The organism is Mycobacterium sp. NGS51, from assembly GCF_059812525.1.
Genome location: NZ_JCALCV010000003.1, coordinates 285824 through 341109, shown reverse-complemented (window position 1 = coordinate 341109; position 55286 = coordinate 285824). Strand labels below are relative to the sequence as shown.

Sequence of the window (55286 nt, the reverse complement as noted above, 5' to 3'; positions counted from 1 at the left end):
TTGGCGTTCGCCGCATTGCGGACCGCCACCTTCGGCGCGGGGATGCGGCGAGGACTTCGGCGGGCACTGGGGCCGACCGACCCGGTACTGGCCAGCACCGTGTTCGGCGTGCGCTTCCCCGGACCGCTCGGGCTGGCCGCCGGCTTCGACAAGGACGGCACCGGCCTGAAGACCTGGGGTGCGCTGGGTTTCGGCTACGCCGAAATCGGCACCGTCACCGCGCACCCGCAACCCGGCAATGCCGCCCCGCGAATGTTTCGGCTACCCGCCGACCGCGCGCTGCTCAACCGGATGGGTTTCAACAACCACGGCGCTGCCGAACTCGCCGCGCGGCTGGCGCGCCACCGCGCCGACGTGCCGATCGGTGTCAACATCGGCAAGACCAAGACCACCCCGCCCGAGCATGCCGTCGAGGACTACCGGGCCAGCGCACGGTTGGTCGGCGCGCTGTCGTCGTATCTGGTGGTCAACGTCAGCTCACCGAACACACCCGGGCTGCGCGACTTGCAGGCGGTCGAGTCGCTGCGACCGATTCTGGCCGCGGTGCTCGCCGAGACGTCGGTCCCGGTGCTCGTGAAGATCGCGCCGGATCTGACCGACACCGACATCGACGACATCGCCGACCTTGCCGTCGAACTCGGTCTGGCCGGCATCGTCGCCACCAACACCACGGTGTCGCGCGACGGCCTGGCCACACCCGGCGTGGCCGGCCTCGGCGCCGGTGGCATTTCGGGGCCGCCGCTGGCACGCCGCGCCACCGAGGTGCTGCGCCGGCTGCATCACCGGGTCGGTGACCGTTTGGTGCTGATCAGCGTGGGCGGCATCGAAACCGCCGAGGACGCTTGGGACCGGATCACCGCCGGTGCCTCGCTGTTGCAGGGCTATACCGGCTTCATTTACGGGGGCGGGCTGTGGGCCAAACACATTCACGACGGCATCGCCCGCCGCCTCCACCGCGAGGGGTTCGCGTCGCTGAGCGAAGCGGTCGGGTCGGCGACGCGTCCCTAACCCGACCACCTCATCTGCTAGCTCTTGGCTGTGGCAGCCAAATGATCGGCGACGAACGCGGTAGTCAGCCGGTGCCATTCGCGCCATCGGCGCACCATGTGGTGGCCGACTCCGTCGAGAGCCACCCATTGCGCATCCAGCCCGCGCCGGCAGGCCCGCCTGGTTTGCGCGTGTGAATCGGCCGGGTCGGTCGTGGTGTCGGCGGTGCCGTGCACGACCAGCAGCCGGGTGGATGCCGGGATCAGGTCACCGTCCTGCCCTGCCCACCACGGCGCAAGCGCCACCACTGCGCCGACTCCCCCGCCGGCGGCCAAGTGGGCCGCAACCCGCCCGCCCATGGAGTGGCCCACCAGCGCAATTCGTTGCGGCTGGAACCGGGCCTGGACGTCGGCAAGCACCTTCTTGGCATCCTGCACCGGATCCAGGCGCGGGCTGTTCCATCCGCAGACGCGATAGGCCACCTGGCGCACCTCGACCTGCCGCCCCAACCGGCGCCGTAATGCCCGCGTCACGAACATCATCCGCAGGCTGGCCAATCGCCAGGGCTTGAAAGCCCGCTCGCTGCGCACCTCGCCACCGGGCAGCACCAACACGCACGCGCGCATCGCGTTGTCGGTGACCACTGGTGTTCGCAAGGCTAGAAGCGGCGCCGATGCTGCGACGGCTAGCGCTGCTCGTAGGTGCCGTAGATGACGGCGCGCGCGATGGCGTTCTGGAAGAGGTTGAACCCGAGAAACGCCGGGCTGGCGTCCTCGTTGAGCTCGAGTTTCTCCACCTTCACCGCATGCACCGTGACGTAGTACCGGTGCTGGCCATGCCCCGGCGGCGGGGCCGCACCGACATAGCGGCGCATGCCCGCATCGTTGACCAGTGTCAGCGCGCCTCCCGGCAACTCACGACCGTCCCCCACGCCGTCGGGCAACTCGGTGACATCGGCGGGAAGGTTGGCCACCGCCCAGTGCCAAAACCCCGACAGGGTCGGCGCGTCCGGGTCATACACGGTGACCGCAAAACTGCGAGTCTCGTCCGGGAAGCCCGACCAGCTCAGTTGGGGGCTGACGTCCTCGCCGCCGGCGCCCATGATGCCGCTGATTTGAGCGCTGGCCATCGGTTGACCGTCGGTGATCGACGCCGATTGCAAGTGAAACGACGGCAGCTTGGGCAGCGTGGCATAGGGGTCGGGCGGTGCGATCATGGTCAGTCCTCTCGTCTCTTCGGCTTGATTTCCGGCTAGCAGTTTGTCAAAAAGCGCAACATCACGTCGGTACCGAACCTCAGCGCGTCGATGGGTACCCGTTCGTCAACGCCGTGGAACAGCGCGGTGAAATCCAATTCCGGCGGCAAGCGCAGCGGAGCGAAGCCAAAACAGCGAATCCCCAACCGCGCGAAGGCTTTCGCGTCCGTCCCGCCGGACAGCATGTAGGGAACGGTCCGGGCTTCGGGATCCACCGCCAGCAGCGCCGAATTCATCGCGTCGACCAGATCACCGTCGAAGCCGGTTTCGTAGGACGGCAGGCTAACGACCCATTCCCGGGTCACGTCGGGACCGATCAGCTCGTCGACCTCGGCTTCGAACGCCGCTTGTCGCCCGGGGAGCACCCGGCAGTCGACGACGGCTTCGGCCGTCGCCGGCACGACGTTGGCCTTGTAGCCGGCGTCGAGCATGGTCGGGTTGGCGGTATCGCGCAGCGTGGCCTTCACGATGCGCGCAATCGGCCCCAACTTGTCGATCGCGCCCTCCAAGTCGGGGGAATCGATGTCGAAGCTGTGCCCGGTCTCCTCGCCGACCGCGTCCAAAAACTGCACGACGGCATCAGTCAGCACCAGCGGGAACTGGTGACGGCCCAGCCGCGCGACCGCGTCGGCGAGGATGGTCACCGCGTTGTGGTCGTGCACCATCGAGCCGTGACCCGCCCGGCCCCGAGCCGTCAATCGCATCCACTGCAAGCCCTTTTCGGCTGTCTCGATCAGGTAGAGCCGGCGCTCCCCGCCGTCGCGGCGCGGCACCGTCAACGAGAAGCCGCCGACCTCGCCGATCGCCTCGGTGACGCCGTCGAACAGATCCGGGCGATTGTCAACCAGCCAGTGCGCGCCGTATTTGCCGCCATGCTCCTCGTCGGCGACGAACGCGAACACCAGATCGCGGGGCGGCACAATCCCGGCGCGCCGGAACTGGCGGGCCACCACGATCATCATGCCCACCATGTCCTTCATGTCGACGGCTCCGCGGCCCCAGACGTAGCCGTCCTCGACCGCGCCGGAGAACGGGTGCACACTCCAATCGGCGGCCGCCGCGGGTACGACGTCGAGATGGCCGTGGATCATCAAGGTGCCTCGGGAGCTGTCGGCTCCGGCCAGGCGCGCGAATACATTGGCGCGCCCGGGCGCACCAGATTCCAGGTATTCCACCTGGTAGCCGACGTCTTCGAGCTGACCGGCGATCCAGCGGGCACACTCCGCTTCGCCTTTGGTGGTGGCGAGGTCGCCGGTGTTGGTGGTGTCGAACCGGATCAGTCTGCTGACGACGTCGACGATGTCGTCGGCCGGGTCGGTGCGGTCACCGGTTGCAACAGTCACAGTCACCTTTCCTACCACCGGCACCGTCCGGCGGGTTTGGGTCGGGGCTCACCGATCCGATAGCCTTAGCTGCCAACTTGCGTGGTTGGCGGCGGTCCGAGTGGCGGAATGGCAGACGCGCTAGCTTGAGGTGCTAGTGCCCTATTAATGGGCGTGGGGGTTCAAGTCCCCCCTCGGACACGTCCGGCGACACGACTTAAGTCGGCAGTCGCCGTGACTCGCTGAAGATGCGGGTCGTAGTCGAGGCGCAGGCCCAGGCTTGCGTATACCTGAGCGCGTTCCGCCCCGGTTGCCTCACCAAGCACTGCTGACAGCCCGCCCAATTCCTCAACCAACTCGCTGATTTGTGCGGCAGTCATGACGCGAGGTCGCTCCGCTTGCTCAAGACGGACCTTCAGCTCGTCGCGCTCGGCGGTGCGGCGGCGCAATGCAACAGTCAAATCCTCAACGGCCACACCAGACTCCACGGCGGTAACCAGAGCAGCAACCTTCGCATTCGCCTCGCTGAGCTGGCGCCGCAAGGCCGCGTAGCCAGCCCCTGCTACCGGGTCCGCGTCTTGCCCGCGTGCCAAGTCGGCCGGATCGGCCAGGGTGGCGATCCATTCGTCAAGTCGCGCAGTCACCTCATCTTCACGGAGGTAGACGGTGCGCGGGTGATCACTCAGGTCCGCGGGTACCGAACGCGACTTACCGAGCTCACAACGGTAGAGGATGCGTGTTGTTCGCTTCCCGGCGCGGGCAGCGCCCTGCATCCGCCGTCCACATGCGGCACAGAACAGCAGCCCACGCAGTGCATATGGCACTGTTGACTCTCTGCTGCAAACAAGACCGGGACCCCGCCGCGCCTGCATCCGAAGACGAACAGCCTGCGCTAGTTCGTCACGGATCAGCGCTTCATGCGTGCGGCGTTCTGGTGCGATCCAGTCGGCCTCATCACGCCACCGCATACGAGTCTCATACCCCGCAGCGACATCATCGGGGTTGACCAGAACCTCGTATTTCTCCTGCTTGCCCCAAACACGGATACCGCGGTACGCCGGGTTGTCGAGTATCGCGCGGATCGCCGAATGGGACCATCCTCGTGGGTCACGATGCCGATTCCGTGCCGGGTCGTACTGGCTCGGTGACGGTACACCATCGTCGGTGAGCCGTTGCGCGATATAGCGCAGGCCCGCTCCGTCGGCGTACATGCGGTAGATCCGCTCGACGACCGAAGATGTCGCGGGGTCGGGTTCGAGGCGGTGAAGCCGCTGCCCAAGATTGGCCTTGGCAGGGTTTGGATGCGGGCCGGCATCGACGAGCCGGTAACCGTAGGGTGGTCGACCACCGAGATATCTGGCGGTGTCGTGCGCGAGTGCTGACATCGCCGTACGGACGCGCATCTGGATTCGAGCGCGCTCTCCCTTGCTCATGCCGCCGAACAGAGTCATCACCAGGTCGTGTGCCTCGGAGCCGGGATCGACCGCTCCGCCGACCTCGGGTACCCACAGGCCAACTCCGTAGTGCGTGAGGACAGGGAAGGTGAGCGCAAACTGCGGCCCGTAGAACGCACGGGCGGGTTCCCCAATCACTACGGCATCAAAGCTACGGTCCCGACAAGCGACATCAGCAAGCAGACGTGACGCCTCTGGCCTGCGCTTCCACGGCAGTGAACGGCTCTGTCCCACATCGAAGTAGTCGGCGGCGATGAATCCGCCGTGCGGAGTGATCAGGTCCATGGCACGCCGCTTCTGCCAGCTGCGGCTCGCCTCCGGGTCTTGAGCGTCCTCCGTGCTCACTCGGCCATAGAAGGCGAACCTCAGGCTCACGCCACTCCCCTCCCTGATCCAAGCATCCGGTCCCGCACAGCCATTATCACGTGTACCAGCGCGCGGTTGGCCTCGGACGGAAGTCGATATTGGTTGGGCACAACAATTTCAACACCCCCCTCTGACACCGTCGGCGCATCGGGACGAGCGTCACACCCGGAGCGAGCACGTGCTGCTCGGGACCTGTCAGCCATCGCTTCCCCCTGGCGGATCCCATTGTTGATTGCGGGCTTGGCCACGGACTTCGATCAGTCCGATGCGGCGGGTGTGGATGTGTTGGACGGCCGCGGAGTAGATGAGGGTCCGGTCGCCGAGGCTGGTGGGGCCGGCACGATCGAATTCCCATGCCACCAGATCATCGCCATCGGTGGAGTCGAGGCCGAGATCATGTTGGTGCGCAGTGCTTTTTAAACGTTGTTCACGGGTCCAGGCCGCGCGACGTTCGCGCAGCGCGGTCATCGTGGTGGAATAGCGGCGGGATTTGCTGGTGATGTGGCCCCGGTAGCCCAGGGTGTGCAGCCACCGACCGACACCGGCCAGTCCCTTATCGGCGAGTTGGCTGATGGCGGTCAGGATCGCCCGAACGTGGTCGCAGACATCGAGGTCAGCGATGGCCTCGGTGGAGATGCGTCGCGCGCTGATCCCGACGTCAGCTAAGGATTTGGTGACGTATTTCGCGAGGTAGCGAGCTACGCGGCGGCCTGGAAGAACCCCGCCGTGTGGTGAATCCTCCTGCACAGCAGAGCCGTCCGTGCCGGCGTGCCGGTTGTCGATGGGTTGGGTGTCGACTTGTGTGCCGAACCTGATCACCCGTGTCGCTGTATTTGAGGATGAGTCGGTGACCGTCACGGCCACGGTTCGAACGGCCTGTTGGATGATGGTGGCCAGTTCGGTTGCCGCAAGGGGCGCATGCCAGTCATGACCGCCAGAGTCATCGCTGTCGGGCGGGTCGAGGCGGATCAGGGCATGAATGTGCGGGATGAGCCGGGCTTGCAGTTCGACGACTTTGATGAAGCTGACCTGCACCGCATCCGGGTCGGCGCCCGAAGCACGTAGCTCTCGGCGCAGTGTGCGTCGCAGGGTGATGGTGAAGCGTCGCCACAGTTCGGGCAGGTGCCATGTGAACAGGACATGCCCGGTGTAGTCGTAGCAGTCCGCGCAGATCGGCTGTCCCGCATAGATATCACCTTCGCCGTGGGTTGTGCTGCACCACAGTGGTTTTCCATGCGGGCATCGGCGGTAGCCGCCAGTGTGGTGGTGGTCGCGACACACACGCTGCTTCTTGTCGCCTGCACGCGCGGCGGCGTGAACAGGCCCGTAGCTAGGTGCGGTGAGGGTGACGAACACCTGCGGACGATCGGCCACTGCTGCGGGGATGTTGTGGTGGCCGCCGGCGGTGCCAGCGTGCACGAGCTGCCACGTGTCGCGGGCGTACAGGTCTGAGCACGATGGGCATACCTGTGCGCGGCGGTTGTTGCACCGTGTCCACACCACCCGATCGCGGCCTATCTCGTCGGTACCTCTGAGTTGGATGGGGTGGGCGCAGAAGCCAACAGATTCCGCGCGCCGCCACCACGATTCGAACCCCGTCGAGGACGCGCGGCGCACCATCTGATCCACCACCGCATTGGTGTCGATCGAGCCGGGAACCCCGGGCAACACCAGCGTGGGGGCTGTCGTTGCAGTAGTCACCGTTGACCCCGGGCGGTGTCGGTGCGCCCGCTGTTGGACTGGTTGGTTCGGGTCGCGGCACGAGGTGGCCGGAATCGTGCTGCCAGAGTGGCGATGTCGTGGTCGGCGACGTGAAATGCCCGTACCCGCACCGGTTGGGCCGTGCCATCGATCATCATGTAGCCCACACCGGGAGTGGTGTCGGGGATGTGATCGCAGTCGGCCCCCGCGTCGCGGGCGCCCTGGCCCAAAACCATGGTGGTTTGGGTGGCTTCGGTCAACCGCAACCCGATTCGCACGGTAAACAGCTGCCGCACCGGCAGGGTGTCTTTGGCCGGATCTTGCACCGCTGCCACCACCGAAATGCCGACGGCCCGGCCTTGGGAGAGCAGCAGGCCCAACAGCTGTTCAATTTCGCTGCGCACCTTGCGGTCGGTCACATACGCAGTCAGCGCGGCGATCTCATCGATCACCACCACGAATAACGGCTCAGTCGGAGTCGGGGTGTGCATGCGCGTCTTGCCCCGTAACCGATTGGCGCGGGCGTGCATCACCTCCACTAGTTGCCGCAGCAGGTACAGGGTGGTGCCAGTGGCGTCGTGGGTGAACACCGTGAACATGGGTGCTCCGGCGCCCAGTTCCATGCCGCCTTTCGGGTCGATGACGCAGAGCCGCACTTGTCCGGTTTTCACGGCGGGGGCGAGGCCAGCGATCAGTGACCACAACACTGAACCTTTCCCCGCGCCGGTCGCGCCAGCCACGAGCAGGTGGTGGCCAAGCAGAGGTAGGTGCCACCAGTGGCGGGTTTCGGTGATCCCGACCCGCACCGACCCCACATCCACCGCAGTCGCCGTCGTGGGCATGGGCAGGGCAATCGGGTCGGCCAGCACGTCGCCGCGCATCAGGGTGATGCGTAGCTCTCCGGGCGCGGTCGCGCGGATGGCGATCCGGTCGGCACGCCAGGCGGCGGCTAGCGCCTCGGATTGCTTGTGCCAATCAGCCAGGGAGTGGCCGGTGACCACTCGCAGCGCCAGGACGTCGGTCGTCTTGCCGATGCGCACCGACTGCAAGGTCGGCACCAAGGTGCGTTCGCCAAGTGTGGCGGTCAGGCCGTGCAGGGTGCACACCGATTGCCAGGTGCGGGTGTAGCGCGACCAGGTCAACCAGCGCCGCCGCACCGGCTCGGTGACCCATCCGTGAAACGATCGCGGGTCCAGCCACGCCCAGCCCGCATACGCGGCAGCGAAAGCAATACCGATGATCAGACCCGCGCGTGAGCCATGGGTAATGGCCATCGCCACGCTGGCGATGATCGGGATGCTGATGGCCGGGAACAGGACCGCCCACCACAGCAGATACCCGGCCGCTTTGAACAGTGAGAGGATGAGGTCGGTGATCCAGTCGTCGTCGTTGGATTGAGAGTTCTTGCTGTTTTTGTAGTTTGATGCCATGACAGGCGTCCCTCTGGTGAGTGAATGGTCGATAGCAGCTCACGTGCTGGGGCGCGACACCCACGAGCGCCGCGCCCCAGCAAATGGGGTTATTTCTGCGCGCGGGACGCTTGATCGCTCGGCGCAGCCGCGGGGTTGGTGGGGGTGATGGCGTCGGCACGGAACGCCACGCCGCTGCGATCACCTTGAGCCCAAGGGATAGCAACCAGACCCGCGACTGAAACAGGTTGGGTGACTGTCACTTTCGGATCCCCGGCGACGGTGACGTTGAGCACTTCACCACCGGTGTCATCCAACGCCAACAGCTGCGCGGCATACAGTGGCACGCCGGTGGCGGTGTCCACTTTTGGGCTGCCGGTCTCGAAGTTCAGCCGCGGCTCGGCCGCTCGGGTGACGATGAACCGTGTGCCTGATGTGTCGATTCTTAAACGCATTGTCCCGCTGTTCCTTTCGTGATCTGTTTGCGCCCGTTGCGGCGCTGGGCTCAGTTCACGTGGACATCGCGGACGTAGCGAGGGACGTTGGCAGGCATTGCCGACACTGCCGCAGACATTTCGGACACGACAGGGACATGCCCGTGGGCATCGGACGGGCATCACCGCCGCGGGGCGGCGGCAGTCGCATGGCAAACTAGGAACCACGCGCTGAGGATGGACAGGGATGACACGGAAAGATGTGCGCTGAGACGACGGGCGATCAGGACGGCGACGCCGAGGCCGCCACGATCCCCAACGATCGCCTCACCCAACGGCTGCACGCCAAGGGACTCTCCCCACAGAGGTTCGCCACTGCGGTGGGCGTGGATATCAAGACGGTGCGCCGCTGGCTGGCCAACATCGACTACAACGTCCGCGAGGACAACGCCCGCCGCGCCGCTAAGCTGCTTGGCTGCACACCGCACAACCTGTGGCCCAACCAGTATCCTGCCCCTACCGCGAGCGCGCTGGCGACGACGTCGCTGGGTGGTCCGTTCACCGCGACGCTGTATGCCAGCCGCACCCAGCTGCCGATCACGACGTGGCAGCAGCATTTCGGCGACGCCACCACCGGCATCGACATCCTCGTCCTGGCGGCCACGTTCCTGTTTGACACCCTCGACGGCTTCCTCGACATTCTGCTCGACGCCGCCGCCCGCGGTGTGGCGGTGCGGTTTCTCGTCGGGGATCCTGACACTGCCACCACGATCCTGCGCGGCAAGGAGGAAGGCATCGGCGAGGCCGTCATCGCCCGCTGCCGCACGTCCGTGGAGTTGCTCGCCCCGCATGCCGATACCCCGGGGCTGGATATCCGCACCCACGACACCACGCTCTACACGTCGATCTTCCGGGTCGACGACGCCATGATCGTCAACTTCCACATCTACGGCTCACCCGGGCGCAACAACCCCGTGCTTGTGCTGTCGCGCCACCACGAACCACGGCTCTGGGCCACCCTCGAAGACGCTTTCACCCAGGTCTGGGATCGCGCCAGACCGCTCAGCGCGAAAGGCTGAACCCTATGCGAACCGACTACTACAACGACCCCAACGCCCCGCTGCCCAACAGCGTCGTTCCGTCAGCCTCGGCCATCGTCACCGACGAACAGGGTCGTATCCTGCTGATCAAACGCCGCGACAACACCCTGTGGGCGCTACCCGGCGGCGGACACGACATCGGCGAAACGATTGCCGACACCGCCGTCCGGGAAGTCAAAGAGGAAACCGGGCTCGACATTGAAGTCACCGGCCTTGTCGGTGTCTACACCAACCCGCAGCATGTCGTCGCGTTCACCGATGGCGAAGTCCGCCAACAGTTCTCTCTGTCCTTCACCACCAAGGTTCTCGGCGGTACCCTGGCCATCGATCACGAAAGCACCGACATCGCCTGGACCGATCCCGACGACATCCCCAATCTGGACATGCACCCGTCGATGCGACTGCGCATCGAGCACTACCTGCAACACCGCGACAGCCCCTACCTCGGCTAACCGGCTGGGTTTACAGCCAATCGCGTACCCGTCGGACCGCCGCCAACAGTTCGTCGCGCCCCGCGTCGACCGCGCGGTGCACCGGGTCCTCGGGTCCATAGCGGCCCAACACCTCGATCAATCGATCTCGCGGTGATACCGGCGCCCCGTCCGGCCCGGTCGTCAGATCGCAAAAGGTCAACACATCCAGAACATCGCTGGGCGGATCGCTGAACGCCGCTAAACCTGACAAGCCGCGCTCGGCAGCTTCCGCGTGCGCCCCAGTATGGAACGCCACCAGGGAGGCGACCAGCTCCCGAAAACCCGCCGCCCGGGCAAACTCTGCGCCATCGAGCGGATGAAACCCGGTCCGGCGCAACGACGGTGCGTAGCCGATATCGTGCAGCCACGCCGCTGCCACCAAAGAGTCCGCTGTCTGGGCATCGAACCGCCGACTCAGCCGCTCGGCAGTCGTCGCGACACCCCGCACATGCGCCAACCGCCGCAGCTGCCCCACCAGTCGCGTCTCGGCCTCTCGCCGTGCACGCTGCGCCAGCATCCCGCTCACAACCGCCATCCTACGAGTCCCATCGCCATGGCGCAGACCCGCAACTGATGCTCAGCGGAGCCCGGGCCGCCATAGCCCGCGAGGAACCGGCGGCTACCTGCGGGCTTCGCTACACTCCCTCTGCTCCCGTCCGCTGGCGCTCCCGTCCGCGCCGCTCGCTACGCTTCGCCCTCCGTCCGCCGCCACACAAGCTTGCACACGACGACGAGCGCTGTACATCTCAACGGCCACGGCATCCTGGCACCACGACAAGCCAGGACTGTCCTCGCTCCTCGCCGCATCGAGACGCCGCGGGCAGCAGGCGCGACCAACGCCCGCCTGACCGCCGCTGGCCTGCGATGTGAGAACTTTCTTTACTGCTATCAAGTCGATGGCGGCACGTTGCCACCAGCTCGACACCGCAGCCGCCCGACTCGAACGCCACGTCGACACCATCACCGCCACCGCCGCACCCGAGCTACAGCGTCGGGCCCGACACCGCTGCCACGCTGCTGACCGCCCTCGGCGACAACCCCGCTCGGATCGGCAGCGACGCCGCTTTCGCCAAACTCTGCGGGGTCAGCCCACTGGAAGCCTCCAGCGGCAAAACGATCCGCCACCGGCTCAATTGGGGAGGCAATCGCGACGCCAACCGTGCCCTGCACGTCATCCTGGTGGTGCGCATGCGCCGTCACCAGCCCACCCGCGACTACTTCGTTCACCGCCTGGCCGAAGGCAAAACCAAGAACGAGATCATGCGCTGCATCAAGCGTACATCGCCCGCGAGATCTACCACGCCCTCCGCCAACCCAGCAGAAGAACCAACGAACTCATTGCCTGAAGAACTCATTGCCTGAAGATAGGAGCATCTGGTATCAACTCCCGAAGGGCACCCGATCCGCAATGTCCACCCATTTCGTGGCGATATGGCACCTCTGTAGATGCCATCAATCCTCCCAGGTGAGTAATGTGCAGGTGGCTAATCGTTCAGGGTCATAGGGAACGCGAGATGATTTCCTTCATCACCTCATTTGTGCCGGCGTAGATTTTCTGCACGCGCTGGTCCACCCACAATCTCGAGATGGGGTACTCGGTCATGTACCCATATCCGCCGTGGAGCTGCAAACAGTCATCGAGCACCTTCATCGCTCGCTCAGTGGTCCACCATTTCGCCATGGCGACGGTCTGGACGTCGAGTTGGCCCGCGAGGTGTAGGTCGATGCAGTAGTCCAAAAATACTCGTGCGATGCGCGTTTCGGTTGCAGCTTCGGCCAAGATGAATTTCGTGTTCTGGAAGCCGAAGACGGGCCGTCCGAACGCTTCCCGCTCACGGGTGTATTTGAGTGTCTGCTCCACGGCAAGTTCCATCGCCGCGACCGCCCCAACCGCGACGATGAGCCGCTCTTGAGGTAGCTGCGTCATCAGCTGAATGAAACCCTGACCCTCGGTCTCGCCCAGGAGGTGCGAGCGGGGCACTCTTACGTCGTCGAAGAACAACTCGGAGGTGTCTTGTCCGCGTTGGCCGATTTTGTCGAGGACCTTGCCGCGCCGGAATCCGGGTCGATCGGCTTCGGCGACGATCAGCGAGATGCCGGCGGCGCCCTGACTTGGATCTGTCTTGGCGACGACGATGATCAGGTCGGCTTGCTGACCGTTGGTGATGAAGGTCTTTGCGCCGGTGATCACGTACTCGTCACCGTCAAGAATTGCTTTGGTCTTGACACTCTGCAGATCAGAACCGGTCCCTGGCTCCGTCATGGCGATAGCACCGATCATTTCGCCTGAGGCCATCTTGGGCAGCCACTGCCTCCGTAGTTCTTCGGCCGCATACTGGAGGATGTAGTGCGCGACGATTCCGCTGTGCAGCCCTGCGCCCCATGAGCTGTCCCCGACTCGGGCTTGCTCTTCGAGTACGACGGCTTCGTGCGCGAATGTGCCGCCTCCCCCGCCGTATTCTTCGGGTATGGACATGCAGAGCAGGCCTAGTTCGCCGGCTTTGTGCCACAATTCTCGGTCAACTTGGTGCTGGTCTGCGAAACGTTGCGCATGTGGGGCCAATTCGGTCGAGAAGAACTTCGCGGCAAGGTCACGAAGCTCGAGCAATTCGGCGCTCATCCAGGGAGAAATTGATGCTGTCACAGGATTCCCTCTCGGCTGTTCAATATCAATGGGTTTGATTTCTTAGGACGTTTCGATCTGATACTCGCCGGCGGAGTGACGCGCGCGTATGGCCTTCTTGTCGTATTTCCCGACGCTTGTTCGGGGAATCTCAGACACGAAGCTCCACCGCTCCGGGATCCACCACTTGGCGACCTTGTCCAACAGAAACGCGCGCAGTCGGTCGATGTCGACCTCGGCTCCACGGTGAACCACGACCAGGGCGAGCGGTCTTTCCTGCCATTTGTCGTCGGGAACTGCCACCACCGCAGCCTCGTAGATCGCCGGGTGACCAATCAGCGTGTTTTCCAGCTCGACTGAGGAGATCCATTCTCCACCTGACTTGATGACGTCCTTCGCACGATCGGTCAGCGTGAGATACCCGTCCGGGTCGATCCGGCCGACGTCGCCGGTGCGCAGCCACCCTCCGTCGAACTTGTCCGGATCATCGTCGCCGAAGTAGGCGCCGGTGATCCACGGGCCTCGCGCCTGTATTTCACCCGCTGATCGACCGTCCCACGGCACTGTCTTCTTGTGGTCGTCACGCAACCGGATCTCGACACCGCACATCGGCCGACCCTGGCTTTCGCGCATCTCCCACGCACGGGTCTCGCCTACTCCGTGCGCTGCGCGTGCGACGGTAGCCAGCGGCGAGGTTTCGGTCATGCCCCATGCCTGCACGATAGGCACGTTGTACTTGTCTTCGAATGCCCGCATCAGCGAGACGGGGACTGCCGATCCCCCGCAGGCAACCAGCCGAAGTGAGGAGATGTCCCGGGCGGGATTCGATTCCAGGTATCGATCGACATCGTTCCAGATCGTCGGCACTGCACCGGCGATAGTCGGCTGAGTCTCTTCGATGATCGACACCAGCGGCGCGGCTTGCAGATGGCGATCGGGTAATACCAAGTCCGCACCAGACATCAACGCCGCGTAGATCAGTCCCCACGCATTGGCGTGAAACATCGGGACAATGGCCAGGATACGGTCGGCCTCGCTCACTGCCAGGGCGTTCGACGTGCAGGCGGTCAGTGCATGTAGGTAGGTCGAACGGTGGCTGTAGACAACACCTTTGGGATTTCCAGTAGTCCCGCTGGTGTAGCACATGGCCGCGGCGGAACGCTCATCGATCTCGGGCCAATCGAAAGTCTCCGGTTGCTGCGCCAGGATCTCCTCGTAACGCAACACCGTCTTCCCGCATCGCTGCAGCGGAGCGAGGTCGCCGCCCCCGGTGGCGATGACCGTATGCACCGACTCCATCGCTGGTAGCGCACTAGCCAACAATGGCGCAACCGACGCATCCACCAGGATGATCTGATCGCTGGCATGGTTGGCGATGTACGCGAGTTGCTCTGGAGCCAAACGAATGTTGAGGGTGTGCAGCACCGCGCCCATGGAGGGAACCGCGCAGTAGGCCTCGAGATGTTCTTGGTTACTCCACTGAAAAGTGGCCACCCGTTGATCTGCCGTTATTCCGAGCCCGCGCAACGCATTGGCAAGTCGGCCCGCTCGCCCCAGGACGCTACGGTAGGACATACTTCGGTATCCAATTCCGTCGGGGGTGATCACCTCGCTGTTTCCGTGAATGGAGGCGGCATGGCGGACAATTGCCGAGATTGTGAGCTGGACGTCTTGCATCGTGCTGTGCATTACGCATCGGCCCTTCAGGCGAACAGGTCTGGATGGCGACTCGCATCGCCTATGAGCGTCCCGTAGTGGGTTCTGAGCGCTTGCAGGATCTCTGCCAGCGGTAGATCGTCGAAGGCGCCTCGATCCCTCAGATATTCCATGTGTTGTGTGCCGTCACCGGCGAACCCGTGCAGCAGGGCGTCTGTGCGCCCGTCGAAATCAATTGGCGGGACGCCGAACCGTGCGCATAGCTCGCGATTGAACGCCGGAGTTGCCTTGACCCAGACACCGCAGAGATGCATGAGGCTGTATCCGTGGTAGACGAAGACGTCGGTACCGCCCATCCGCTCACGCAATGTCTCGGTCTGAAGGTGGTTTCGGACATCGGCGAACCCCAGCCGCGCTGGGATGCCTGCTGCTCGGCAGGCCGCCGTCAAGAGCACCGCCTTCGGGACGCAGTAAGCGCGGTCTGCAGTTGCGATGGTGCTGGCGCGATACGCATGCGGGTCATCGGTCACGGTGTAGGGGTCATACCAAATCGAGTCGCGGACCGCAGTGAAGATGGCTATGGCCTTCGTGGTGTCGTCGACCGCGCCGCGGGTCGCCGATGCAACGAAGTCGCGTACCGATTCATGTTGCCAATCGAGGAACTCCGTGGGCTCCAGGTAAGGCGAGTTCTCACCGCTCATCGGTGCCGCAACGTCACAGGCAGTCCGTCCACGGGAATGGGCAGCGAGGTGTTGTCCCAACGCACGTGATAGTCGTTTGGGACCGTCCAAGTGTAGGTACGCAACATCTGGTGCAGGATTGCCTTCACCTCGAGTGTGCCGAACTGCATCCCAATGCATTTGTGCGCCCCCCCGCCGAACGGCACCCAGGCGAATCGGTGCTGTTGGTCCTCGCGCCGGGGCTCATCGAAGCGCGACGGATCGAAACGGTCCGGGTCGCTCCATATTCTGCGGTCGAAGTGATTTACGGCGGGTGTGATTGCGCACAAGGTTTCACGGGGGATGTGATAGCCGTCGATGGCGACATCGCGGACGGTCTTGCGCATCACCAGCGGAACGGGCGCCAGCAGACGCAGAGCTTCTTTGAGGATCAGATCGAGGACCGTCATCCGCTCCAGTTCGTCGATATCTGGCGAATCGTGACCGAAGGACCGCGCCTCCGCCGCTGCCTTCTCCTGCCACTCAGGATGTTTAGCGAGGAAGTAGGTGACAGCAGTGGTGGTGATCGTGGAGGTGTCATGGGCGGCCATCATGAGAAAGATCATGTGGTTGATCACATCCTCGTCGGAGAACCGTTCACCGTCTTCTGTGGTCGCCTGGCAGAGGGCGGCGAATAGATCGTCGGTCTCGCCTGCACGCGCGGCCGGCAGGTGTCGGGAGAAGTAGTCCTCCAACACGCGCCGCCCATGCACGCCGGCGCGGAACCTGGTGCCCGGGAGTGGAACTCGCACAAAGGAACTCGCCGCGCGAACAGTGGACACGAACGCCTCGTTGACAGCAGCGCTCTCGTCCTTGCCGCGGCCACCCATGAAGACATCCGTGGCAATATCGAGGGTGAGATTCTTCAACAACGGGTAGATCCGGACCGACGGACCGGTCGGCCACGCGGGCACGGCTGCGCGAACGCACGGGGCCACCTGCCCGACATATCCGGTCAGGCGAGGACGCGTGAACGCCTCCTGCATGATGCGCCGGTGCATCAAATGTTCGTCGAAGCTCATGAGCATCAACCCGCGATGGAAGAAAGCATCGATCAGGAAGGACCAGCCATCTTGAGAAAAGGCCTTGGCTTCGCTTGTGAACGCCTCACGCGTTGCGTCTGGACCGGCGATGACCACCATTTTGGTACCGAATGCGCCCATCCACGACACCGAGCCCAAACGTTCGTAACGCTCCCGACTGAATTCTGAACCAAATCGGATGTAGTCGACAGTGTGCCCCAGCAACGGGAGTCCAGCGTCCCCTAGGACGGCTCTCAGCCCAGATCCGGCGGGGGCCGGCGCAAGTTCCCGGACTCTCCAGTCCCGACTCCACTGTCGCCATTTGTCATCGACGACGCGGGGGGCGGGCGCCAACAGGACAGACGTCAACCGCTCCTTGGGGTGACGCGTGATTGCGAGAAGCTGATTAGCCACGATGCCTCCTGGGCGCTCTGCTGCACGGGTATCTGGTAATAGTTTACATAGATGTGCTGAATGTCAATATTCGAACAGTTAACAGTGAAATGTTAGACACCGCCTGCGACCCGGATCATCTGCGCAGCCTCGCGCGGTTCTCACTCGGGCCGTCTAACTGAAGGCGTTCAACGTGCCTGAATAGATAATCGTGACTGCGTGGTTTGCGGGTGAGGATCCGGTAGGCAAATGTAGGCCCAGGCCAGTTCGTCGGGATCGCGCCACTCGAGGTCGTGTACCAGCTCGCGCAAAGCGCCCACACCGACCTTCGCAGCCGCCGGCTCAATCGTGTGTTGTAGCTTTGCTCGATGTCTGGCCTGACGTCGACCGTACGCCCTGGGTCACTCGCCAAAATCTTGATGAGGGCACCGACATAGCGGACCTGAGACTCGATCATGTAAATGATCGACCCGGAACCGACATTCGTGTTCGGGCCATAGAGGAGAAAGAGATTCGGGAACATCGGGACTGTAATGCCCAGGTATGCGTGCGCCTGCGTCCCCCACACCTCGTCCAGAGTCACTCCGCCCCAGCCGCGAACACGCATCGGGGCGAGGAAGTCGGTAGCGCGGAAACCTGTTCCGTAAATGACGACATCCGCGCGATGGAGTACGCCATCGTCGGTCACGACTCCCTTGTCGCAAAGCTTCGCAACCGCGTTGGTCACCAACGAGACTTCACCGTTGGCAATCGCGGGGTAGTAATCATTCGAGAACAACACCCGCTTGCACCCCGGCGCATCTGATGGCGTGAGTTGCCGGCGCAGCATTGGATCGGCAACCTGCCGATGGAGGTGGTAGCGGGCGACCGCGCCGAGAATGCGTGACAAGGGCTTCGCGTCGACCAACGTCACTGCGAGCACTTCAAAAATCAGCCATACCGCGAAACGCTCAAGACGCAGCCACAGCGGCAGAACCTTAATCAGCTGTTGGTGAAGACGTCCGTACCTGCTGTCCCACTTCGGCAAAATCCAAGGCGCCGTGCGCTGATACAGCGTTACGCGCTGTGCCTCGTGTGCGATCCGTGGCACAAACTGTATCGCGCTTGCGCCTGTCCCGATGACGGCTACTTCCTTGCCGCGCAGCGATACCGAATGGTCCCAACGCGCCGAATGAAAACGCGGCCCCTCGAAGGTGTCTTCGCCGGCAATATTCGGCGTATGAGGTCGCGAGAGCTGCCCCACGGCCGAAATCACGACATCGCACCAGATCGTCTCGCTGGATCCGGTCACCAAACGCCAACGGCCGGCCTGTTCATCGAAGGTCATCTCGACGACTTCGGTCCGCGTGCGCAAATGCAGGTCCATTCCGTCGGCCAGGACGAGTCGGCGAAGATATTGGAGTATCTCGGGCTGTTCTGCATAACGTCTCGACCAACGAGTGTTGGGCTTGTCCGAGAGTGAGTACAACGCTGACGGCACGTCGCAAGCCGCTCCTGGATAGGTGTTGTCGCGCCAGACGCCGCCGATGTCTGCAGCCTTTTCCACCATGGTGAAGTTGGTGAATCCGTCCCTCTTCAGCTGATGGGCCATGGCGATACCCGCGACGCCGGCCCCGATGATCACTATCGACGGATCGTGTCCTCGAGGATCCCTCGCAAAGCCGCCTGTCATGAGACAGCTAAGAAGCAGTTGATGGCGCGGTGGCAGTGGAGCATCCACGGTCCCAACACTTTCACCGGTGGGCCGAAGCTTTCAGGAAGTTTCCAGCGCGGTGGATCGCCTCACGAGCCTCGGGCAGGATTCGGAACATGGCTTGGAACACGTGGATCTGTCCCCGGTACACCTGTATCTCAACGCTTGATCCGGCCGATCGGAGGCGGTCGGCAAGATGCCTCGAGTCATCGATCAACATTTCTCTTCCGCCTACCTGAATCAGGATCGGTGGCATGGACCTGAGGTCTGCGTCGAGCACGCTGATTCGCTCATTGCGGTGATCTGCACCAGCCACGTACAGGTCAAGAGCGCGGGCCGCGGACCGAGCAGAGGCGAAAGGATCACGGCGGCGAAGTTCGCGTGCCCTCGCGAGTTCACATGTCAGATCCAGGACCGGAGACATGAGAAGCATCGAATCCGGCAGCGGCAGTCCGTCACTACGTGCGCCAAGGGCGGTGGCCATCGTGAGCTGGCCGCCCGCCGAGTCCCCGGCCACCGCAACACCGCGTTCGCCGGAAGCCGAAGGCTGCCCTGTGACGAGCCAGCGGTATGCGTTCAGTGCATCGTCGGCGGCAGCGGGAAAGGGATAGCGTGGAGCTAGCCGATACCTCACCGCAAAGATGGGCCGACCGCTCGCGGAGGCAAGTTCACCGAGCAGGCCGCGGTGGGTAGCCGGTGAGCACATGGAGTAGGCGCCGCCATGAATGTAGAGCAACGGAACCGCGTGTGGATCGACTGCAGGAGAAGTGATCCAATCCCCGCGTATCTGATTCCCGGCGAACTCGGTATCTATTGTGCGAACCGCCACGCTTCGGCGGGGCCGCGATCCCACAAGCGCCATCCGGAGTACGCGATCCATCACCGCGAGGCCGTGGGCGCTCGACGGGATGAGTTGCGACAGCGGACGCAGTGTGTTTCGCGAAGTCATTGCCACGAAATGACTTGCAAGACTGGGGCGCCGGTCCGCCGCATCAGTGTTGGTCACCGTGCGCCAACGGATTCTGCGCGACGTTCAAATCGGTAATCGGAGAGCCGGAAGGTGCGGCTACGCCAGTAAGTCTCCAGGGTAGTTGACGGACGCAACGGAACATCGCCGTGTTTGTCGAAATAGTAACTGTTGGCATTGGAACAGCTCGGCTGCCAGAAAACCTGTCGATGTCGGCGGCTAACCATGTCACCGAAGTAGCGATCGTTCGCCTGCTGTCTGACCTCTACGTAATCAGCCTTCAGCGTGCGCGCACGACGAAGACAGCGGACGATATGCCGACTTTGCGCCTCGATGAGTGTGAAGTACGAGGAGCCGTTGTAACCATAGGGACCGAAGATATTGAAGTGATTCGGGAACCCTGGGACGCTCACACCCTCGAAGGCTTGGAGGCGGTGCTCATCCCACCAGGCAGACTGCTCCACTCCACCGCGTCCCTTCAGCACATAAGTCGGCATATTGCCCGACTCCATCACTTTGAACCCGGTGGCCAAGACCATGACATCGATCGGATAACTCTTGCCATCTTCAGTGTGAACCGAGGCATGGTCGACATGGGTGATGCCGCTGGTCTCGAGCGAAACATTGCGACGGTTGTACGTTGCGAGATAGGAATTGTGGAAACTCGGTCGCTTACAACCCAACGAATAGCGAGGAATGAGTTGGTCTCGAGTCACCGGATCGTCGACCGCCCGACGCATATAGCGTTTCGCCGCCTCTTCCATGAGGTCCGACACAGGGATCAACGAGTGAAAATGAGCTGCGATGGGAAATGTGAACTCGACGAACGCCTGACTCGCAGTGCGCGTCATCAGTTGTGCCCCTGGCACCAACCGCATCACTGTCGCGGCCCAGCTCGGTATGGAGAAATCCGGCTTCGGCAAGCAGTAAATCGGCGTTCGCTGGAAGACCGTCAGACTTGATGCGATCTTCGCGACTTCGGGAATCAGCTGCACCGCAGATGCCCCAGTCCCGATCACCGCCACCCGCTTACCGGTGAGATCTTTCGTATGGTCCCATCTGGCCGTATGCAGCGTCACGCCGGCGAAGTCGCGCACTCCTGGAATATCAGGCCACTTCGGCCGACTGAGAACGCCAGAGCAATTTATCACAAAACGCGCGGTCAGATTCTGACCAGAGGAGCAGCTCAGCCGCCATAGTGCGGCGCCTTCGTCGAAACAGGCTTCGTCCACAGTCGTGTTGAACCGGATGTAATTTTGGAGTCCGTATTTTTCTACACACCGCTCTGCATAAGCCTTCAACTCATCCCCGTGAGCGTAAGTACGTGACCAGGATGTTCGCATCTCATAAGAGAACTGGTAACTATAGGACGGAATATCGACCGCTATTCCCGGATACGTATTCCAGTGCCATGTACCGCCGACGCCATCGGCGTCATCGACTATAAGAAAGTCCGCAAATCCGGCCTTCAACAGGCTGATCGCTGTACCAATCCCAGAAAACCCGGCTCCGACTATTACAATTTCGTAGTGCTGCCCAGACTCAGAACCCATTACTTCCTCACGTGCGCTTTGATGTTTACCCTATCCGCTGCTGCAGTTCAGCGTGTTTGTGTCAACTTCAGGTCAGCATCGTCACGCCGAGTGATATCGTAATCCCGCATATCCAGACGGGACAGTTCCCTGGTGAACTGAGTCGCAAAGCCCGGATACATCGTGCCGTTATAGCCATCCTCTGTTAAATACCAGCTGCTGCAACCCGAGTTCCATGTCGTGCGTCGTAACCGCCGCTGAATATTGGAGTGGTACGCGTTTTGGCTATTCTCTTTCACATCCAGGGTATGGACTCCGTTACCTTGGTCGCGCAAGAGCTCGATCGCTTTTACGATGTAATCGATTGCCGCCTCCATATATAGAAGAGCGGAGTTGTGGCCAGGACCGGAATTAGGCCCGAAAGTGAAGAACAAATTCGGATACCCGGCCACACTCACGCTCTTGTAGGCAAATCTCCCCTCAGACCACGCGTCTTCGAGTTTTCGCCCGTCGCGCCCCAGGATCGGAAATGGCGTACCGCGTTTACACACATCGAAGCCTGTCGCGAATACTATGCAGTCCACCTCATGCTCGATGCCGTCGGCGGTTCGAATTCCGTTCGGAGCCAGTGTGGCGATCGGCCAGCTGACGAGTTTGCAGTTATCGGCCTGGAGAGCAGGGTAATAGTCGTTAGTCATAAGCATGCGTTTGCACCCAGGTCTGAACTGCGGTGTTAGCTGACGTCTCAACCAGGTATCCTTCACCTGCCGACGCAGATTCGCCTTCGCGGCCGCTTGGATGACAGATGTGGCAGCGGTATCCCAAACCATGCCCACGGCCATGACCTCATGCGCCCAAAACCACGCACCTCGTAGGGCCTGTTCGGTTGCCGGCATGCGCTTGAAAGTCGAACGCGCCCAGGCCGGATGCCGGAAATTCACCCTCGGTAGGACCCAGCCGGGCGTCCTCTGAAACACCTTGACCGACGCCGCCAACTGGACCAATTCGGGAACGATCTGCACAGCGCTCGCCCCGGTCCCGATAACCGCCACCCTCTTACCGCTCATGTCATAGGAGTGGTCCCACCGAGCACTGTGAATCTTTTTCCCCTCGTACGACTCGATGCCACGAATATCCGGGAAACTGGCGTCAGCAAGTGGTCCGCTAGCCATCACGACTGAACGGCCCCGATACCGCCTGCCGCCGGTCGTGTCGACAACCCACTCTCCGGCATCCTCGTCGAATTCCAGTGCACTCACGTCCGCACCGAAATGAATGAACCTCCCAAGATCGTATTTCGCGACAATCGCGTCGATATAGGCGAGGATCTCTGCGCTCCCCGAGTATGCGCGAGTCCAGCCTGGGTTCGGCTCGAACGAGTAGGAGTACAGCAATGACGGAATGTCGCAGGCGGCGCCGGGGTAAGTGTTGTCACGCCAGGTGCCCCCGACGCGATGTGATCGCTCCAAGATGACAAAGTCGTTAACGCCCGCTTGAAGCATTCTCATCGCCGTACCGATACCCGCGAAGCCGGCGCCGACGATCAAAGTCGTTACCGTGTCCGTCATTTAGCGACCGGTTCATAGGTCAGTTCATCCGTCCATGAAGGCGGTCGCCCGAGTACTTGCACGGGGAAGATGTCGATCGCATTGCCTAAGCGCTGGGAAACGAAGTGAAGGGGTTGGGACCGCTTGATCGAGGAGGACATGTGGGCCTTCAAGATGTGATATCCAGGCACCCTCCGCGTGTGCTCACTGCGGTCCCCGACATTGCCATATCGCGTCACCGCGTTGTACAGCTTCTCTTCGGATAGCCCCATCGCGTTGAGATTCATCAACATGCGCGTGAGAAGCGGTATATACAGCAACGCGCCAGTGAGAATACGGGGGTCCATCACAGCGCCGACCGTTTGGATTGCATGGATTCGCATGGGACTGGCGCCGAGGTCATTCAGGACTTGAAAACCTACTGCAAGGTGCCGCGATTCGTCGCTGTTGACCTTATTGAATACTTCCCCGCAAATTGGGTCGTCGACCTCATCAAGGAGAAATTTCAGCAGGGCCCCGTCCAGCGCGGTCTCCAGTGCGGGAATCGCGGCGCCGATGACAGTCAGAGGAAGAGCCTCAGCGTACCGATCTAGCCACTCGATCACGAGACGGATGTTCTTATTCGGTACAGGCTTTTCGCCTTCCTCGATCATGCCCCAGCGACGCATCAGAGCAAGTTCGGCGTTGGCGTGACGCTGCTCCTCGGCGTGAAAGTAACGGTAAATGTCTCCGAGCGCTTCGAAGGGCGCCTTCGGGGCCATCGCAGCAAAGGCGCGCGCTCCGACATGCTCAATCCACACCACGTCGGACATGAATTGCTTGAGTTTGGGACGCTGTTCGTCGGTGATCAACTCCGCACCAGGGGCGCCCCAATCGATATCGGCGAGAGCCCATTGCTTGTTCTTGATCGTCTCGAGCATGTCGCTATATGCGAACGCCATTTCACTGCTCCCTCTGTTCGGCTGGATCGTTCCATGAGGCCACGCGCTCCACCAGCCCCAACGCCCGCGTAAACTGACCGGGTAAAGCTCTTTTCAGTTGCCACAAAATTTTCGCGTCCAGTTGGGGCACTACATAGATTTGTCCGCGATCGTGCGCGTTCAAGGTCGTTCGAGCCACTTGATCCGGCGAAATGCCGGTCCACCTCATCAGGTTGGTCGCGAGTTTCGCCGCCGACTCCTCAATCTGAGGATTTTTGGCGATGTTCGTCTTGACGAAGGTGGGGCAAAGCACTGTGACATTGACGTTAGTACCGCTCAGTTCGGCCGCCAAGGTCTCGGACAGAGCGAGCACTCCGGCCTTACTCACGTTGTATGCCCCCATTCGGGGCGCCGAGCCGAAACTCGCGGCGGACGCCACATTGATCACTCCGCCACGGCCGTTGCTCCGGAGCCGGGGAACGAAAGTCTCGCACCCGTAGATAACACCCCAAAGGTTGACAGAAATCGCAGCGTTCCAGTCCTCGACCGACGTAGCGCCGATGCGATTGCCGCCCGCACCGATTCCGGCGTTGTTGATCACCAGGCTCGCCGCCTTGCCAAACCAGTCTTCACTGGCATCAGCGAGGTTACGGACCTGCTCAAGGTCGGTGACGTCGCATACGACGTCGAAACCCTCGCCGCCGGCCTGCCTCACCAACTCGGCCGACTCTTTCGCAGTGATGGGGTCTTTGTCCGCACACACAACACGTCCACCTCGGCGTGCAAGCTCAACGGCGAACGCGCGGCCGATACCGCTCCCTGCGCCTGTGACTACTGCGTGGGCGCGGTGGGTTCTACCTGGTGAACTACCGAACGGCAAGAACCTCATCTGCTTGCCTTTCGGATCGCGACACTGATTTCCGGTGCGGGAGACCATTGATTTGGGGGCATCAGCCACCATTGGTGTCGCATGCCACCAGTTTGGTCGTGAGCCCGACGTTTTGTCAAGATGTTTGATGTGCGGTCGAGAAACACGCGCTGGGGTGGTCGGACCGGTGCTGAGCGTCGAGCAGAGCGACGGCAGCAATTGATCGAGGCTGCGACCGAGATTTGGAGTGAGAGCGGTTGGGCCGCAGTGACTATGCGCGGCGTGTGCGCCCGGACAGGGCTCAACGATCGATACTTCTACGAGGACTTCAAGACGCGCGAGGATCTTCTCGTCGCAGCGTGGGATGGCGTTCGCAATGACATGCTCGGCGAGGTTTCCGCGCTCTTCGACGAGCGTGTGGATCGGCCGCCGATCGAAACCATCACCGCGGCGATCGCCATCGTGGTCGACCGGATCGCACGCGATCCTGGCCGGGCGCACATCCTCCTCGCTCAGCATGTAGGTAGCTCACCGCTGCAAGATCGCCGCGCTGTGGCGCTGCAGGAGGCAACGCAGTTGGTCGTCGAGGCAAGCCGGCCACATCTCAGAGAAGACGCCGACGAGACGGCCCTTCGTATGGACACTTTGGTTGCGGTGGGGGGGTTCGTCGAAGTCATCACGGCCTGGCACTCCGGTTTGCTCGCGGTGACCGAAAAGGAAGTGGTCGCGCACACGAGCCGACTGGCTGAAACCTTGGCTCAACGCTACGTCGTCAGCGGCTGAGGCTTAACCTTTCCGTGAGTTTCGAGGCCGACTGCACTTGTCTGTATGACTGTCGCCTTGACCCGCCACCGGGCATCCAATCCGTGACGACAGGCGCGCTGTCGATTGTTTGGAGGAACGACGCAGAAACAGTGTCTTTCTGCGTCGCCCTCCTCACGCACTTTTGCTACCCCGGCTGAGCGATGACCTTCTGTGAGCCGTCTTGGTCGAACAGTTCCTTGCTCCATCGCTCCAGGACCGCGGTGCTGTCCCAATCATCAGGGTGGAAGCCGGGGCGGTTGTACGAACGGAATCGCTGCAGCGCATCGGCGGTGAACATCGGGGTGCGACTGAAGCGACGTAGGCTACGCACCAACGTGACCGGGTTATACGAGGCCTTGTCAGAGGCCATCGACAGCGCAGTCTGCAGAATGAGTTCGCCGAACAGAATTGCAGAGGCGATCCGCATGCCCCGTACGCGGGTGCGCTCGGTGCCTCCAATCAGCCGATAGGCGTCGAAGGCGACGGCTTTGTGCTCCGACTCCTCGAACGCATGCCACAGCAGAATCGGTCGAACCTCTGTCTGTCCGATGAGCTTCTGCGCGTCATCGCTGGTGAGAATGATTTCAGCGAGCGTCGCGGTGTAGTGCTCCAATGCAGAGGTCATCGACAGCCGCATTTCTGGCGAAAAGCGCCGCTCCAATCGCTTGATCAGGCGTGCGACGTGGCGGTCGATCCGCGCGGTCGGATAACCCATGGCCTGGAGCCGTTCGTTGAGGAGCCGATGCTGGTGTCGGTGTGTGGCCTCTTGCCCGATGAAACCCTTGACCGCTGTCAGCAATTGGGGATCGTCGATGGAACTCTGGAAATACTTGACCGAGCGGATGAAGAAGTCTTCCCCTTCCGGGAAGGTCGCAGAAAGCACCGAGATGAAATGGCTCATCACCAGGTCGCCATCCACGAAGTGTCGCCGCTTCGTGGAGGTGGGCATGGGGAAACGAACGCGCCGGGGTTTTGGCAATACACGGCTCTTGGTCGAGGCTCGATCTTCCGGCATCTTGACGGGGTCCTTCCTCCGTTGCGTGATCTGACTTTAGGCCTTGTCACATGAGACTGCCAGAATGTAGGGCATGAGTCCAGCACGTGTTTATGGCGGGCTGTCCGCAACTCAACGCGATGCGCAGCGCCGCGCACTGCTGATTGACGCCGCGGTCGCGCTCATGGGCAAGCAGGGAGCCGCCGCGTGCACCGTGACCGCTGTGTGTACGGAGTCAGGAGTGACGAGCCGGTACTTCTACCAGCAGTTTCGCGACAGAGACGCGCTCCTGCGTGCGATGTTCACCAAGATCTCCACCACCTTCCAAGCCGTGATCACCAAGGCGATACCGGATGACACCGTTGCTCCTCAAGAACTCGCTTACGCTCCGATAAAGGCCCTGGTTCAGATGATCGAGAACGATCCCAGCATGGCCCGCATATTGTTTGTCGAATCGGGCGCTGAACCCCTGCTTCGGCAGCTGCGAAGCGAACTGATGTCCGAATTTGCGGAGCTCGTCCTCAGAGAGGCCCGCCTGCATCTCGATATACCCAGCGAGGTGATTCAGGTCGCAGATCTCGCCGCTACCTACGGTGTCGGGGGCCTGTTCGAGATTCTCCGTCGCTGGATAGACGGACAACTAAACCTATCGACCGAAGTGCTTATCGAGCATTGTGCGGGTTTTCTCGGCAGTCTTGGCCTGTATACCCTCGGCCAGAAACCTGACCCGGCCGCTTCGCACATCCAGGTCGATATCAACTCCCCGGCGGGCCACAACAGATGAGACCGGCGGTATTTTCGCCGACACGCTGCGGCGTCACGCTACCGAAGGCTGGTACACCACGATGTGGTCGAGTACGCGTTTGCTTAGCAAACCCCCTGTCGGCCCCGGTTCAATCCTGAGCAGCCTGCGCCGGTTGAAAAATGAGCAGATTTACGGGTTGAGTCATCCTTCCCAGGGTGGTCGCGCAGTGCAGCGTATTGACGACGCCTTCTGTATGGAGCTAGTGAAGTGATCCAGCGTGACGACGACGAATAACCCGGACGCGGACGCGACCAGCTGGCCGGTGGCTTCCTCGCGCAATTCTGTCCGCACTTCGAGTTTCCGGCCGGTTCTGGACACGAGCTCCGCGCTGACCTCGTAGGGAACCCCCAGCAATACCGGCGCGAAGAACTCGGTGTCGAGCTTACGGGTGACGGCCATCTCACCGACGACGTAGAGCAGCATGCCCACCGTGTCGTCAAGAACCGTCATGACTGCGCCGCCATGTGCGATCCCGGGTGCGCCGCGATGTCGGCCGTCGAAGATATGCCTGGCGCCCACCCCGTCGCCACGCCGACGCGCTCGCAGGCGATGACCGTGCGGATTGTCTGTGCCGCAACCAAGGCACCACGGATGGTGCGCATCGAGGTAGTCGCCGTCGGCGGCGATAACACGATTCTGAAAGTTATGCCACCACGCGATGGCCGAATCTTCTTCCGCTTGCTCGTCGATGACGAAATCCTCCTAAATAGGACCACGCAGTGCATGGACCACCATGCGACTGAAGAACTGCGCCGACGTCGGCTGGGCTGATCGCCCGAAGACAGTATGTAAAGGACTCGTTAGCCCGCCGAGATCATCGCTGCGGTACACCTTCCAGTTCCGTCACTATCAGCCATTTGGTCCTGCCCCGCAATACGCCCTCGACGCTGTCGCCGCATAGCTCGCCCGATAATGCTCGGGGTCGTCGTCGGTGCTATAGGGGTCATACCAAATCCTGTCCCCCACAGCGGTGACGGTCAACCTCGCCTTCTGCACAAGGGTCACGAACGTCACCGACCGCGTTCTGGGCGAAGCGCTGAACATCGTCATGCTGCCAATCGAGAAACCAGTAGTCTTCAGGAAACTCGATTGATTTGAAGTGCCACTCACAGATAGCCTTTCAGATGAGCTTCGATGCCGGTATCGACAGTGCCAACGGATCGACTGGCCGTTTCGAGGGCTTCGACGAGGCGCGTTTCGGCGTCCGGGATCGTCGCGGCGACTTTGGCCGCAGCTAGACTACGACTCCGTAGCGATGTGCCGGCATCCGTGGCTGCGGCCGCAAGCGTAGACCACGCTTTGGAAGCATGTCGGGCCGCGGCAGCCGCTTCGGCAGTGGCGGCGTCATCTAGGAGATCGGCGATGTTCTGGCAACCGTCTGCCTGCAGCGTACGAAAGAGCCCGCCGCCGGTACCGGCTTTCTCGATGAACGCCCCGAGCCCGAACAATGCCGCGGTCAGGGCATCGTCATCGAACAGCGTTGGCCAATGCCCTACGTCATCGGCGAAGTCCTGCACACCCTTCAAACCGGAAGATTCGACTTCAGCTGCCTCGATGCGCAGTAGCGGCGCACCTACGGCACCGCCGCGCATGAACGCTGCGCTCGCGGCGAGTGCAGCGGCCGCGATCGGCCCAAGGTCTGGCACTCGCTCTGGCCAGTCGACGTGATATGTGGTGTGCCGGGTAGGTGTGGGAAACCCGACCGAGGACCGCGCCCGGCGTAGGTCGTCGTAGGCCACCGTCTGGGTTGTCTCGCGGTCATTATCGACCACATAGGCGACCCGTTGTTCGTCATCGTATCCGGTGATGACAATGTCGTGACGGCTCATGTGCAATCGGACGCGCAGGTAAGGAAGTTCGCCGATGTCAGCCCAGACCATGACGGGTCGACCTTTGTCGATTTCGTCGGTCACAAATGCCCATCCCACGTCCGGGTCATCGGTCGATCGCACGACGAACTTTGCGCCAACCCGGGAGAGGTAATCCTGTTCCAGGTCGCTTCCTCGTCCTACCAGGTACACCTGGGGGAACAACTGCGTAGAGCGGACGTACGAGAAGTCCAAGACTCCGCCGAGGGTGAAGACCAATCCTTCACTGAGTGCTTCTGTCCCCCATCCGAGTTGGGCCCATTCAGTAAGGTCACGAAGCGCACCGGAACCACAGTGCCCTCCCCTCCTATGGGGATAGGGAACTTGAATCCTCGTCATCGCCGCTTCCTTCCTTGTCAGTAGCACTGTTGAGACTCGTCAAAAGCTACGTTTCATCACGGCTTCCCGGCTGACAGTAGGTGCCAACACCAACACGCGTGACCGCAGCCAACCTCAGCCGCGCATCTCGACAGCCTATGGCGATGGGGCACATTGACTTTCGATCGCTAGTCCTGCATCAACACGTCAACGGTAAGAGCCACAGACGCGCAGCACTCAACCGTTGTACTCAGCTCGCTTGCTCCCGTGGTCGCGCTCCCGCGCTTCGGCTGCTTTATCAGAATCGGATGAGTCCTCGGATGTTGCGGCCCGATCGCATATCCGCGTAGCCTTCGTTGATCTGATCGAGGGTGTACTCACGGGTGATCAGCTCATCCAGCTTGAGGTGTCCGGCGTTGTAGAGCTCGACGAGCCGCGGGATGTCGTGGGCGGCGTTCGAAGAACCGTACAGAGCGCCGCGGATCTGCTTTTCATACAGCGTCAATTCCAGCAGTGAACCCGACATCGAGGTGTCTTCGGGGTGCCCGATCGCGGTAACGACCACACGGCCGCGTTTACCGACCAAGGACAGCGCCTCGCCGATGTAGGACCCTTCGGCGACATCGGTGGTCAAGACGCAGACATCGGCGAGTTTGCCGCGGGTGATGTCACTGATCAGTGACCAGGCCTCGTCGATCGTGGCAACGGCATGCGTCGCACCGAAACCGCCGGCTTGTTCACGCTTGAACGCCACCGGATCGACAGCCACGATGTTCAACGCGCCCGCGATGCGGGCACCCTGAATCGCATTCATGCCGATGCCACCGGCTCCGATCACCGCCACGGTATCCCCGGCACGCACCTCACCGGTGCGCACCGCCGACCCGTACCCGGTCGTCACACCACACCCGATCAACGCCGCCTTGTCCAGCGGTGTCCCCTGGTCGATTTTGACCAGAGACGCCTTGGGGACCACGGTGTATTCCGAGAACGTGCCCAGCAGGCACATCTGGCCGACGTCCTCACCCCTGGCATGGAAACGGTAAGTGCCGTCGATCTGGGGTCCCATCATGAGCGCGGCACCCAAGTCGCACATGTTCCCCATCCCCCGCGCGCAATAGGAACAGTGCCCGCACGACGGCAGGAACGTCAGGATCACCGAATCGCCCTCGGCGACGTTCTCGACACCCGCACCCACTTCGACCACGGTGCCGGCACCCTCGTGGCCACCGACGACGGGCAGCGGAATGGGCAGGTCGCCGGTCACGAGGTGTTCGTCGGAATGGCACAACCCGGTCGCGGTCAGCTGGACGAGCACTTCATCGGGGCCGGGAGGATCCAACTCGATGTCCTCGACTTCCCACTTTTCTCCTAGGCCCCACAGCACTGCAGCACGTGTCTTCATGTGTGTCTCCTTAACGTCAGTGTTTCGGTCGCAGTGGATTGATGATTCACGCCAGCGTCTCGATGATGAGGTCACCGTCGGCGAACTGGCGGCGCAGCTTCTTCTTGTCGAACTTGCCAGTGGAAGTCAGCGGAATGTCGGTGACGAACGCCCACCGTTCCGGTAGCCACCACTTGGCCACCCGCGCACGCAGAAATTCGGTCAGCTCCGCCGCGGTGGCGGTGCGGTCGGCAGCCAGGACGACCACCGCCAGCGGCCGTTCCTGCCACTTGTCGTCGGGCACTCCAATCACCGTGGCGGTGCGCACCGCAGGGTGAGCGGCCAACTCGTTCTCCAATTCCACCGAGGAGATCCATTCGCCCCCGGACTTGATGACATCCTTGGAGCGGTCGGTCAGCGCGATGAGCGCGTCCGCGCTGATCGTCCCGACGTCCCCGGTACGCAACCACCCGTCCGGCGACGCCGCCGGACTGTCATTCTCGTAATACGACTGAGTGATCCACGGGCCGCGGACTTGAATCTCCCCCACCGATTTTCCGTCCCACGGTTGTTCTGCACCGCTGTCATCGACGATGCGGGCCTGCACACCGGCCACCACCCGGCCTTGGGTTGCGCGCAGGTGAAGCGACCTCTCCGGGGTATCAGAACTCCGCGGCAGAGCGACCGAGGCCAGCGGGGAAGTCTCAGTCATCCCCCAAGCCTGCACAATGCGGATGCCCAGCTCGTCATAGGCGGTCATCAACGACCGCGGAACCGCCGAACCACCGCAGGCCACCATCTTCAGCGAACTCACGTCATGGCCAGGATTGTCGCGCAAGTAATGCAGAACATCGGTCCAGATTGTCGGCACCGCCCCCGCCATCGTCGGCCGCACCGCCTCGATCATCTCCACCAAAGGCCCCGCCTGCAGGAAACGGTCAGGCAGCAGAAGCTGCGCGCCGGCCATCATCGCCGCATACGGCAACCCCCACGCGTTGGCGTGGAACATCGGAACGATCGCCAACACCGTGTCGTCATGACCGATGCCCAAGGCATTCGAGGTGCACGCCGCCTGAGAGTGCAACCACGTCGAACGATGGCTGTAGACAACACCTTTCGGGTGCCCGGTGGTACCGCTCGTATAGCACATCGCTGCAGCCGACCGCTCATCGACATCGGGCCACTCGAACGTACTCGACTGGGCGGCCACCACATCGTCGTACCGTAGGACGTCCTTTCCGCACCCCTCGACCGCGGCAAGATCGCCGGTTCCGGTCACTAGCACCGTGCGCACCGAGGTCATCGACGGCAACGCCGCCGCCAAAAGGGCAAGCACCGTACTGTCGACGATGATCACCCGATCCTCGGCATGATTGGCGATCCACGTCAGCTGTTCCGGCGGCAGCCGCAGGTTCAACGTATGCAGCACCGCGCCCATCGACGGCACCGCCGCGTAACAGTCCAGATGCTCCTGGTTGCTCCATTGCAGCGTCGCGACACGCTCATCTCCACGGATGCCGATCTGGCGCAAAGCATTTGCCAACCGTGCCGCACGCTCACCCACCTCGCGATAGGACACCCCAGAGATCTGCCGGGGTCCGCGCGCAGTCAGCACCTCGCGATCGCCATGGACTGCCGAAGCATGGGCCACGATCGCGGGCACAGTCAACGCAACGTCCTGCATCGTGCTCCTCATCGCACACCCGCCCTACAGCCCGCGGTGAGGCGAGGGTCACGCATCGATGAGGTCCTGCCGATTCTGGCTCTCCAGCATCAACCGGTACTCGGGGAACAGGTTCTTGGCCTGCGGGATCAACTTGATCAACTTCGGCACCGGACCTTTCGCACGTACCGTTCCCTTGGCCATCGCCATCGTCAAGTTCACCTTCCCCAACCAGAACTTGTTCCCCGTGTCTGCCGACATGAACAACTCCACGTTGGGCACCGCGGTACTGGCCGCTCCGGTCTCCACCACCTTGTTCGGCATGTCCACCGTCACAACCGCATCCGGATCTGTGTAATGCACCCGCAACACCACACCCGAATTCGCGAGCTTGTCCGCCAGACCCTCCTTCTCCAAACCCCGCCGAAAGATCCCGCCCAGGAAGGCATAGACCTCGTCCTCGTCCCTAAATACCGCCACCGTCAACCTCAACTAACCTCATTGTCAGAACAGAACAGAACAGAACAGGCACCGACTTCTGACGCTGCTCCTCCGGAAAGAATCGTCATGCTCGTTGGGAAACCCCACTAGGTCCTGATGCGCTGCGCCAAGGCGACCGCCGGGCAGCCGCTAGCGTTCCTTTGCCAGCGGGGCTGGATGGCAATTGTCACTGAAGTACCTCTCCAAGACACGCGTCGCATCCGCCGTCGTCGTTCCCACCGCCTACGCACCGCCGGCACCTCAGTCCGAGCCGGCGAGCACCAGTTCGGCCCGTTCGACGGCGACTTGCTGCGTGATGACCCGCTTGCTGAACATGAAGTCGCGGGGACGGTTGATGCAGTCGGCGGCAAGAAGCTCGCCGGCACGGAGGTAGAAGCAGGTGAAGTCGCGCTCCCGGGTCGGGTCGCCGCTGAGGACGACCTCGTCGTACCCGGTGTTGAGACCGGCGATCTGGAGCTTGAGGTCGTATTGATCTGACCAGAACCATGGAAGGGCCGCTATCTTCTTGGACTTCCCACAGACGGTCGCGGCGGCGACCTTGGCCTGCTCGGCCGCGCTCGGCACGGACTCCAGGCGGATGCGACGGCCGTAACGGGCCATGTCGTGGCTGGCGCAGTCCCCGGCGGCCACGATGTCGGGGTCGCTAGTCCGGGCCTGATCGTCGATCACGACGCCGTTGTCGACGACCAGGCCCGCGGTGGCGGCGAGCTCGGTGTTCGGCTCCACGCCGATGCCGACAATGACGAGGTCGGCGGGAATTGATTCGCCACCGGCCAGGATTACTTCGCGGACCCTGCCGTCGCCGGACAGAGCCTCGACCAGCGTGCCCGTCCGGATGTTGACGCCCTCCTCCCGGTGGATCCGGTCGAAGAACTCCGATACCTCCGGGGCGGTGACCCGTTCAAGGACGCGCCCGGTCGCCTCGAGCAGGGTGACCTCCAGACCCAGTGCACGCAACGAGGCGGCTGTCTCCAGTCCGATGTAGCCGCCGCCGACGATCACCGCCCGACGCCCGGGGCCGGCGGCCTCTCGGATCATCTCGCCGTCCGCGGCGGTGCGTAGGTAGAAGACTCCGGCCAGGTCCGCTCCCGGGGTGGGGAGCCGACGAGGCCGGGCGCCAGTGCACAGCGCGAGCTTGTCGTAGGGCAGTGCGTCGCCGGTACTCAGCACGACATGACCAGCCGAGCGGTCGACCGCCGCCACCGTCGCATCCAGGAGTCGGATCCGCTGCTTGGCGTAGAAATCCGAGTTGCGGATCGCGAGTTCGGCCAGTTCGCATTTGTCGGCCAGGTACGACTTGGACAGCGGGGGCCGCTGGTAGGGCAACGCCGACTCATCGCCGACGAGGACGATTTCGCCGTCCCACCCTTCTCGGCGAAGACTGGCGGCGAGCTGGGTGCCCGCGTGGCTGGCCCCCGCGATGACCGCTCGCTGCACGGTCATGCGCCACCTTTCGGGGTGAGGCGGACCATCAGCTTACTGATCCCCCTCACGAAGTTGGACTGCACGTACTCGGGCTCACCGACGACCTCGATGTTCTCGAACCGCGGAAGCAGCTCCTCCCACAGGATCCGCAACTGCATCTCGGCCAGCCGGTTACCCATACAGCGGTGCACGCCGAAACCGAAGGAGATGTGGTTACGGGCGTTGGCCCGATCGATAATCAGGTCATCGGGCCGATCGAACACGCGCTCGTCGCGGTTGCCCGAGGCGTACCACATCAGGACCTTGTCGCCCTTGCGGATGAACTGCCCGTTGAGCACAGTGTCGGCCTTGGCGATCCGGCGCATATGCGCGAGCGGGGTTTGCCACCGGATGATCTCCGAGACCATGTTGGGGATCAGCTCGGGGTTCGCCTTCAGCTTCTCAAACTGGTCAGGGAACTCGTTCAGCGCCAGAACACCACCGCTCATGGAATTGCGGGTCGTATCGTTGCCACCCACGATCAGCAATACCAAGTTGCCCAAGAACTCCATCGGGCGATCGATCAGGTCCTTGGTGCTCTCGTCGCTCTGCAACATGGTGATCAGATCGAAGCCGGGCAGCTCTCCGGCAGCTGTCCGGGCTGCCTTGTCCCGCCAGTGAGCGCTGAGACCTCTAGCCATATCGACCATGCCGCGAAATATCTCGTCGTTGTCCGAGGGCCCACCGTTGGCTTGCTCCATGGAGGTGGCGAGATCGGACCATTGGACGAGCTTGCGCCGCTGCTCGAACGGGAAGTCCAGCAGCGTGGCCAGCATGCGCGCGGTTAGCTCGATCGAGACGTGCTGCACCCAGTTGAACGGTTCGCCAAGCGGCAGAGCGTCGAGCACGTCTACCACCCGCTCGCGGATGAGGCCCTCCATCTCACGCAGGTTCTTCGGTGCGACCACACCCTGGACAGCCTGCCGTTGCCGGTCGTGTTTTGGGGGGTCCATCGCGATGAACATCGCAATGTCGAGGAAGCGCGGCGGGCTCCCGATGACGATGAACGGCTCGGAGGAGAAGACCTCGTGGTTCTTGTCGACGGCCACGATGTCGGCATGCCGCGTCACCGACCAGAACGGGCCGAACGCGCTGTGGGCCTGATAGTGCACGGGAGCCTCGTTGCGTAGGCGCTCGTAATAGGACTTCCAGCGACCCTGACGATAGAGGAAAGGATTGCTAAGGTCGATGTCGGTCAGTTCAACCTCGTCAGCCGGCGGGATCGGTCGCTCGATGAAGATTTTTTCACCGTTGGTGCCGGTGACCCAGCGCCGCGTTCTGTCGTAGAGGTGGGCGCCCTGGATTATTCGGTCCATCGGAATTGTTGCCTGAGCCTTGGCAGTGACTGCCTCGCGAATATTGCTCACGTCTCACCTCTCTTTCGTCATCACAGTTGGAACTCGGGCAGATGGACGATCAAACCGTCCCACGCCTCAGAGACCTGCATCTGGCAGGACAGCCGGGAGGTCGGCTGACGCTCGGGGTTCATCGCGAGCATCTCCTCTTCATTGGCCCCGGAGAGGCCGACCCGATCGGACCATTGCGGATCGACGATCACATGGCAGGTGCCGCACGCGGCTTCGCCTCCGCAGTCGCCGTCGATGCCGGGCACCGCATTGTTGGTCGCGACCCGCATCAGTGACTGACCTTCCTCGAGAGGCGCCTCATACTTCTCGCCGCCGTGGGAGACAAATGTGACAACTGCCATAGCCAGGCTCCTTGCGTGTCCTCAGTTACTTGACACAAGTCTTGCGCCAGATGAGCGCTGCGGCTATGTTCGCCGGAGTCAGAAACTTGTGATTTCGGCTCAAAGGGGCCATGGTCAGTGAACCCCAATGACGCGGGTGTGCCCCCACTCGCATTCGTGCAAATGCTCGAGAGCCCGGCGTTTGACCCAGACGCCGTCGCGCGGCTTCGCAACATCATGGCTCGCGAAGGAACCGACGAGGCGACGCTGATTCAGCGTGATATCCAGGCCCCGTTACGGTGGTTTCGTGAGGCGTACCCCGGTCTAGACATCGATCAGGCAACGCTGCTCGGATTTGCGTTAGCCGAACAGGCACAGTTGACGTCCTTCGGCCCGCTGAGTGTTCCGCTGGTCAGCGCGGGCTCAGTGGCCGAGATCGTAGAGCTGCTGACTTATCTGCCGTTGATCACGACGGCTGTCAAAGCACAGTTTCATCCAGATGACCAAGGCCTCACCGTCGGGCTCTGGGGACACACCAGCGATCGTGCCCTGGACTGCCTCGCCGTCACGTACGCCGGGTTGGCGTTGTTGCGACTGCTGGACATGCTCGTCCGTGCGGCGCCGACCCTCACACTCCACTTGAGTTGGCCAGCGCCCGCCGCCTTGAAAGATCGCGAGGACGACCTTACCGCCGGGCGCCTGTTCTTCGACGCTCCGATGTCCTTCCTCCATGTTCCCGCGGACACGCTCAACGAGGTGTGCCGGTTCTCCGATCCCGTCGCATACCGACTCGCCATCGTCGATCTGCAGCGAACTCTCGACCAGCGGAGCGAAACCACGTCGTTCTCGGAGAAGGTGAGACGGCTGCTGCAGAAGGAGCCCGGACGCCGAAGTAAACATTGGTTCGCACATGAGCTGTCGATGTCCACCAGCACACTCAAGCGGCGCCTCTCCGAAGAGGAGACCACCTTTCGCGAGTTGCGCCAAGCATTCCTGCGCGAGCGCGCGATGCTGCAGCTACTCGACCGATCCCTATCGGTGAGTGAGATCGCCACGGATCTCGGATACAGCGACCTCGCCAACTTCTCACACGCCTTCAAGCGATGGACCGGCCGCTCTCCGAGCGAGTTTCGGCTCTCACCACATTGAGCTGTCCCGGCGGGTCCGGAGATCCCGACCTTTGCGGCGTCTTTCTGCAGCGTCGCCTCTCCCCGGGTGTTCGATGAAGGCCCGAGCCTGCGCGCCGGGCAGCAGATTCACCCGGTCACACAAGCCGGCCAGATGCTCGGCCAGCACCGAATCCAATTGGCGGGCATAACCGAAAGTGAACTCCCGCAACAGCGTTCCCATCGTTGACGGGGGATACACCCGGCGGAAAAAGGGTTTTTATGCCGCCAGCGCGGACCAGGTCGACATCATCGATGTAATCCGCGCCCGCGTACATGCTCGCGATCAGGGTGGCCAGTTTCGGAGCCGGATTGGCCGACCTCGACTTGACCCTGGGAGCTGCGATGTGAATCTTGTTGGCCAACAACTCCGATAGGCCTGCCTGCTCAGCCAGCGCCATCACCGGCACCAGGCCCGCGCACGACACCAGATGTCCTCATCGAACACATCGGACCGCGGGGTGAACGTGTGGGACACTCGCGCCGGAAGTGCCGTTCTCGAACTGGACCGATTGTTGCCTGAACAATATCAATCTTCCCAGCTCAGAACGCACTTTCCTTATCCCGACACCCCGACAAACAGTCCATTGTCAGTGGATCGAGGCTAAGACCGCTCAAGTCACAGCTATCTATAGCCAACGCCGAGGTAGCGGAGCGCCACCCGCGAGATCCGCGCACCCGTGGTGGCGATGTCCGCGGAGGGAAGGACGACGTGACTCACGGTGAGCCGCACCAGAACGTCTGCGACCTCCTCGACGTCTTCGGAGTCGAGATCGGCGAAGTGGTCGTGAAACCACGCGACCAAAGCCGCGGAGGAGAGCTGGAGCAGGGACGCCGATGTCGGCAGGAGAGGAAGAACGCCCGTCGTCGGCGCACCGGCGCGATCATCCCCTGAGTGGCTGGACGTCAGCACCGACTTCAGGAGCGGACTGGCTTCTGCTTCACGCAGGGTGAACCGCACCGCTGCGGTGATGCCGCCCTGAACGTCGCCGGTGTGTTCGGCGAGGATGGCGTGGATACCCTCCAGGAAGCGCTGACCCTCGGCCACCACGAGCGCGTCACCAAGTCCCTGCTTATCGCCGAACTCCTTGTATAGCGTCGGTCGGGAGACGCCGACAAGTTCGGCGACCTCACTCACTCGGACTTGTTCCCAGCCCTTCTCAATGGTGAGTTCCCGTGTCGCCCTCAAGACCTGCTCGCGGATATGTCGGCGAAACGACATCCGCGCCGAATCAGTTGGCATACGAGCAGAATAGGTGGCGAACTGGGATCTCCCGCGCAGCCCGACGACTGGCGTCAAACGGTACGGTCGAGAAAGTCGACGACCGCCGTCGAGAATGCGTCGTTGTTGTCGCCAGCAACCATGTGGCCCGCGCCCGACACGTCAACGGTTTGCGCGTGGGGAACCAAGGTGAGGAAATCCTTCACTGTCTCTTCGGAGACTATGTCCGACAGCAGGCCGCGGACCAGCAGCGCCGGCGCGGACACCTGTCGCGCGCCATCGACAAGGAATGCGCTCATCATCTCGAACTCCTCTGCGCCGTCGTCTGAATCACTCTGCAGGAACTGAAAATTCGACGTCGCAAACGCCGGATCCCATCGCCAGGCCCAGCGACCGTCTCCACGTCGGCGGAGGACTTTTTGAAGGCCGTCGACGTTTTCGGGGCGAGGGCGGTGCGGGTTGTAGGCGGCGATCACGTCAGCGGCCGACTCTAGGCTGTCGAAACCTTCGGGATGGGCCGACATGAACGATAGGACTCGGCGGGCGCCGTGCATCTGCATTCGCGGAGTGATGTCAACCAGGACGACGGCCTGCCATAGCTCCGATGGGGCGAGCAAGTGCGTGCCGAGGATGGTCAAACCGCCCAACGATGCCCCGATCGCGGCAACTGGGCGGGCGGAGCCGGCGTACGCGCGCACGGCCAACAGGTCGGACCCCAGCCGTTCGATGTCATAGCGTCCGTCTGGATCCCAGTCGCTGTCACCATGTCCCCTTGCGTCGTAGGCGGCAACGGTGTAGCCCCGCTGATGCAATCGTTGGGCGGTGACATCCCAGGCGTGCCGGCTCTGACCACCGCCGTGAAGGAGCAACACGACCGCCCGCGGTCCGTCACAGCGGTAGAAGTCGACCGCCAGCGAGAGCCCATCCACCGTGGGCACGCGCTCGACGACAGGAGCGGACGAATCATGTGCTCTGTTTGCAGACATCAAGAGATGGCCTTCGGTGCGACGACGGTGACGGTGCCCTGCGCCGCACACACCGCTCTGCCGTCGTTGCAGATGTCGATACGTGCCACACCGCTGGTTCTGCCCAGCGAGATGATCTCAGCCGTGGCTACACAGGTTCCGCTGGAGACTGGACGAAGCAAATTCAGTTTGAACTCCGTCGTCGCGACCCAGGATCCCATCGGAATCACGGGATAAAACACCACTCCAAGGCAATGGTCGACCATGGCCGACAAGCAGCCGCCATGCAAGTTGCCGAAAGGCGTCTTCAGGTCGTCGCGTGCGTCCATCTCCGCGACGAGCCGTCCAGCAGTGAATTCAGTGTGCCGGAAGCCGAGGTAACCGGCCAGCCCGCCCGTGGTTTCTGCTGCGCTCTGCAGTTGTTCAGCGACCTGCTGGTTGAACGCGGTGAACTGCACAGACATGTCCGGCCTCCTACCTCAGCTGTGGTTGAGACATTACGCCTTGTCTGTCACATCGGTCGACAATGGTCGCTCGCCAGGATTGCGGGAAGGAGAAACCTTGAAAGAAATGTCCGGAGCCCGTCACGACTGCGCTCCCGCGGTCCTCGAACAGTCAGCAGGCTCAGTATCGTGCGGAGAACCCACTCGGCGGCGTCGTCGACGGAGACGCCCGGTTCTACGTAACTCCAGTGTCTCCTGAAGATGGGACGGAGAAACTCGGTGACGAGTTCGAAGAGTGACGTCGAGGTCCCCGCCGCGAGGCCAACGCCGGCGAGTTCCTCGTCGCTGCCGAACAACAATCCGATGATCTCTTCGCGGCGCGCGGCCTCAACTGTGTATTCCACGAAATCGACGAGAGCGGAGCCCAGATCGGTGTGCTCCGCGATCCGGGGGTTGATGCGATCGAGATAGCGCTCGGCGGCGCGAATGATGACGCCCGACATCACCGCCTCCCGATTAGGGAAGTAGCGATACACCGTTGCCCTGGAGACACCCGCTGTTCTGCCGATGTCCTCCATGGTCGTGCCTACCACGCCGCAACTCTCTAGGCACCGCTCGGCAGCATCTAGCAATCGGTCGCGAGCGGAATCACGATCTGACGGCGCGGCGGCACCCCATCGCACCAACTTCGTCGACACAACAGCCAGTATGCCGCGGGCGCACACCATTGTGGCTTGACTGCAGATATGACACCATCGCATTCGTGTCTCACAACAGCCCGTGGCCCTGAGCGAGTGATCGATTGTCGGTAGAAGCGCGTACTCCGGTGGCGGTCGGCGTAGGCGAAGTCACCCATCGCGGGGACGACGTCGTCACCGGCCTCGGTTGGTATTCGACGAAACATTCGGTCGGTGTGTGGTCGGCCACCCCTCCACCAACCGGGTGGCGACTGATCGACACGGCAGACGAACAAACTCCGATCGATTCATCGCGGCTGGCCGTCGCAGGCGTCGACGAGGCGACCGGTCGCGCGACAGTGGACGGGTACACGGTCGAATACGACCGAGACGGGCGACCTCGATGGACACCGACCATCGCGCACCTGTCCGACGGGCGAAGAGTCGTCGCACGCAGCGACGATCCGCAGATTGCCGAGGCGATGGCGGGCGAGATGTACGTTGGCAGAACGGTTTGCCTCCGAAACACAGGGTCGTCCACGGGATTCGAGCTTCCATGATCGCCGAGGCCATGGTGTTGACCGGACCGCGGAATCTGGAGCGGCGCCAGATGACCATCCCCGACGTCGGTGACCGCGGTGCGATCCTGCGAGTTGAAGCATGTGGTCTATGCGGTACAGATCACGAACAATTCACCGGACACCTGCCTGCCGGCTTCTCATTCGTTCCAGGTCACGAAATCGTCGGCATCGTCGAACATGTCGGCAATGCGGCCAGCGAACGCTGGTGCGTCCGGGCCGGCCAGCGCGTGGCCGTCGAGGTGTTCCGGTCCTGCCGAGACTGCCCGGAGTGTCGCCGCGGCGAATACCGGCGATGTGCGGTGAACGGCATCGCCACCATGTTCGGGTTCGTCGACGTGGAGATCGGCGCCGGGTTATGGGGCGGATACGCCACCCATGTGGAGCTTCCGTGGGACGCGATGCTACTCCCGATTGCCGAAGACATGGACCCCGTTCTCGCCACGTTGTTCAACCCTCTCGGGGCCGGTATCCAATGGGGGAAAACTCTTCCCGACACCAAGGCGGGGGGTATCGTAGCGATACTGGGACCGGGCATCCGCGGGATCTGCGCGGCGGTGGCGGCGAAAGAGGCGGGAGCCGCTTTCGTCGCGATGACCGGCATCGGTCCACGCGACGATCAGCGACTGGCCATAGCCAGATCATTCGGTGTCGACCTGCCCATCGACGTATCGCAGGACGATGCAGTGACAGCGCTCCAGCGTGAGACAGGCGGACAGCTTGCCGACGTGGTCATCGATGTCACCGCCAAAGCACCCTCCGCGTTCGCCGACGCCGTCGCCCTTGCCAGGCCTGGCGGCAGGGTCGTGGTTGCTGGCACCCGCGGCGGAGGCGGCGCGCCCGGCTTTGAACCAGACACGCTGGTGTATAAGGAATTACACATCGCCGGTGCACTCGGCGTGGAGTATCCCGCCTACCGGGCAGCCCTCGAGATTCTGGCCACGCGCCGCTGGCCGTTCGACCGGATCACAAGAGAATCAACCGGATTCGCTGGTCTCGCGCCGCTGCTCAGTTCGCTTGCAGATGAAAATGCCAAATCGAGTGCGGCCCTGCACAACGTCTTCGTGCCCACGCCCTCACAGCATGCGGAGCTTCAACAGAGGAAGGTCACACGTGACGAGAACGGAACGCGTACCGATGCTCGACCTTGAGCAGGCCCGGCTGCGGGCTGCCGAGTGTGGGCTGCCCGCAGAGATGGCAGAACTGTCAGTATTTCGCGTGGCACTTCACCAGCCGAGCCTCGCAGTGGCCCTGTACGGAATGCTTGAGGCGCTGCTATTTAACGGTGTGCTCGACGCCCGGCTACGCGAATTGATCATCATGCGCATCGGCTGGGTAACGGGGTCGGTATATGAGTGGACACAGCATTGGCGAATCGCGACGCTGCTCGGTGTGGCTTCGGATGACCTTCTGGCGGTGCGTGACTGGCAGAGTTCCAATCGTCTGGGCCATGCCGAGCGTGCGGTCCTGGCGGCGACCGATGATGTGGTACGTGACGGGGTCATTGCCGAGGAAAACTGGGCCGCGTGCCACAAGGCATTCAATGGCGATCACGCGGTTTTGGTCGAACTTGTCGGAGCGATCGCCAATTGGCGGCTCTTTTCGATCCTGCTTCGATCCTTGAATATTCCGCTTGAGTCGGGTACCGACTCCTGGCCGCCCGATGGGCGAGCCCCTCGACGTGACGATTGAGTAAAAACGGTTGTTCAGCAATCGCACCCAAGTTGAAGCTCGGTTACCCCTTATGTTCCTAGTCAGTTGTGGGCTATTGAATTTCAAACGGGTAGTTGTGATTTCGGTCTCTTAGCCACGGTCTCGGGGTAATGCCACCAACTGGACATGTGGAGCCAACTGTTCTGGGACGCCTACACCAGCTTGAAGCACGCTCCGTCATACGAATACGATCCAAGGGATGTCGAGGTTCTTCGCGACTCAGGCCAACTGTTACTACTGGGAGAGTCGTTCAATCGGGTCGCTGGCAACAGAACGCCAATGAAGGCGATCGTCGGCAGTCACCGCACACAGCACCTCACGCAGAGAATTCAAGAGCCCGCTGCTGCAAGCTAGACCCGGCGTCCGACACCGAGGCGCTGCCGTCTTCATACAGCTGACCACGAACGCCAGCCGCGCCGAAGTCCCACCGGGGACGGCAAACACCTTCCGCCGCAACACCTTCGGATGCAGCTTGGACGGAAGGCCACCAGCCACCATAATATCGACCGTCTCGGCGTCGCCAGCACCGCGGACGAATCGGTGTACCGGCCCGTTGCCACCTCGCCTCCGGCTTGCGCGGGTCAATCTCTCAGGTCGTCGTTGCCACACTCAGAAGTGACATGTACAAATCACGGTTCAGCGAGTGTACAGTTCACGGTGTGGAGGTATCCGTGACCGAGTTGCGCGCGCACCTTAGCGATTGGCTCGATCGAGTTCGGGCTGGTGATGAGGTCGTCATCACCGACCGCGGGATTCCGGTCGCGCGACTCGCTGCGCTGGACAGCGCAGGCACCTTGGAGCGTCTCACGGCCGAAGGCGTGATTGCCAGGGCCACCGCGCAGCGGCCCGTCGCTGCGGGACGGTCCCGGCCCCGACCGCGGCGGCCGGTGTCTGACCAGGTCAGCGACCAGCGGCGCTGACCGGTGCCGCTCGTCTACTTCGACGCCAGCGCCTTCGTTAAACTTCTCACCACCGAGACAGGAAGCTCGCTGGCATCCGCGCTGTGGGACGGCTGCGACGCCGCATTGTCCAGCCGCCTGGCCTACCCCGAAGTCCGCGCCGCACTCGCTGCAGCAGCCCGCAATCACGACCTAACCGAATCCGAGCTCGCCGACGCCGAGCGTGACTGGGAGGACTTCTGGGCCGCCACCCGCCCAATCGAACTCACCGCCACGGTTGAACAGCACGCCGGCCGCCTCGCCCGCGCCCATGCCTTGCGCGAAGCCGACGCTGTCCATCTGGCCAGCGCGTTGGCAGTCGGCGAACCCGGCCTGATCGTCGCCGTTTGGGACCGACGCCTGCACGCCGGAGCCCAAGCCGCCGGGTGCCGACTCGCCCCCGCCCAACTCGACCCCTAATCCGACCGCTCGACGTCAGAGGTGGGTCGACCCCGGCATGGATGACGATCAGGTACCGATTCGCCAGGTCAGAACCCGTGTCGTAAGTGGCCAAGTCCCCCCTCGGACACAATTAGGTTAGCTATTTACCTCCAAAAACCCCTCCGAACGGTATCGGAGGGGATTTCTTATGTTTGCGAAACCTGAAGGTACTCGGTAATCGATTCGTGGTAACCCATTTTCGATTCGGGTTCGCAGGAAGGACTCATTGACTCGCCAGGCCAGAGCGTCAGACGACGCTTTCGGATGCCCGTCGTGCGTTATCGCCATCTCCCGTCGCCTGGGCTCCAGTTCATGCTGGTGAGGTCGTCGGTGATCGCGGGTTCGGCGAAGGTGATGACTTCGGCGAGCAGATCGGCGAATTGCTCGGGGAGTTTATCGCGGCCTTGTCGGTTGCGCCACGCCGCCCAACGGGACTGAGCGAGTTGGGGATAGCCGTCGAGCACGTCGGCCAGCGGTATCAACTTGGCACGTCGATGTTGCGCAACTTCCCTGATGGCTATCTGAAGGTCGGCTCCACCCAGCGCCCGAGAGCGAGCCAGAACCCAGATGTCACCGAAATCGCGCCAGCGCGTATTGGCAACACCGCGCTGCACGGCAGTCACAACCTTTTCGGCGTGCACCATGTGCAGCGGGTAGCCGTTGAGGGTGATGGGCTCCCCTCCGAGCAACCGTGGCACCGATACCAGCGTGGGGCTGGGCACAATGGGATCCCCGACGCTCACGTCAACATGGAACCTGTGCCGCGACGTAGCGACACGAGCATCGGCGCTGACACGGACGCCGGAGTACTCATCATCGTCACGAATGTCTCCGAACGCACTGCGGCAGAATCGAACTCGATTCCGTCATCCTCAGGTAGGCGCACAGCAAGGACGGATCTGATGAGCGCAACGATCTCGGCTTCGGAGTTTCCAAGGTCCTGACCGGCCAGGTCGACGTCGCGAGTAGGTCGACGGCTACCGAACGCCGCCAGGAGAACCCCACCTTTGAGGACGAACTTCTCACTCGACGGGCTGCGGCTGAGGCGAGCAAGGAATCCCTCGAGGATGTAGAGCTGGAGCAGCTCTTGGGTACTGCGTCTGCCTTCTTTAGCACGCCGCTGCAAATCGATGTATGCACGGCCGCCGGCGGTTTGGCGCGAGATTGGGCTCATAGCAAGATCGCCAGCGCCTGCTGGAGTGCGCGCTGCGCGTGTGGGAACGACCGCGCCATGCGTAGCAGCTCGGAGGGTTGGCCGCCCTGGCGCAACCACCGCTTGAGGGCATCGTTGGCCAGGTCGATCCCTTCGAAATGATGCAGGCGGTATGCATCGATGATGCTGCGCGGTGCGGAGTAGATGCCGATCTGTGTGCCGGCGTCGATCGGCAAAATGTCGCGTCCGATAGCGAAGGTGGCCGGGTCGAAGCGATGCCACCTGATCGGTGTATTCAGCCGCGGTGCCCAGGTGCCCCGAGGGATAGCGATGTCCAGCAGGTCAGGGATGTCATCGATGAGATCGTGGCGTGCCAGTGCCGATCGCAGGGCGATGGTCGCCTGCGGTGACGCAGAGCTGATCTCGGCGAGGTCTTCATCGCCGTACCACGTGCTCTTGCGGTAGAGACCGCGCGCAATCCGAACGATGCGCCCTTCGTCGCGAAGGTTGTAGAACTGGCGCCTATTCATATGCTCCAGGGCTTCGGAGAATCGGAACGTATCTGGCATGGCGCTCAGGCTGTCGAGGCTGGCTGCATCGTTCATGGCGATCGCCCTCCGTACCAAATCCTGCACACAACTATCGATACTGTATAGGATTTGGTACGTACTGTCCACGACGCTCTCAATCCGTCGCGTGTGTGGAATACGCCCGCAGCAATCAACATCCGCGACGTCTGCGGTGCTGGAGAAAACCGCGAAGCCCGAGCGCCACGGTCGTCCGGCCGTGTCCGGGCTCACTTCCTGAAGCTCAACGCTCCAAGCAAATCCAAGTCTGCAGTCCGATCCAGCGGACGGGACGCGTCGACATTTCAAGCGCGTAGCTATGCGGATCAACGCGTGCTGGACAGTACGAATGAAACGGAACGCATCCCCGCGCCGAGGACGTCATGAACCCTTCGAGGTCTCTACCAGGCACGAAAACACGCCTTGACCAGCTGTGAGGGCACGGGTCAGCGACCGAGTTGGAAAAGAGTCTCGACTCGTGTCGCAAGTCGCCAAGTCCCCCTCGGACACACGACTGAGGCGAGCGAAATGAACGCTCGCGTTCATTTCCGAGCCGATGGAGTGTGTTGAGCGGCGAAGCCGCGATCACACCGGTAGCGACATGTACAAATCATGCTTCAGTGAGTGTACATTCACGGTGTGGAGGTATCCGTGACTGAGTTGCGCGCGCACCTCAGCGATTGGCTCGATCGAGCTCGGGCAGGTCGTGAGGTCGTCATCACCGACCGCGGGATTCCGGTCGCGCGACTGACTGCGCTGGACAGCGCCGGCACCTTGGAACGTCTCACGGCCGAAGGCATGATTGGCAAGGCCACCGCGCAGCGGCCCGTCGCTGCGGGTCGGTCCCGGCCCCGACCGCGGCGGCCGGTGTCTGACCGGGTCAGCGACCAGCGGCGCTGACCGGTGCCGCTCGTCTACTTCGACGCCAGCGCCTTCGTCAAACTTCTCACTACCGAAACAGGGAGCTCGCTGGCGTCCGCGCTATGGGACAACTGCGACGCCGCGTTGTCCAGCCGTCTGGCTTACCCCGAAGTCCGCGCCGCACTCGCGGCAGCAGCCCGCAATCACGACCTAGCTGAATCGGAGCTTGCCGCTGCCGAGCGTGACTGGGAGGACTTCTGGGCCGCCACCCGCCCGGTCGAACTCACCGCGAGGGTTGAACAGCACGCCGGCCGGCTCGCCCGCGCCCATGCCTTGCGCGGAGCCGACGCTGTTCATCTGGCCAGCGCGTTGGCTGTCGGTGATCCTGGCCTGATCATCGCCGTTTGGGACCGACGCCTGCACGCCGGAGCCCAAGCCGCCGGGTGCCGGGTCGCCCCCGCCCAACTCGACCCCTAGCCCAACTTCTCGATGTCATAGTGGGCCAGCCCGGCGGCAGACGACGATCAGGTACCGACTCCCCAGGTCAGGGCCGGTGTCGTAGACGGGCCAAAGTCCCGCCTCGGACTCGTCCGGCGACACGACTTAGTCGGCCCTCGCCGTGACTCACTTGCGATGCGGGTCGCAGTCAAGACGCAAATCCTCAACCGTGCCGCCGCGCCCGGCAGATCAAGCCAGGGGGAATAGACGGTGTGACCAAGTAGCTGTGTGTGCCGTGGCCGAGAAACCCGATCCCGAGACGCTAAAAGCACTGAACGCCAATATCGCCGATGAGTTTCGCGCGAACGCCGGCAAGGTCGGGGGGCGATTCAAAGGCAACGAGCTGTTGCTACTCACGACGACGGGCGCCAAGTCCGGCCAGCCGCGGGTCACCCCACTGGTGGTGTTTCGCATCGACGGCAAGCTGCTGATCGTCGCCGGTTACGGCGGGGCCGACGTCAATCCGGCATGGGTACACAACCTGCGGGCCAACCCCCGCGCGCACGTCGAGGCCACGACCGGCTCGTTCGAGGTCGTCGCGCGCGAGCTCGACGCGTCCGAACGTGAAGTGGTCATCCCCAGAATCAACGCGACCGCACCTGCATTCGCGTACGCGAACTACCAGTCACAAACCACACGCACCATCCCAATATTTGAGCTGGAGCAGGGCGCGGCATGACTGCCCCACTGCTCACAGTCGACGAAGGCTATGAGGGCTCGTCTTCAGCGAGGGAGGCGTTGTCTTTGGCCAGGTGGCGCAGGACTCGTTCGTTGAGGGCGGCAAGCATGTCGAGCTCAGCCGGGGTGAGCAGGTCGATGAAGTTCCGGCGGACGTCCGCCACGTGCCCGGCCGCAGCCTTCTCGATGGCGGCGCGGCCAGCCGGCAGCAGGCAGACCATGGTGCTGCGGGCGTCGTCGGGGTTGGGCTCGCGACAGATCAGCCCGTCCTTCTGCATGCGCCGCACCTGGTGGGAGACCCGGCTCTTCTCCCAGCCCAGTGTGTTGCACAGGTCGCGGGCGGGCATGCGGTCCCCGTCGTGACCTGAGAGCACCGCCAGGACCTCGTAGTCGGCCCCCGACAGGCCCGATTCCTGCAGGCCCCGGTTCAGATGCACGTCGAGCCGATGATGCGCGTGCTGGAAGGCCCGCCAGGCGCGTTCTTCGCGAGGGTTCAGCCAGTTCGGTTCCATCGCTCTCCATGTTACCCCAATTGGTTGACGTGTCATCAAAATCGGATTAAGGTGGACGAGTCAACCTTTTCAACATTCATTCGAGACAGGACACCTCATGAGCAGCATCAGCATCATCGGCACCGGGAACATGGCCCGCGCCATCGGCGCACTGGCGGTAGCGGGCGGCAACACTGTCGAGGTCATCGGCCGCGATCAGTCCAAGGCTGCTGACCTGGCCAAGGCTCTTGGCGGCAGCGCCACGACAGGAGAGTTCGGCGCCGTCCCGGCCGGGGACATCGTCATCGTTTCCCTGTTGTACGCCAATGTGATTCCCGTCGTCGCCCAGTACGGAGACGCGTTGGCGGGCAAGGTCATCGTCGACATCAGCAACCCCTTCAATTCCGCGGCCGACGGGCTAGCCATCCCTGATGAAACCTCGATCGCGCAAGAAGTTGCCAAGGCGGCCCCGGCCAGCGCCAGCGTGGTGAAGGCATTCAACACCGTCTTCGGTGTTGTCCTTGCCCAGGGCCGGCCGCTCGACGTCTTCATCGCAGGAGACGACGCGCGCGCCAAGGCGGGTATGGCGGAGTTCATCTCGAGCCTCGGGCTGCGCCCACTGGACGTCGGCGGCTTGCACATGGCGCACTGGCTGGAAGGAACGGGCCTGGTCATGATGGGTCTCGCCCGTCACGGGGTGGGGAACTTCGACTTCGCCCTCGGCGCCACTGTGCCCGGCTGAGCCGCGCCGCCGCCGGTCCGGGCCGGGAAAGAACAGGGCGCCGTGCGCCCAAAGAATGGTTGATGGATCATCGAAAGGATTCTCGCGATGAAGCTCGGTTTCGCACTTCCCATGGTTGGGCCTGCTGTCAGCAGCGCCGCTGGTCTGAGCGCGTTCTGCCGCGGACTCGAGGACCTTGGCTATGACACCCTGTGGGTCGGCGATCGACTGGTCACGCCGGTTGATATGCACAGCACCTATCCGGGCAAAGAGCAGCCCTACCCGCCGCAGATGACCCGTTACCTCGATCCGGTGCTGCTGTGGACGGTCGCCGCGACGGCGACCAACCGGGTGCGGCTGAACGCCAGCACGCTCAGCACGTTCTACTACGAGCCGGTTCACCTGGCCCGGCTGCTGACCACGCTCGACGTGCTCAGCGACGGCCGCCTTGACGTTGGCGTGGGAATCGGGTGGATGAAGGACGAACACGACATCGCCCGCAGCGCGGACTGGCGCCGGCGCGGGCAGATGCTCGATGACCTGCTGGCCTTCCTGCACGAGTGGTGGACGACCACCCCGGTGTCCTGGGAGAGCGAGTTCTTCTCCCTGCCGCCGGTCCATGCCGACCTGCGCCCGGTCCAAGCCGGCGGTCCGCCCATCTGGGTCGGCGGTGCCAGCGAGGCCGCGATGCGCCGGGTCGGTCGCAGCGGCACCGGCTGGCTCGGGGTCGAGGGGCTGCAGGACGAGGTCACCGACCACTTGTGGTCGATTGCGCGCCGTGCGGCGAAGGACGCCGGCCGCGATCCGGACGCGCTGAAGACGGCCATGCGGATCAACCTCGAACCGGGCACGTCCGTTGACGCTGTTGCCGACAGGCTCGAGCGCCTCGCCAAGTCCGGCGCCGATGAGGCGATCGTGGATGCCTTCGCATTGTTCCCCACCCTTGACCAGATGCTCGATTTCGCCGACCAGGTCATCGCCCGGTGGAGTGATCATGGGAAAGCTTGACGGCAAGGTTCCTGATCCCGCGGGGAAAGATGGGCCGCCCTGAGGAGATTGCAACAGCCGCACTGTTCCTCGCCTCGGACGATTCAAGCTATGTCAATGGTATGGAGTTGATTGTCGACGGCGGCACCACGGCAGTGTGACTACGTAGCACGCGTCAGCAGGGCGTGAACTCCCCCTCGGAGACCGATTACGACGCCGCGGCGGGCGGCCGGCCGAGTGCGCACTCGGCCCGCAGGTCGATGCCGGGTTCCTGACCAAGCGCCAACTGCGCGAGCGCTCTGCCGAGTGCAGGCGCCTGTTTGAACAAGTTGTGGCCGGCGACGAAGAAGATGCCCGCGTGCTCCCAGGCGGCGAAGCCGTCATCGCTCCATGGCAGCGTCGTCACCCAGCAGTACCGGGCGTCCACGGGCCGAGGGTCAAGTCCGGGAAGCGCGCGTCGCACGTACTGGCCGGCCCGGTCGGCCAGCGTGACGAGCTCCGCCGGATGGGTGAAGCTGCCGTCATCGTTGGCCGCCGTGGCCTCGCTCAAACCGACGGCGTAGCAATGGTTTCCGGGTGTCGCCGCAGCATAGGTTCCGGTTTCGCCGAACTCACCGCTGCTGTCTTGTAGGCAGGACAGCAGCGGCGCCTGGCCGCGCACCTCGAAAGTCAGGCGGGCATGCGCGGCCAACCGCACCGGCAGGGCCAGACCGATGCTGCGGGCCAGTCGCGCCGTTTCGCGTCCGGCGCACACGACGACTCGGGCGTGCTCGGCGCGGCTTCCGCCGCACACCACCTCGACGGTGTCGCGGCGGGTCGGCCGGATGGTGATCACCTCCTCGGCAACCAGACTGTCCCCGATCCAGCCGGTGAGCGCGTCGATCGCGGCACGCACCCGGATGGCCCCGCCGGCCTCATCGAGCATCGCAGGGCCGTCGTAACGGGCCAGCACCGGTAATCGCTCGGCGAGTTCGTCGGACCCGATCCGCCGAACGCGGATTCCGCCGGCCTGCTCGAGAATCGGCAGCCGTCGCTCCACGGCCGGGCCGATCGCAACCGCGCCGTCACCCGCGACCAGCTCACTGCCCAGCCGCTCGGCCCACTCGTCCCACACTGTTCGGCTGTCCCGCGCGAACGCAACCAACCTCGGGTCATCGTGCGCGTGGCGGAAAATCCGCGATTCGCCACCGGACTGACCATTGCCTGGGACGCCGCGTTCGTACACCCGAACCGATGCGCCGGCTTCGGTCAACGCCCAGGCCGTCGAGAGCCCGACGATTCCGGCGCCGACTACGCCGACATCCGCGCCGTTCACCACGTCGACAGAGTGCTCCGCGCGAGCCGATCTCAAACCGCTGCCGCCAATATCATTGGCCTACAGGCTGTTACGTCGCAGTGCCTACCGCTGCCATAGGGGCCGGGGCACGGGCGGAGACGGTGCGGCCGCGGCGGACCGCGTTTCGGCGGTGCTGTGGCGGGGAAGCCGCAGTATGGCGATGACTTCAGCCGTAGGCTGGTAACGGCCAACGCGCCACAGAAACCGCGAGTTGCGACCTATGAACCGATCGAGTGGCTTTTTGCACCGGGAGTCCCGGCGCACATTCAGTGACCGCCGGGAAGCCGGCCGCGCACTGGCCGAGCAGCTGTCGTCATACCGGCGCGACAGCGCGGTACTCATACTCGGACTGGCCCGCGGCGGCGTTCCGGTCGCCTGGGAGGTCGCCGCTGCCCTGCGAGCCGAGTTGGACGTGTTCCTGGTCCGCAAACTGGGCGTGCCGCAATGGCCCGAGTTGGCGATGGGCGCGCTGGCCAGCGGCGGCGGCATCGTGATGAACGACAATGTGCTGTCCAGCCTGGGCGTCAGTGACGAGCAGGTCCGCGCGGTAATCGACCGAGAGGCCGCCGAACTGCGGCGGCGCGAGCAGCTTTATCGCGGCGGACGACCGCTCACCGACCCGCGCGGTAAGACGGTGATCCTGGTTGACGACGGAATCGCCACCGGCGCAAGCATGCTGGCCGCAGTGCGAGCGCTGAAAGCAATCGGTCCCAAGTCCGTGGTTGTTGCTGTGCCGGTGGGGCCGCCGTCAGCTTGCGACCAGCTGGCGCAGGAAGCCGACGACGTGATCTGTGCGACCATGCCGTCCGACTTCGAGGCGGTCGGGCAGGTGTTCGCCGACTTTCATCAGGTGACCGACGAGGAGGTCCGCGAGCTGCTCGCGACTGCGACCGTCACGATGGAATGACCGGCGGGGTTGTTTATTCCTCGTCCTCGGGCCGGGGCTCGGTTGACTGGGCCGACTGTTGGCTAGTGCCCACACCGTTGGGTACGGATCCCTCGCCTTCGTCGGCAGCGTCCTCGGGATAGTCGGCATAGGCGTTCTCGTCGGCGCCACTCTCGCTGGCGCTGCTGACTTCGCGCTGCGCTCCCTCGGCCTCGGCGGGCTTATCGGCGGCTGTGTCGGCCGCGCGTCGCCGCCGTTCCTGTAGCGCATCGATGATCAACAGCACGACGCCCAGCACACTGGCCGCGATGCAGACCCAGGCCACCAGCTCGTTGCTGGTGACGACGGCGAACACCAGCGCGGCAAGACCTATCACCGCTAGCACCAGCGCAATAATCAGCATCGGTTAACCTCCAGCCGCGGGGGCATGCATCATTGTTGCCAAGACTGCACGATACGGACCGTCCGGTCCGCCGCCTTCGGCTGCTTAGTTATTACCCCGATTGAACTGGTTGAACCCCCCGGCATCGTTGGTTGCGCTTGAGTCGACCGGAGCCGCCGATCCGCGCTGGCCCAGCTCCTCGAGCTGTGATTCCAGGTAGGTCTTGAGCCGGGTGCGGTACTCGCGTTCGAAGGTGCGCAGCTGCTCGAGGCGGCCTTCCAGCACGGTGCGCTGTTGGTTGATGGTGCCCATGATCTCGGAGTGCTTACGCTCGGCATCGGCCTGCAGTGCGTCGGCCTTTTCTTGGGCCTGGCGCAGCTGGGTCTCCGATCGAGTCTGTGCGTCGCCGAGCATCGCGTCGGCGCGCTGCCGGGCTTCTGCGACGGCAGTGTCCGCTTCCCGCCGGGCCTCGGTGAGGATTTGGTCGGCGTTGGCACGGGCGTCGGCCATCAGTTTGTCGGACTCGGCTTTGGCCGTGCTGGTCAGCCGGTCGGCGGTGTCCTGGGCCAAGCTGAGCACCTTGGCGGCCTTCATGGCCTGTTCCTCGCTGGTCGAGGCTGCGGGAGCGGCGGCCGGCTGTGGTGCGGGCCTGGCGGGCTCCGGTTCCGGTTCGGGCTCGTAGACGGGCATGGCCTGGCTGGTCTGAGCGCCGCCACCGGAGCGGGCGCCGGCCAGCTCTTGGTCGAGTTCGTTGACCCGCTGACGCAGATCGGCGTTCTCCTCGATCAGCCTGGTCAGCTCGTTCTCCACCAAGTCGAGGAAGGCGTCGACTTCGTCTTCGTTGTAGCCGCGCTTGCCGATGGGCGGCTTACTGAACGCCACATTGTGAACGTCGGCTGGTGTCAGCGGCATTGTTTGCCCCCTCGAGTCTGGACGATCAAACCAACCTGGAAAGTCTAGATCGGTATGAACGGTGTGGTAGCCATACTGCAACTGCGGCCCATCCTGTCACACCAGACCCGCCGGTTGCCGAATCGGTCAATAAATAAGACCGAATTTCAATCTTTAAGAAACACGAGATCAGGGCGATAAGACAACGAAATGCACTGACCCAAACGCAGTTAAGCGACGCTGCCCGCCCGGCCGAGAGCAGCGCGGACCGTGGCTACCCCGAGTAATCGAGTGCGATTTGCGAGGCGACGAACGCCACCAGCATCAGCACCATGATGGACAGGTCGAAACGGACGGCGCCGATGGTGAGCTGCGGTATGAGCCGGCGCAGCAGCTTCACCGGTGGATCGGTGATCGACATGATGATCTCCAGAATCACCACCGTGAGACCGCGCGGCCGCCAGTCGCGGCTGAACGACCGGATGAACTCGACGACGATCCGAGCGATCAGCAGCAGCCAAAAGATGAATAGCGCAAAACCCAGGATGTGGATGAACAGCGCCAACGAGAGCCCGACCTTACTGATGAGGATGTGACGATCACGACAGCACCGACCGCGGCCGGCACGATGACCGTCAGCCTACCGACTCGCTCCGGCGAGCCGTACACGAGGCGAGACGCTGCCTACGCCGTAGCCGCGGCGCGCGGTCCTTACTGGTACGCGTAGAAGCCGGTCTCGGCAATCCGGCGACGTTCCTCGGGCGACACGTCGACGTCGGCGGGTGAGAGCAAAAACACCTTGGTGGCGACTTTGTCGAAGGAGCCGCGCAGCGCGAAGGCCAACCCCGCGGCGAAGTCGACAAGGCGTTTGGCGTCGGCGTTGTCCATCGACACCAGGTCCATGATCACCGGGGTGCCGTCGCGGAACCGCTCGCCGATGGTGCGGGCCTCGCTGTAGTCCTTGGGCCGCAGCGTGGTGATCTTCGACAACGGGCTGCCCTCATCGAAGAGCATCGCCATCCGACGCGGGTCCATCGCCAACGCACCGCGAGTGGCTGACCGCAGCGAGGCGAACCGCGGCCGGGACAACTCGGTGCGCTCGTAGTCGCGCGGCCGGAAACGATGGTCGTCGGAGTAACCGCCCCGGTAGCTGCCGGGTGGATAGTCCCCCGGTTCGCTGCGCGGATCGTCGTAGTCGTGCCCGTCGAAGCGGTCTTCGTAGCGGCCGTAGCCATCTTCGGCGAACCGCTGACGCCCATAGCCCGGACGCGCTGGCGCGCGGTCGTCGTCGTAGTACTCGTCGTCGTAGTCCTCCATCGGAGCCATACCGAAGTAGGCCTTGACCTTGTGCAGTGTGCTCATCGCGGGACCCCTTCTAGGCTGCTGAAGATGTGGTGTCTGTGATGAAGATGTGACTGGAGTGACTATTCACGGTGACGGTAGCGGTCTTCGACCCAATAACGCGGTACCGACACGCACACACGTCGAACCATGTTTGACCGCCGTTTCCAGGTCGTTTGACATACCGGCCGACAATCCCGCGGCATTCGGATGCGCCTCGCGTACCCGCTCGTGCTCGGATTGCAGCCGGTCGAAAGCTCTGTCGGGCTCCCAGTCCAGCGGCGGGATGCCCATCAGGCCAACGAGTTCCAGGTATTCGGCCTCGTCCACCCGGGAGCAGACTTCGTCGACGGCCGCAGGCTGGGTGACGTCGACGCCGCCGCGCGACACGTCGCCGTCGAGGCTGATCTGGACATAGACGCG

The 55286-nt window shown here is 63.0% G+C and carries 57 protein-coding genes, 1 tRNA gene and 5 pseudogenes (2 of these 63 running past the window's edge); 21 read left to right on the top strand and 42 right to left on the bottom strand.

Translation table 11 applies throughout. The annotated features are described in order from the left end of the window. Positions 1 to 1008, top strand: partial view of a quinone-dependent dihydroorotate dehydrogenase gene (locus AC5Y5W_RS06000; RefSeq protein ID WP_500010347.1) — the 3' portion only. The gene continues 57 nt to the left of window position 1, outside the view; 1008 of the gene's 1065 nt are visible here — the last part of the coding sequence; its start codon lies off the left edge, out of view; the stop codon is at positions 1006 to 1008. A 17-nt stretch (positions 1009 to 1025) separates the two neighbouring features. Here the strand turns inward: AC5Y5W_RS06000 and AC5Y5W_RS05995 are convergent, their stop codons facing one another. From AC5Y5W_RS05995 to AC5Y5W_RS05985, 3 genes are read right to left on the bottom strand one after another with little or no spacing between them, the layout of a single operon-like run. Further along, on the bottom strand, positions 1026 to 1631 hold the full coding sequence (locus AC5Y5W_RS05995) for an alpha/beta hydrolase family protein (RefSeq protein WP_500022219.1): 606 nt from the start codon (positions 1629 to 1631) through the stop codon (positions 1026 to 1028). Between the two features lie 41 nt (positions 1632 to 1672). Then, the gene (locus tag AC5Y5W_RS05990; protein WP_500010330.1) at positions 1673 to 2203 is read right to left on the bottom strand and encodes a YbhB/YbcL family Raf kinase inhibitor-like protein; all 531 of its coding nucleotides are present in this window, start codon (positions 2201 to 2203) and stop codon (positions 1673 to 1675) included. Positions 2204 to 2238: 35 nt separating this feature from the next. Next, positions 2239 to 3585 carry a M20/M25/M40 family metallo-hydrolase gene (locus AC5Y5W_RS05985; protein ID WP_500010331.1) on the bottom strand — a complete coding sequence of 449 codons (1347 nt, stop codon included), beginning with the start codon at positions 3583 to 3585 and terminating at the stop codon, positions 2239 to 2241. Positions 3586 to 3679: 94 nt separating this feature from the next. On the opposite strand from AC5Y5W_RS05985, the gene AC5Y5W_RS05980 reads away from it, so the two are divergent. After that, positions 3680 to 3765, top strand: a tRNA-Leu gene (locus AC5Y5W_RS05980). On the opposite strand, the gene AC5Y5W_RS05975 is transcribed toward AC5Y5W_RS05980, so the two are convergent. The 4 genes from AC5Y5W_RS05975 to AC5Y5W_RS05960 all read right to left on the bottom strand — a co-directional run bounded on the left by AC5Y5W_RS05975 (position 3747) and on the right by AC5Y5W_RS05960 (position 8949). Next, positions 3747 to 5393 (bottom strand): recombinase family protein, encoded by a 1647-nt coding sequence (locus tag AC5Y5W_RS05975; protein WP_012394803.1) that lies wholly within the window; start codon positions 5391 to 5393, stop codon positions 3747 to 3749. The genes AC5Y5W_RS05980 and AC5Y5W_RS05975 overlap by 19 nt on opposite strands. 186 nt (positions 5394 to 5579) lie before the next feature. Next, the gene (locus tag AC5Y5W_RS05970; protein ID WP_012394804.1) at positions 5580 to 7085 is read right to left on the bottom strand and encodes a replication initiator; all 1506 of its coding nucleotides are present in this window, start codon (positions 7083 to 7085) and stop codon (positions 5580 to 5582) included. Beyond that, positions 7082 to 8515: an FtsK/SpoIIIE domain-containing protein gene (locus tag AC5Y5W_RS05965; protein ID WP_012394805.1), complete on the bottom strand. Its 1434-nt coding sequence runs from the start codon at positions 8513 to 8515 to the stop codon at positions 7082 to 7084. Before AC5Y5W_RS05965 ends, AC5Y5W_RS05970 begins: the two co-directional genes overlap by 4 nt. 89 nt (positions 8516 to 8604) lie before the next feature. Beyond that, positions 8605 to 8949 carry an SCO3933 family regulatory protein gene (locus AC5Y5W_RS05960; RefSeq protein WP_011893911.1) on the bottom strand — a complete coding sequence of 115 codons (345 nt, stop codon included), beginning with the start codon at positions 8947 to 8949 and terminating at the stop codon, positions 8605 to 8607. Positions 8950 to 9188: 239 nt separating this feature from the next. Between AC5Y5W_RS05960 and AC5Y5W_RS05955 the strand changes: the two genes are divergently transcribed. Further along, positions 9189 to 10007 carry a hypothetical protein gene (locus AC5Y5W_RS05955; RefSeq protein ID WP_012394806.1) on the top strand — a complete coding sequence of 273 codons (819 nt, stop codon included), beginning with the start codon at positions 9189 to 9191 and terminating at the stop codon, positions 10005 to 10007. A 5-nt stretch (positions 10008 to 10012) separates the two neighbouring features. Beyond that, the gene (locus AC5Y5W_RS05950; protein ID WP_012394807.1) at positions 10013 to 10480 is read left to right on the top strand and encodes an NUDIX hydrolase; all 468 of its coding nucleotides are present in this window, start codon (positions 10013 to 10015) and stop codon (positions 10478 to 10480) included. A gap of 10 nt (positions 10481 to 10490) precedes the next feature. Here the strand turns inward: AC5Y5W_RS05950 and AC5Y5W_RS05945 are convergent, their stop codons facing one another. Continuing rightward, positions 10491 to 11027: an HD domain-containing protein gene (locus AC5Y5W_RS05945; RefSeq protein ID WP_012394808.1), complete on the bottom strand. Its 537-nt coding sequence runs from the start codon at positions 11025 to 11027 to the stop codon at positions 10491 to 10493. 356 nt (positions 11028 to 11383) lie between these two features. On the opposite strand from AC5Y5W_RS05945, the gene AC5Y5W_RS05940 reads away from it, so the two are divergent. Beyond that, positions 11384 to 11863, top strand: a complete 480-nt coding sequence (locus AC5Y5W_RS05940) for a transposase (RefSeq protein ID WP_078321963.1) — start codon at positions 11384 to 11386, stop codon at positions 11861 to 11863. A gap of 136 nt (positions 11864 to 11999) precedes the next feature. On the opposite strand, the gene AC5Y5W_RS05935 is transcribed toward AC5Y5W_RS05940, so the two are convergent. From AC5Y5W_RS05935 to AC5Y5W_RS05890, 10 genes are all read right to left on the bottom strand, one after another. Continuing rightward, on the bottom strand, positions 12000 to 13121 hold the full coding sequence (locus AC5Y5W_RS05935; RefSeq protein ID WP_016889182.1) for an acyl-CoA dehydrogenase family protein: 1122 nt from the start codon (positions 13119 to 13121) through the stop codon (positions 12000 to 12002). A 66-nt stretch (positions 13122 to 13187) separates the two neighbouring features. Beyond that, entirely contained in the window at positions 13188 to 14813 is a 1626-nt protein-coding gene (locus tag AC5Y5W_RS05930; RefSeq protein WP_016889183.1) for a fatty acid--CoA ligase, read from the bottom strand. 14 nt (positions 14814 to 14827) lie between these two features. Next, on the bottom strand, positions 14828 to 15481 hold the full coding sequence (locus AC5Y5W_RS05925; protein ID WP_012394811.1) for a transglutaminase-like domain-containing protein: 654 nt from the start codon (positions 15479 to 15481) through the stop codon (positions 14828 to 14830). Continuing rightward, complete coding sequence (locus AC5Y5W_RS05920) at positions 15478 to 16935, bottom strand: cytochrome P450 (RefSeq protein ID WP_012394812.1); 1458 nt, start codon at positions 16933 to 16935, stop codon at positions 15478 to 15480. The genes AC5Y5W_RS05925 and AC5Y5W_RS05920 overlap by 4 nt, the downstream gene beginning before the upstream one ends. 115 nt (positions 16936 to 17050) lie before the next feature. Beyond that, positions 17051 to 18586, bottom strand: coding sequence for a flavin-containing monooxygenase (locus AC5Y5W_RS05915; protein WP_012394813.1), 1536 nt, complete (start codon positions 18584 to 18586; stop codon positions 17051 to 17053). A gap of 61 nt (positions 18587 to 18647) precedes the next feature. Further along, positions 18648 to 19613, bottom strand: coding sequence for an alpha/beta hydrolase (locus AC5Y5W_RS05910; RefSeq protein ID WP_012394814.1), 966 nt, complete (start codon positions 19611 to 19613; stop codon positions 18648 to 18650). After that, positions 19610 to 21127 (bottom strand): flavin-containing monooxygenase, encoded by a 1518-nt coding sequence (locus AC5Y5W_RS05905; RefSeq protein ID WP_012394815.1) that lies wholly within the window; start codon positions 21125 to 21127, stop codon positions 19610 to 19612. Before AC5Y5W_RS05905 ends, AC5Y5W_RS05910 begins: the two co-directional genes overlap by 4 nt. A gap of 47 nt (positions 21128 to 21174) precedes the next feature. Next, entirely contained in the window at positions 21175 to 22674 is a 1500-nt protein-coding gene (locus AC5Y5W_RS05900; protein WP_012394816.1) for a flavin-containing monooxygenase, read from the bottom strand. Further along, positions 22671 to 23594: a hypothetical protein gene (locus AC5Y5W_RS05895; protein ID WP_012394817.1), complete on the bottom strand. Its 924-nt coding sequence runs from the start codon at positions 23592 to 23594 to the stop codon at positions 22671 to 22673. The genes AC5Y5W_RS05900 and AC5Y5W_RS05895 overlap by 4 nt, the downstream gene beginning before the upstream one ends. 1 nt (position 23595) lies before the next feature. Continuing rightward, positions 23596 to 24462: an SDR family NAD(P)-dependent oxidoreductase gene (locus AC5Y5W_RS05890; RefSeq protein WP_012394818.1), complete on the bottom strand. Its 867-nt coding sequence runs from the start codon at positions 24460 to 24462 to the stop codon at positions 23596 to 23598. Between the two features lie 252 nt (positions 24463 to 24714). Here AC5Y5W_RS05890 and AC5Y5W_RS05885 point away from each other — a divergent pair, with 252 nt between their 5' ends. Continuing rightward, positions 24715 to 25224, top strand: a complete 510-nt coding sequence (locus AC5Y5W_RS05885) for a TetR/AcrR family transcriptional regulator (protein ID WP_461786723.1) — start codon at positions 24715 to 24717, stop codon at positions 25222 to 25224. Positions 25225 to 25390: 166 nt separating this feature from the next. Here AC5Y5W_RS05885 and AC5Y5W_RS05880 read toward each other — a convergent pair whose 3' ends face one another. Continuing rightward, positions 25391 to 26260, bottom strand: a complete 870-nt coding sequence (locus tag AC5Y5W_RS05880) for a metal-dependent hydrolase (protein WP_012394820.1) — start codon at positions 26258 to 26260, stop codon at positions 25391 to 25393. 73 nt (positions 26261 to 26333) lie between these two features. Between AC5Y5W_RS05880 and AC5Y5W_RS05875 the strand changes: the two genes are divergently transcribed. Beyond that, entirely contained in the window at positions 26334 to 27023 is a 690-nt protein-coding gene (locus AC5Y5W_RS05875) for a TetR/AcrR family transcriptional regulator (protein WP_012394821.1), read from the top strand. A gap of 162 nt (positions 27024 to 27185) precedes the next feature. On the opposite strand, the gene AC5Y5W_RS05870 is transcribed toward AC5Y5W_RS05875, so the two are convergent. Next, complete coding sequence (locus AC5Y5W_RS05870) at positions 27186 to 27563, bottom strand: PaaI family thioesterase (protein ID WP_016889187.1); 378 nt, start codon at positions 27561 to 27563, stop codon at positions 27186 to 27188. Here AC5Y5W_RS05870 and AC5Y5W_RS05865 point away from each other — a divergent pair. Beyond that, positions 27531 to 27815 carry a hypothetical protein gene (locus tag AC5Y5W_RS05865; RefSeq protein WP_012394823.1) on the top strand — a complete coding sequence of 95 codons (285 nt, stop codon included), beginning with the start codon at positions 27531 to 27533 and terminating at the stop codon, positions 27813 to 27815. The genes AC5Y5W_RS05870 and AC5Y5W_RS05865 overlap by 33 nt on opposite strands. Positions 27816 to 28150: 335 nt before the next feature. Here AC5Y5W_RS05865 and AC5Y5W_RS05860 read toward each other — a convergent pair whose 3' ends face one another. The 7 genes from AC5Y5W_RS05860 to AC5Y5W_RS05830 form a co-directional block, all read right to left on the bottom strand. Further along, positions 28151 to 29251 (bottom strand): BtrH N-terminal domain-containing protein, encoded by a 1101-nt coding sequence (locus AC5Y5W_RS05860; RefSeq protein ID WP_042789224.1) that lies wholly within the window; start codon positions 29249 to 29251, stop codon positions 28151 to 28153. A gap of 277 nt (positions 29252 to 29528) precedes the next feature. Continuing rightward, a complete protein-coding gene (locus AC5Y5W_RS05855; RefSeq protein ID WP_012394825.1) occupies positions 29529 to 30635 on the bottom strand; it encodes an NDMA-dependent alcohol dehydrogenase in 1107 nt (368 codons plus the stop codon). A 46-nt stretch (positions 30636 to 30681) separates the two neighbouring features. Continuing rightward, positions 30682 to 32298 (bottom strand): fatty acid--CoA ligase, encoded by a 1617-nt coding sequence (locus AC5Y5W_RS05850; RefSeq protein WP_016889190.1) that lies wholly within the window; start codon positions 32296 to 32298, stop codon positions 30682 to 30684. Positions 32299 to 32346: 48 nt separating this feature from the next. Further along, entirely contained in the window at positions 32347 to 32757 is a 411-nt protein-coding gene (locus AC5Y5W_RS05845; RefSeq protein ID WP_016889191.1) for an SCP2 sterol-binding domain-containing protein, read from the bottom strand. A 261-nt stretch (positions 32758 to 33018) separates the two neighbouring features. Next, on the bottom strand, positions 33019 to 34221 hold the full coding sequence (locus AC5Y5W_RS05840; RefSeq protein ID WP_012394828.1) for an NAD(P)/FAD-dependent oxidoreductase: 1203 nt from the start codon (positions 34219 to 34221) through the stop codon (positions 33019 to 33021). Then, positions 34218 to 35558 (bottom strand): cytochrome P450, encoded by a 1341-nt coding sequence (locus AC5Y5W_RS05835; protein WP_046188902.1) that lies wholly within the window; start codon positions 35556 to 35558, stop codon positions 34218 to 34220. Before AC5Y5W_RS05835 ends, AC5Y5W_RS05840 begins: the two co-directional genes overlap by 4 nt. Positions 35559 to 35629: 71 nt before the next feature. After that, positions 35630 to 35950: a 2Fe-2S iron-sulfur cluster-binding protein gene (locus tag AC5Y5W_RS05830; protein ID WP_012394830.1), complete on the bottom strand. Its 321-nt coding sequence runs from the start codon at positions 35948 to 35950 to the stop codon at positions 35630 to 35632. Positions 35951 to 36112: 162 nt separating this feature from the next. On the opposite strand from AC5Y5W_RS05830, the gene AC5Y5W_RS05825 reads away from it, so the two are divergent. Then, on the top strand, positions 36113 to 37078 hold the full coding sequence (locus tag AC5Y5W_RS05825) for a helix-turn-helix transcriptional regulator (RefSeq protein ID WP_046188922.1): 966 nt from the start codon (positions 36113 to 36115) through the stop codon (positions 37076 to 37078). 69 nt (positions 37079 to 37147) lie between these two features. Here AC5Y5W_RS05825 and AC5Y5W_RS05820 read toward each other — a convergent pair. The 5 genes and pseudogenes from AC5Y5W_RS05820 to AC5Y5W_RS05800 all read right to left on the bottom strand — a co-directional run. Next, positions 37148 to 37573: pseudogene (locus AC5Y5W_RS05820) on the bottom strand (IS1380 family transposase); the annotation flags it as partial. A 147-nt stretch (positions 37574 to 37720) separates the two neighbouring features. Beyond that, positions 37721 to 38299 carry a TetR/AcrR family transcriptional regulator gene (locus AC5Y5W_RS05815; protein ID WP_172827193.1) on the bottom strand — a complete coding sequence of 193 codons (579 nt, stop codon included), beginning with the start codon at positions 38297 to 38299 and terminating at the stop codon, positions 37721 to 37723. A gap of 92 nt (positions 38300 to 38391) precedes the next feature. Then, a complete protein-coding gene (locus AC5Y5W_RS05810; protein ID WP_012394833.1) occupies positions 38392 to 39303 on the bottom strand; it encodes an alpha/beta fold hydrolase in 912 nt (303 codons plus the stop codon). Beyond that, the gene (locus tag AC5Y5W_RS05805; protein ID WP_041325313.1) at positions 39303 to 39740 is read right to left on the bottom strand and encodes a PaaI family thioesterase; all 438 of its coding nucleotides are present in this window, start codon (positions 39738 to 39740) and stop codon (positions 39303 to 39305) included. The genes AC5Y5W_RS05810 and AC5Y5W_RS05805 overlap by 1 nt, the downstream gene beginning before the upstream one ends. 53 nt (positions 39741 to 39793) lie before the next feature. Next, positions 39794 to 40318 (bottom strand): TetR/AcrR family transcriptional regulator, encoded by a 525-nt coding sequence (locus AC5Y5W_RS05800; protein WP_008256180.1) that lies wholly within the window; start codon positions 40316 to 40318, stop codon positions 39794 to 39796. Positions 40319 to 40593: 275 nt separating this feature from the next. Here AC5Y5W_RS05800 and AC5Y5W_RS05795 point away from each other — a divergent pair. From AC5Y5W_RS05795 to AC5Y5W_RS05775, 5 genes and pseudogenes are all read left to right on the top strand, one after another. Continuing rightward, positions 40594 to 40962, top strand: a pseudogene (locus tag AC5Y5W_RS05795) (TLP1 C-terminal extension domain-containing protein); the annotation flags it as partial. Beyond that, complete coding sequence (locus AC5Y5W_RS05790; protein WP_012394837.1) at positions 40959 to 42131, top strand: zinc-dependent alcohol dehydrogenase; 1173 nt, start codon at positions 40959 to 40961, stop codon at positions 42129 to 42131. The pseudogene AC5Y5W_RS05795 and the gene AC5Y5W_RS05790, both read left to right, overlap by 4 nt. After that, positions 42094 to 42672, top strand: coding sequence for a carboxymuconolactone decarboxylase family protein (locus tag AC5Y5W_RS05785; RefSeq protein WP_012394838.1), 579 nt, complete (start codon positions 42094 to 42096; stop codon positions 42670 to 42672). Before AC5Y5W_RS05790 ends, AC5Y5W_RS05785 begins: the two co-directional genes overlap by 38 nt. Positions 42673 to 43158: 486 nt before the next feature. Continuing rightward, positions 43159 to 43613: pseudogene (locus AC5Y5W_RS05780) on the top strand (type II toxin-antitoxin system Phd/YefM family antitoxin). Between the two features lie 3 nt (positions 43614 to 43616). Next, positions 43617 to 44051: a type II toxin-antitoxin system VapC family toxin gene (locus AC5Y5W_RS05775; RefSeq protein ID WP_012394840.1), complete on the top strand. Its 435-nt coding sequence runs from the start codon at positions 43617 to 43619 to the stop codon at positions 44049 to 44051. A gap of 299 nt (positions 44052 to 44350) precedes the next feature. Here the strand turns inward: AC5Y5W_RS05775 and AC5Y5W_RS05770 are convergent, their stop codons facing one another. The 3 genes from AC5Y5W_RS05770 to AC5Y5W_RS05760 are packed head-to-tail and all read right to left on the bottom strand — an operon-like array spanning position 44351 to position 46025. Then, the gene (locus AC5Y5W_RS05770) at positions 44351 to 44899 is read right to left on the bottom strand and encodes a nucleotidyl transferase AbiEii/AbiGii toxin family protein (protein WP_500009114.1); all 549 of its coding nucleotides are present in this window, start codon (positions 44897 to 44899) and stop codon (positions 44351 to 44353) included. Next, a complete protein-coding gene (locus AC5Y5W_RS05765) occupies positions 44812 to 45246 on the bottom strand; it encodes a nucleotidyl transferase AbiEii/AbiGii toxin family protein (protein WP_500009070.1) in 435 nt (144 codons plus the stop codon). The genes AC5Y5W_RS05770 and AC5Y5W_RS05765 overlap by 88 nt, the downstream gene beginning before the upstream one ends. After that, complete coding sequence (locus AC5Y5W_RS05760; protein WP_500009069.1) at positions 45243 to 46025, bottom strand: type IV toxin-antitoxin system AbiEi family antitoxin domain-containing protein; 783 nt, start codon at positions 46023 to 46025, stop codon at positions 45243 to 45245. Before AC5Y5W_RS05760 ends, AC5Y5W_RS05765 begins: the two co-directional genes overlap by 4 nt. 340 nt (positions 46026 to 46365) lie before the next feature. On the opposite strand from AC5Y5W_RS05760, the pseudogene AC5Y5W_RS05755 reads away from it, so the two are divergent. The 3 genes and pseudogenes from AC5Y5W_RS05755 to AC5Y5W_RS05745 all read left to right on the top strand — a co-directional run. Further along, a pseudogene (locus AC5Y5W_RS05755) lies at positions 46366 to 46691 on the top strand (type II toxin-antitoxin system Phd/YefM family antitoxin); the annotation flags it as partial. A 3-nt stretch (positions 46692 to 46694) separates the two neighbouring features. Beyond that, on the top strand, positions 46695 to 47129 hold the full coding sequence (locus tag AC5Y5W_RS05750; protein WP_500009068.1) for a type II toxin-antitoxin system VapC family toxin: 435 nt from the start codon (positions 46695 to 46697) through the stop codon (positions 47127 to 47129). A 256-nt stretch (positions 47130 to 47385) separates the two neighbouring features. Continuing rightward, complete coding sequence (locus tag AC5Y5W_RS05745) at positions 47386 to 47829, top strand: nitroreductase family deazaflavin-dependent oxidoreductase (RefSeq protein ID WP_500009067.1); 444 nt, start codon at positions 47386 to 47388, stop codon at positions 47827 to 47829. Positions 47830 to 47857: 28 nt separating this feature from the next. On the opposite strand, the gene AC5Y5W_RS05740 is transcribed toward AC5Y5W_RS05745, so the two are convergent. Then, on the bottom strand, positions 47858 to 48340 hold the full coding sequence (locus tag AC5Y5W_RS05740) for a MarR family winged helix-turn-helix transcriptional regulator (protein ID WP_500009066.1): 483 nt from the start codon (positions 48338 to 48340) through the stop codon (positions 47858 to 47860). Between the two features lie 97 nt (positions 48341 to 48437). On the opposite strand from AC5Y5W_RS05740, the gene AC5Y5W_RS05735 reads away from it, so the two are divergent. The 3 genes and pseudogenes from AC5Y5W_RS05735 to AC5Y5W_RS05725 form a co-directional block, all read left to right on the top strand. Continuing rightward, positions 48438 to 49061: an NADPH-dependent F420 reductase gene (locus AC5Y5W_RS05735; protein ID WP_500009065.1), complete on the top strand. Its 624-nt coding sequence runs from the start codon at positions 48438 to 48440 to the stop codon at positions 49059 to 49061. Between the two features lie 87 nt (positions 49062 to 49148). Beyond that, on the top strand, positions 49149 to 50048 hold the full coding sequence (locus tag AC5Y5W_RS05730) for a TIGR03619 family F420-dependent LLM class oxidoreductase (protein WP_500009064.1): 900 nt from the start codon (positions 49149 to 49151) through the stop codon (positions 50046 to 50048). A gap of 8 nt (positions 50049 to 50056) precedes the next feature. Further along, positions 50057 to 50188 (top strand): annotated as a pseudogene (locus AC5Y5W_RS05725) (SDR family oxidoreductase); the annotation flags it as partial. A 47-nt stretch (positions 50189 to 50235) separates the two neighbouring features. Here AC5Y5W_RS05725 and AC5Y5W_RS05720 read toward each other — a convergent pair. After that, complete coding sequence (locus AC5Y5W_RS05720) at positions 50236 to 51345, bottom strand: NAD(P)/FAD-dependent oxidoreductase (RefSeq protein ID WP_500009063.1); 1110 nt, start codon at positions 51343 to 51345, stop codon at positions 50236 to 50238. A 238-nt stretch (positions 51346 to 51583) separates the two neighbouring features. Here AC5Y5W_RS05720 and AC5Y5W_RS05715 point away from each other — a divergent pair, with 238 nt between their 5' ends. Next, positions 51584 to 52270, top strand: a complete 687-nt coding sequence (locus tag AC5Y5W_RS05715) for a phosphoribosyltransferase (protein WP_500009062.1) — start codon at positions 51584 to 51586, stop codon at positions 52268 to 52270. Positions 52271 to 52283: 13 nt separating this feature from the next. Here AC5Y5W_RS05715 and AC5Y5W_RS05710 read toward each other — a convergent pair whose 3' ends face one another. The 5 genes from AC5Y5W_RS05710 to AC5Y5W_RS05690 form a co-directional block, all read right to left on the bottom strand. Beyond that, entirely contained in the window at positions 52284 to 52652 is a 369-nt protein-coding gene (locus AC5Y5W_RS05710; protein ID WP_500009061.1) for a hypothetical protein, read from the bottom strand. Positions 52653 to 52736: 84 nt separating this feature from the next. Continuing rightward, entirely contained in the window at positions 52737 to 53543 is an 807-nt protein-coding gene (wag31, locus tag AC5Y5W_RS05705) for a DivIVA-like cell division protein Wag31 (protein ID WP_500009059.1), read from the bottom strand. Between the two features lie 253 nt (positions 53544 to 53796). After that, positions 53797 to 54087, bottom strand: coding sequence for a YggT family protein (locus tag AC5Y5W_RS05700; protein WP_499884137.1), 291 nt, complete (start codon positions 54085 to 54087; stop codon positions 53797 to 53799). A gap of 146 nt (positions 54088 to 54233) precedes the next feature. Beyond that, entirely contained in the window at positions 54234 to 54884 is a 651-nt protein-coding gene (locus tag AC5Y5W_RS05695; RefSeq protein WP_499884138.1) for a cell division protein SepF, read from the bottom strand. Between the two features lie 66 nt (positions 54885 to 54950). Then, on the bottom strand, positions 54951 to 55286 hold the 3' portion of the coding sequence (locus AC5Y5W_RS05690) for a YggS family pyridoxal phosphate-dependent enzyme (protein ID WP_500009113.1). It continues 438 nt past the right edge of the window; the window shows 336 of its 774 coding nt (coding positions 439–774); the start codon falls outside the window, past its right edge; the stop codon is at positions 54951 to 54953.

Coding starts and splice junctions, on each gene's coding strand:
- AC5Y5W_RS05990 (WP_500010330.1), bottom strand. CDS start 2,203: ATGATCGCACCGCCCGACCCCTATGCCACGCTGCCCAAGCTGCCGTCG.
- AC5Y5W_RS05965 (WP_012394805.1), bottom strand. CDS start 8,515: ATGGCATCAAACTACAAAAACAGCAAGAACTCTCAATCCAACGACGAC.
- AC5Y5W_RS05960 (WP_011893911.1), bottom strand. CDS start 8,949: ATGCGTTTAAGAATCGACACATCAGGCACACGGTTCATCGTCACCCGA.
- AC5Y5W_RS05955 (WP_012394806.1), top strand. CDS start 9,189: ATGTGCGCTGAGACGACGGGCGATCAGGACGGCGACGCCGAGGCCGCC.
- AC5Y5W_RS05950 (WP_012394807.1), top strand. CDS start 10,013: ATGCGAACCGACTACTACAACGACCCCAACGCCCCGCTGCCCAACAGC.
- AC5Y5W_RS05935 (WP_016889182.1), bottom strand. CDS start 13,121: ATGAGCGCCGAATTGCTCGAGCTTCGTGACCTTGCCGCGAAGTTCTTC.
- AC5Y5W_RS05930 (WP_016889183.1), bottom strand. CDS start 14,813: ATGCACAGCACGATGCAAGACGTCCAGCTCACAATCTCGGCAATTGTC.
- AC5Y5W_RS05925 (WP_012394811.1), bottom strand. CDS start 15,481: ATGAGCGGTGAGAACTCGCCTTACCTGGAGCCCACGGAGTTCCTCGAT.
- AC5Y5W_RS05915 (WP_012394813.1), bottom strand. CDS start 18,586: ATGACAGGCGGCTTTGCGAGGGATCCTCGAGGACACGATCCGTCGATA.
- AC5Y5W_RS05905 (WP_012394815.1), bottom strand. CDS start 21,127: ATGGGTTCTGAGTCTGGGCAGCACTACGAAATTGTAATAGTCGGAGCC.
- AC5Y5W_RS05900 (WP_012394816.1), bottom strand. CDS start 22,674: ATGACGGACACGGTAACGACTTTGATCGTCGGCGCCGGCTTCGCGGGT.
- AC5Y5W_RS05895 (WP_012394817.1), bottom strand. CDS start 23,594: ATGGCGTTCGCATATAGCGACATGCTCGAGACGATCAAGAACAAGCAA.
- AC5Y5W_RS05890 (WP_012394818.1), bottom strand. CDS start 24,462: ATGAGGTTCTTGCCGTTCGGTAGTTCACCAGGTAGAACCCACCGCGCC.
- AC5Y5W_RS05885 (WP_461786723.1), top strand. CDS start 24,715: ATGCGCGGCGTGTGCGCCCGGACAGGGCTCAACGATCGATACTTCTAC.
- AC5Y5W_RS05880 (WP_012394820.1), bottom strand. CDS start 26,260: ATGCCGGAAGATCGAGCCTCGACCAAGAGCCGTGTATTGCCAAAACCC.
- AC5Y5W_RS05875 (WP_012394821.1), top strand. CDS start 26,334: ATGAGTCCAGCACGTGTTTATGGCGGGCTGTCCGCAACTCAACGCGAT.
- AC5Y5W_RS05865 (WP_012394823.1), top strand. CDS start 27,531: ATGTCGGCCGTCGAAGATATGCCTGGCGCCCACCCCGTCGCCACGCCG.
- AC5Y5W_RS05860 (WP_042789224.1), bottom strand. CDS start 29,251: ATGACGAGGATTCAAGTTCCCTATCCCCATAGGAGGGGAGGGCACTGT.
- AC5Y5W_RS05855 (WP_012394825.1), bottom strand. CDS start 30,635: ATGAAGACACGTGCTGCAGTGCTGTGGGGCCTAGGAGAAAAGTGGGAA.
- AC5Y5W_RS05850 (WP_016889190.1), bottom strand. CDS start 32,298: ATGCAGGACGTTGCGTTGACTGTGCCCGCGATCGTGGCCCATGCTTCG.
- AC5Y5W_RS05840 (WP_012394828.1), bottom strand. CDS start 34,221: ATGACCGTGCAGCGAGCGGTCATCGCGGGGGCCAGCCACGCGGGCACC.
- AC5Y5W_RS05835 (WP_046188902.1), bottom strand. CDS start 35,558: ATGGACCGAATAATCCAGGGCGCCCACCTCTACGACAGAACGCGGCGC.
- AC5Y5W_RS05830 (WP_012394830.1), bottom strand. CDS start 35,950: ATGGCAGTTGTCACATTTGTCTCCCACGGCGGCGAGAAGTATGAGGCG.
- AC5Y5W_RS05825 (WP_046188922.1), top strand. CDS start 36,113: ATGCTCGAGAGCCCGGCGTTTGACCCAGACGCCGTCGCGCGGCTTCGC.
- AC5Y5W_RS05810 (WP_012394833.1), bottom strand. CDS start 39,303: ATGTCTGCAAACAGAGCACATGATTCGTCCGCTCCTGTCGTCGAGCGC.
- AC5Y5W_RS05790 (WP_012394837.1), top strand. CDS start 40,959: ATGATCGCCGAGGCCATGGTGTTGACCGGACCGCGGAATCTGGAGCGG.
- AC5Y5W_RS05765 (WP_500009070.1), bottom strand. CDS start 45,246: ATGAGCCCAATCTCGCGCCAAACCGCCGGCGGCCGTGCATACATCGAT.
- AC5Y5W_RS05740 (WP_500009066.1), bottom strand. CDS start 48,340: ATGGAACCGAACTGGCTGAACCCTCGCGAAGAACGCGCCTGGCGGGCC.
- AC5Y5W_RS05735 (WP_500009065.1), top strand. CDS start 48,438: ATGAGCAGCATCAGCATCATCGGCACCGGGAACATGGCCCGCGCCATC.
- AC5Y5W_RS05730 (WP_500009064.1), top strand. CDS start 49,149: ATGAAGCTCGGTTTCGCACTTCCCATGGTTGGGCCTGCTGTCAGCAGC.
- AC5Y5W_RS05715 (WP_500009062.1), top strand. CDS start 51,584: ATGAACCGATCGAGTGGCTTTTTGCACCGGGAGTCCCGGCGCACATTC.
- AC5Y5W_RS05710 (WP_500009061.1), bottom strand. CDS start 52,652: ATGCTGATTATTGCGCTGGTGCTAGCGGTGATAGGTCTTGCCGCGCTG.
- wag31 (WP_500009059.1), bottom strand. CDS start 53,543: ATGCCGCTGACACCAGCCGACGTTCACAATGTGGCGTTCAGTAAGCCG.
- AC5Y5W_RS05695 (WP_499884138.1), bottom strand. CDS start 54,884: ATGAGCACACTGCACAAGGTCAAGGCCTACTTCGGTATGGCTCCGATG.